Source organism: Lachnospira eligens (assembly GCF_009680455.1).
In the GTDB taxonomy this organism is placed as follows: Bacteria; Bacillota; Clostridia; order Lachnospirales; family Lachnospiraceae; genus Lachnospira; species Lachnospira eligens_A.
Genome location: NZ_WKRD01000003.1, coordinates 1 through 57,671, shown reverse-complemented (window position 1 = coordinate 57,671; position 57,671 = coordinate 1). Strand labels below are relative to the sequence as shown.

At 38.1% G+C, this 57,671-nt stretch carries 64 protein-coding genes (1 of these 64 running past the window's edge); 10 read left to right on the top strand and 54 right to left on the bottom strand.

What is annotated here, in order from left to right; translation table 11 throughout:
• From GKE48_RS04325 to GKE48_RS04300, 6 genes are all read right to left on the bottom strand, one after another.
• Positions 1–622: the 5' portion of a pyridoxal phosphate-dependent aminotransferase gene (locus GKE48_RS04325; RefSeq protein WP_330583087.1), read on the bottom strand. 563 nt of this gene lie to the left of the window's left edge; 622 of the gene's 1,185 nt are visible here — the first part of the coding sequence; its start codon is at positions 620–622; its stop codon lies off the left edge, out of view.
• Positions 623–907: 285 nt separating this feature from the next.
• Positions 908–1,327, bottom strand: a complete 420-nt coding sequence (locus tag GKE48_RS04320) for a hypothetical protein (protein ID WP_154300517.1) — start codon at positions 1,325–1,327, stop codon at positions 908–910.
• Positions 1,328–1,337: 10 nt separating this feature from the next.
• Complete coding sequence (locus tag GKE48_RS04315) at positions 1,338–1,640, bottom strand: Dabb family protein (RefSeq protein WP_022098875.1); 303 nt, start codon at positions 1,638–1,640, stop codon at positions 1,338–1,340.
• A 12-nt stretch (positions 1,641–1,652) separates the two neighbouring features.
• Positions 1,653–2,462, bottom strand: coding sequence for a HipA domain-containing protein (locus tag GKE48_RS04310; RefSeq protein WP_173016885.1), 810 nt, complete (start codon positions 2,460–2,462; stop codon positions 1,653–1,655).
• 17 nt (positions 2,463–2,479) lie between these two features.
• Positions 2,480–3,016, bottom strand: coding sequence for a helix-turn-helix domain-containing protein (locus tag GKE48_RS04305; RefSeq protein ID WP_154300515.1), 537 nt, complete (start codon positions 3,014–3,016; stop codon positions 2,480–2,482).
• 204 nt (positions 3,017–3,220) lie between these two features.
• Entirely contained in the window at positions 3,221–4,504 is a 1,284-nt protein-coding gene (locus GKE48_RS04300; protein ID WP_022098872.1) for an O-acetylhomoserine aminocarboxypropyltransferase/cysteine synthase family protein, read from the bottom strand.
• Positions 4,505–4,676: 172 nt separating this feature from the next.
• Here GKE48_RS04300 and GKE48_RS04295 point away from each other — a divergent pair, with 172 nt between their 5' ends.
• Together GKE48_RS04295 and GKE48_RS14740 are read left to right on the top strand one after the other, a co-directional pair.
• A complete protein-coding gene (locus GKE48_RS04295) occupies positions 4,677–6,077 on the top strand; it encodes an MATE family efflux transporter (RefSeq protein WP_154300514.1) in 1,401 nt (466 codons plus the stop codon).
• A gap of 59 nt (positions 6,078–6,136) precedes the next feature.
• Positions 6,137–7,255, top strand: coding sequence for a GGDEF domain-containing protein (locus GKE48_RS14740; RefSeq protein ID WP_055287978.1), 1,119 nt, complete (start codon positions 6,137–6,139; stop codon positions 7,253–7,255).
• Positions 7,256–8,094: 839 nt separating this feature from the next.
• Here GKE48_RS14740 and GKE48_RS04280 read toward each other — a convergent pair.
• The 3 genes from GKE48_RS04280 to GKE48_RS04270 form a co-directional block, all read right to left on the bottom strand.
• Entirely contained in the window at positions 8,095–8,664 is a 570-nt protein-coding gene (locus GKE48_RS04280) for an ECF transporter S component (RefSeq protein WP_118148971.1), read from the bottom strand.
• 222 nt (positions 8,665–8,886) lie between these two features.
• A complete protein-coding gene (locus tag GKE48_RS04275; RefSeq protein ID WP_118148970.1) occupies positions 8,887–9,201 on the bottom strand; it encodes a type II toxin-antitoxin system RelE/ParE family toxin in 315 nt (104 codons plus the stop codon).
• Positions 9,191–9,484 carry a type II toxin-antitoxin system RelB/DinJ family antitoxin gene (locus GKE48_RS04270; protein WP_041688996.1) on the bottom strand — a complete coding sequence of 98 codons (294 nt, stop codon included), beginning with the start codon at positions 9,482–9,484 and terminating at the stop codon, positions 9,191–9,193. Before GKE48_RS04270 ends, GKE48_RS04275 begins: the two co-directional genes overlap by 11 nt.
• Before the next feature lie 143 nt (positions 9,485–9,627).
• Between GKE48_RS04270 and GKE48_RS04265 the strand changes: the two genes are divergently transcribed.
• Positions 9,628–9,924: a hypothetical protein gene (locus GKE48_RS04265; RefSeq protein ID WP_055214530.1), complete on the top strand. Its 297-nt coding sequence runs from the start codon at positions 9,628–9,630 to the stop codon at positions 9,922–9,924.
• A 7-nt stretch (positions 9,925–9,931) separates the two neighbouring features.
• Here the strand turns inward: GKE48_RS04265 and GKE48_RS04260 are convergent, their stop codons facing one another.
• The 26 genes from GKE48_RS04260 to GKE48_RS04135 all read right to left on the bottom strand — a co-directional run bounded on the left by GKE48_RS04260 (position 9,932) and on the right by GKE48_RS04135 (position 33,679).
• Positions 9,932–11,074 (bottom strand): Gfo/Idh/MocA family protein, encoded by a 1,143-nt coding sequence (locus GKE48_RS04260; RefSeq protein ID WP_118350597.1) that lies wholly within the window; start codon positions 11,072–11,074, stop codon positions 9,932–9,934.
• Between the two features lie 23 nt (positions 11,075–11,097).
• Positions 11,098–12,174, bottom strand: coding sequence for a Gfo/Idh/MocA family protein (locus GKE48_RS04255; protein WP_154300513.1), 1,077 nt, complete (start codon positions 12,172–12,174; stop codon positions 11,098–11,100).
• Positions 12,175–12,189: 15 nt separating this feature from the next.
• On the bottom strand, positions 12,190–12,933 hold the full coding sequence (locus tag GKE48_RS04250; protein ID WP_154300512.1) for a metallophosphoesterase: 744 nt from the start codon (positions 12,931–12,933) through the stop codon (positions 12,190–12,192).
• A gap of 32 nt (positions 12,934–12,965) precedes the next feature.
• Entirely contained in the window at positions 12,966–13,556 is a 591-nt protein-coding gene (locus GKE48_RS04245; RefSeq protein WP_154300511.1) for a metallophosphoesterase, read from the bottom strand.
• A 17-nt stretch (positions 13,557–13,573) separates the two neighbouring features.
• Positions 13,574–14,599, bottom strand: a complete 1,026-nt coding sequence (locus GKE48_RS04240) for a WYL domain-containing protein (protein ID WP_055214536.1) — start codon at positions 14,597–14,599, stop codon at positions 13,574–13,576.
• 9 nt (positions 14,600–14,608) lie between these two features.
• Positions 14,609–14,761, bottom strand: a complete 153-nt coding sequence (locus tag GKE48_RS04235; protein WP_022098859.1) for a hypothetical protein — start codon at positions 14,759–14,761, stop codon at positions 14,609–14,611.
• 24 nt (positions 14,762–14,785) lie between these two features.
• On the bottom strand, positions 14,786–15,637 hold the full coding sequence (locus tag GKE48_RS04230) for a KOW motif-containing protein (protein WP_154300510.1): 852 nt from the start codon (positions 15,635–15,637) through the stop codon (positions 14,786–14,788).
• 34 nt (positions 15,638–15,671) lie between these two features.
• Positions 15,672–15,878 carry a hypothetical protein gene (locus GKE48_RS04225; RefSeq protein WP_154300509.1) on the bottom strand — a complete coding sequence of 69 codons (207 nt, stop codon included), beginning with the start codon at positions 15,876–15,878 and terminating at the stop codon, positions 15,672–15,674.
• Positions 15,879–15,931: 53 nt separating this feature from the next.
• Positions 15,932–16,837 (bottom strand): hypothetical protein, encoded by a 906-nt coding sequence (locus GKE48_RS04220; RefSeq protein ID WP_154300508.1) that lies wholly within the window; start codon positions 16,835–16,837, stop codon positions 15,932–15,934.
• Positions 16,838–16,854: 17 nt separating this feature from the next.
• Positions 16,855–17,889 (bottom strand): hypothetical protein, encoded by a 1,035-nt coding sequence (locus GKE48_RS04215; RefSeq protein WP_154300507.1) that lies wholly within the window; start codon positions 17,887–17,889, stop codon positions 16,855–16,857.
• A gap of 36 nt (positions 17,890–17,925) precedes the next feature.
• The gene (locus GKE48_RS04210; protein ID WP_154300506.1) at positions 17,926–18,834 is read right to left on the bottom strand and encodes an AAA family ATPase; all 909 of its coding nucleotides are present in this window, start codon (positions 18,832–18,834) and stop codon (positions 17,926–17,928) included.
• A gap of 35 nt (positions 18,835–18,869) precedes the next feature.
• Complete coding sequence (locus GKE48_RS04205) at positions 18,870–20,075, bottom strand: WYL domain-containing protein (RefSeq protein ID WP_154300505.1); 1,206 nt, start codon at positions 20,073–20,075, stop codon at positions 18,870–18,872.
• Positions 20,076–20,161: 86 nt separating this feature from the next.
• Positions 20,162–20,845: a metallophosphoesterase gene (locus tag GKE48_RS04200; protein ID WP_055214543.1), complete on the bottom strand. Its 684-nt coding sequence runs from the start codon at positions 20,843–20,845 to the stop codon at positions 20,162–20,164.
• A gap of 16 nt (positions 20,846–20,861) precedes the next feature.
• A complete protein-coding gene (locus tag GKE48_RS04195; RefSeq protein WP_154300504.1) occupies positions 20,862–21,035 on the bottom strand; it encodes a hypothetical protein in 174 nt (57 codons plus the stop codon).
• 5 nt (positions 21,036–21,040) lie between these two features.
• Entirely contained in the window at positions 21,041–21,415 is a 375-nt protein-coding gene (locus GKE48_RS04190) for a hypothetical protein (RefSeq protein ID WP_154300503.1), read from the bottom strand.
• A 21-nt stretch (positions 21,416–21,436) separates the two neighbouring features.
• The gene (locus GKE48_RS04185) at positions 21,437–21,955 is read right to left on the bottom strand and encodes a hypothetical protein (RefSeq protein WP_154300502.1); all 519 of its coding nucleotides are present in this window, start codon (positions 21,953–21,955) and stop codon (positions 21,437–21,439) included.
• A gap of 31 nt (positions 21,956–21,986) precedes the next feature.
• Entirely contained in the window at positions 21,987–22,487 is a 501-nt protein-coding gene (locus tag GKE48_RS04180; RefSeq protein WP_022098851.1) for a hypothetical protein, read from the bottom strand.
• Positions 22,488–22,651: 164 nt separating this feature from the next.
• Entirely contained in the window at positions 22,652–23,278 is a 627-nt protein-coding gene (locus tag GKE48_RS04175; protein ID WP_154300501.1) for a hypothetical protein, read from the bottom strand.
• 39 nt (positions 23,279–23,317) lie between these two features.
• Positions 23,318–24,574, bottom strand: a complete 1,257-nt coding sequence (locus GKE48_RS04170) for a hypothetical protein (protein WP_154300500.1) — start codon at positions 24,572–24,574, stop codon at positions 23,318–23,320.
• Between the two features lie 76 nt (positions 24,575–24,650).
• Positions 24,651–26,963 (bottom strand): hypothetical protein, encoded by a 2,313-nt coding sequence (locus GKE48_RS04165; protein ID WP_154300499.1) that lies wholly within the window; start codon positions 26,961–26,963, stop codon positions 24,651–24,653.
• 25 nt (positions 26,964–26,988) lie between these two features.
• Positions 26,989–27,831 carry a hypothetical protein gene (locus GKE48_RS04160; protein WP_154300498.1) on the bottom strand — a complete coding sequence of 281 codons (843 nt, stop codon included), beginning with the start codon at positions 27,829–27,831 and terminating at the stop codon, positions 26,989–26,991.
• 34 nt (positions 27,832–27,865) lie between these two features.
• The gene (locus tag GKE48_RS04155) at positions 27,866–28,237 is read right to left on the bottom strand and encodes a helix-turn-helix domain-containing protein (protein ID WP_055287962.1); all 372 of its coding nucleotides are present in this window, start codon (positions 28,235–28,237) and stop codon (positions 27,866–27,868) included.
• A gap of 293 nt (positions 28,238–28,530) precedes the next feature.
• Positions 28,531–29,154 (bottom strand): MBL fold metallo-hydrolase, encoded by a 624-nt coding sequence (locus tag GKE48_RS04150; protein WP_154300497.1) that lies wholly within the window; start codon positions 29,152–29,154, stop codon positions 28,531–28,533.
• A gap of 3 nt (positions 29,155–29,157) precedes the next feature.
• Positions 29,158–29,718 (bottom strand): carbonic anhydrase, encoded by a 561-nt coding sequence (locus GKE48_RS04145; protein ID WP_012740887.1) that lies wholly within the window; start codon positions 29,716–29,718, stop codon positions 29,158–29,160.
• A gap of 142 nt (positions 29,719–29,860) precedes the next feature.
• Positions 29,861–32,698 carry a pectinesterase gene (locus GKE48_RS04140; RefSeq protein WP_154300496.1) on the bottom strand — a complete coding sequence of 946 codons (2,838 nt, stop codon included), beginning with the start codon at positions 32,696–32,698 and terminating at the stop codon, positions 29,861–29,863.
• A gap of 114 nt (positions 32,699–32,812) precedes the next feature.
• Complete coding sequence (locus GKE48_RS04135) at positions 32,813–33,679, bottom strand: deoxyribonuclease IV (protein ID WP_154300495.1); 867 nt, start codon at positions 33,677–33,679, stop codon at positions 32,813–32,815.
• A 272-nt stretch (positions 33,680–33,951) separates the two neighbouring features.
• Here GKE48_RS04135 and GKE48_RS04130 point away from each other — a divergent pair, with 272 nt between their 5' ends.
• The 3 genes from GKE48_RS04130 (at position 33,952) to GKE48_RS04120 (ending at position 36,192) form a co-directional block, all read left to right on the top strand.
• Entirely contained in the window at positions 33,952–35,010 is a 1,059-nt protein-coding gene (locus tag GKE48_RS04130; protein WP_154300494.1) for a GGDEF domain-containing protein, read from the top strand.
• A 145-nt stretch (positions 35,011–35,155) separates the two neighbouring features.
• The gene (locus tag GKE48_RS04125; protein ID WP_022098841.1) at positions 35,156–35,863 is read left to right on the top strand and encodes an AzlC family ABC transporter permease; all 708 of its coding nucleotides are present in this window, start codon (positions 35,156–35,158) and stop codon (positions 35,861–35,863) included.
• Positions 35,864–35,880: 17 nt separating this feature from the next.
• Entirely contained in the window at positions 35,881–36,192 is a 312-nt protein-coding gene (locus GKE48_RS04120) for an AzlD domain-containing protein (protein ID WP_012740891.1), read from the top strand.
• A 27-nt stretch (positions 36,193–36,219) separates the two neighbouring features.
• On the opposite strand, the gene GKE48_RS04115 is transcribed toward GKE48_RS04120, so the two are convergent.
• From GKE48_RS04115 to GKE48_RS04070, 9 genes are all read right to left on the bottom strand, one after another.
• Positions 36,220–36,936 carry a phosphatase gene (locus GKE48_RS04115; RefSeq protein WP_154300493.1) on the bottom strand — a complete coding sequence of 239 codons (717 nt, stop codon included), beginning with the start codon at positions 36,934–36,936 and terminating at the stop codon, positions 36,220–36,222.
• Between the two features lie 2 nt (positions 36,937–36,938).
• A complete protein-coding gene (locus tag GKE48_RS04110) occupies positions 36,939–37,544 on the bottom strand; it encodes a cytidylate kinase-like family protein (protein ID WP_173016884.1) in 606 nt (201 codons plus the stop codon).
• A 38-nt stretch (positions 37,545–37,582) separates the two neighbouring features.
• Entirely contained in the window at positions 37,583–38,941 is a 1,359-nt protein-coding gene (locus GKE48_RS04105; RefSeq protein ID WP_055214565.1) for an ArsB/NhaD family transporter, read from the bottom strand.
• Positions 38,942–39,140: 199 nt separating this feature from the next.
• The gene (locus GKE48_RS04100) at positions 39,141–39,605 is read right to left on the bottom strand and encodes a NanQ anomerase/TabA/YiaL family protein (RefSeq protein ID WP_012740895.1); all 465 of its coding nucleotides are present in this window, start codon (positions 39,603–39,605) and stop codon (positions 39,141–39,143) included.
• A 337-nt stretch (positions 39,606–39,942) separates the two neighbouring features.
• Positions 39,943–40,671 (bottom strand): tRNA 2-thiocytidine biosynthesis TtcA family protein, encoded by a 729-nt coding sequence (locus GKE48_RS04090; RefSeq protein WP_154300491.1) that lies wholly within the window; start codon positions 40,669–40,671, stop codon positions 39,943–39,945.
• 86 nt (positions 40,672–40,757) lie between these two features.
• Positions 40,758–41,276, bottom strand: a complete 519-nt coding sequence (locus tag GKE48_RS04085; RefSeq protein WP_022098834.1) for a 2'-5' RNA ligase family protein — start codon at positions 41,274–41,276, stop codon at positions 40,758–40,760.
• 254 nt (positions 41,277–41,530) lie between these two features.
• Positions 41,531–42,439, bottom strand: coding sequence for a radical SAM mobile pair protein B (locus GKE48_RS04080; protein WP_154300490.1), 909 nt, complete (start codon positions 42,437–42,439; stop codon positions 41,531–41,533).
• Complete coding sequence (locus GKE48_RS04075) at positions 42,427–43,116, bottom strand: radical SAM mobile pair protein A (RefSeq protein ID WP_055182530.1); 690 nt, start codon at positions 43,114–43,116, stop codon at positions 42,427–42,429. Before GKE48_RS04075 ends, GKE48_RS04080 begins: the two co-directional genes overlap by 13 nt.
• The gene (locus tag GKE48_RS04070; protein ID WP_055214579.1) at positions 43,113–43,550 is read right to left on the bottom strand and encodes a radical SAM mobile pair system MarR family transcriptional regulator; all 438 of its coding nucleotides are present in this window, start codon (positions 43,548–43,550) and stop codon (positions 43,113–43,115) included. Before GKE48_RS04070 ends, GKE48_RS04075 begins: the two co-directional genes overlap by 4 nt.
• 401 nt (positions 43,551–43,951) lie before the next feature.
• On the opposite strand from GKE48_RS04070, the gene GKE48_RS04065 reads away from it, so the two are divergent.
• Positions 43,952–44,182: a DUF6061 family protein gene (locus tag GKE48_RS04065; protein ID WP_009203541.1), complete on the top strand. Its 231-nt coding sequence runs from the start codon at positions 43,952–43,954 to the stop codon at positions 44,180–44,182.
• Positions 44,183–44,340: 158 nt separating this feature from the next.
• Here GKE48_RS04065 and GKE48_RS04060 read toward each other — a convergent pair whose 3' ends face one another.
• Genes GKE48_RS04060 through GKE48_RS04040 form a run of 5 tightly spaced genes read right to left on the bottom strand, consistent with a single transcriptional unit; the run spans position 44,341 to position 50,612 of the window.
• On the bottom strand, positions 44,341–46,050 hold the full coding sequence (locus GKE48_RS04060) for an ABC transporter ATP-binding protein (protein WP_015518392.1): 1,710 nt from the start codon (positions 46,048–46,050) through the stop codon (positions 44,341–44,343).
• The gene (locus tag GKE48_RS04055; protein ID WP_014078545.1) at positions 46,043–47,806 is read right to left on the bottom strand and encodes an ABC transporter ATP-binding protein; all 1,764 of its coding nucleotides are present in this window, start codon (positions 47,804–47,806) and stop codon (positions 46,043–46,045) included. Before GKE48_RS04055 ends, GKE48_RS04060 begins: the two co-directional genes overlap by 8 nt.
• Positions 47,807–47,809: 3 nt before the next feature.
• Positions 47,810–49,282: an ABC transporter ATP-binding protein gene (locus GKE48_RS04050; protein ID WP_007705900.1), complete on the bottom strand. Its 1,473-nt coding sequence runs from the start codon at positions 49,280–49,282 to the stop codon at positions 47,810–47,812.
• Complete coding sequence (locus GKE48_RS04045) at positions 49,279–50,004, bottom strand: energy-coupling factor transporter transmembrane component T (protein ID WP_015518390.1); 726 nt, start codon at positions 50,002–50,004, stop codon at positions 49,279–49,281. Before GKE48_RS04045 ends, GKE48_RS04050 begins: the two co-directional genes overlap by 4 nt.
• Entirely contained in the window at positions 50,001–50,612 is a 612-nt protein-coding gene (locus tag GKE48_RS04040; protein WP_009272640.1) for an MptD family putative ECF transporter S component, read from the bottom strand. Before GKE48_RS04040 ends, GKE48_RS04045 begins: the two co-directional genes overlap by 4 nt.
• Before the next feature lie 186 nt (positions 50,613–50,798).
• On the opposite strand from GKE48_RS04040, the gene GKE48_RS04035 reads away from it, so the two are divergent.
• Complete coding sequence (locus GKE48_RS04035) at positions 50,799–51,767, top strand: AraC family transcriptional regulator (protein ID WP_015518388.1); 969 nt, start codon at positions 50,799–50,801, stop codon at positions 51,765–51,767.
• A 275-nt stretch (positions 51,768–52,042) separates the two neighbouring features.
• On the opposite strand, the gene GKE48_RS04030 is transcribed toward GKE48_RS04035, so the two are convergent.
• The 5 genes from GKE48_RS04030 to GKE48_RS04010 all read right to left on the bottom strand — a co-directional run bounded on the left by GKE48_RS04030 (position 52,043) and on the right by GKE48_RS04010 (position 55,422).
• Positions 52,043–52,753, bottom strand: a complete 711-nt coding sequence (locus GKE48_RS04030; RefSeq protein WP_154300489.1) for a DUF6040 family protein — start codon at positions 52,751–52,753, stop codon at positions 52,043–52,045.
• Positions 52,731–54,452 (bottom strand): MobA/MobL family protein, encoded by a 1,722-nt coding sequence (locus tag GKE48_RS04025; protein WP_154300488.1) that lies wholly within the window; start codon positions 54,450–54,452, stop codon positions 52,731–52,733. Before GKE48_RS04025 ends, GKE48_RS04030 begins: the two co-directional genes overlap by 23 nt.
• Entirely contained in the window at positions 54,428–54,733 is a 306-nt protein-coding gene (locus GKE48_RS04020; protein ID WP_005345966.1) for a hypothetical protein, read from the bottom strand. Before GKE48_RS04020 ends, GKE48_RS04025 begins: the two co-directional genes overlap by 25 nt.
• Positions 54,733–55,047, bottom strand: a complete 315-nt coding sequence (locus GKE48_RS04015) for a hypothetical protein (RefSeq protein WP_014080633.1) — start codon at positions 55,045–55,047, stop codon at positions 54,733–54,735. The genes GKE48_RS04020 and GKE48_RS04015 overlap by 1 nt, the downstream gene beginning before the upstream one ends.
• A 144-nt stretch (positions 55,048–55,191) precedes the next feature.
• Positions 55,192–55,422, bottom strand: coding sequence for a helix-turn-helix domain-containing protein (locus tag GKE48_RS04010; protein WP_003505382.1), 231 nt, complete (start codon positions 55,420–55,422; stop codon positions 55,192–55,194).
• Between the two features lie 174 nt (positions 55,423–55,596).
• Here GKE48_RS04010 and GKE48_RS04005 point away from each other — a divergent pair, with 174 nt between their 5' ends.
• Complete coding sequence (locus GKE48_RS04005; RefSeq protein ID WP_015518384.1) at positions 55,597–56,226, top strand: helix-turn-helix domain-containing protein; 630 nt, start codon at positions 55,597–55,599, stop codon at positions 56,224–56,226.
• 86 nt (positions 56,227–56,312) lie between these two features.
• Positions 56,313–57,608 carry a tyrosine-type recombinase/integrase gene (locus tag GKE48_RS04000; protein WP_154300487.1) on the top strand — a complete coding sequence of 432 codons (1,296 nt, stop codon included), beginning with the start codon at positions 56,313–56,315 and terminating at the stop codon, positions 57,606–57,608.
• Positions 57,609–57,671: the final 63 nt, after the last annotated feature.

Below are 57,671 nucleotides of genomic sequence, written 5' to 3'. Positions count from 1 at the left end.
GTGCATACACAATATGCTCATACACTTCATCTGTAACAACATATGCGTCATATTTCTTAGCAAGTTCAGCAATTGTCTGCATTTCCTCCATTGTAAACACCTTACCGCATGGGTTGGAAGGATTACACAGAATTAATGCCTTAGCGCCCTGTCTGAATGCATCTTCTAACTTTTCCTTATCAAAATGAAATTCTGGTGGAACTAATGGAACATATATCGGCTCTGCGCCTGAAAGAATTGTATCTGCACCGTAATTCTCATAAAAAGGCGAGAATATTACAACCTTGTCACCCGGATTAGTAATGCTAAGCATTGTAGCCATCATTGCCTCTGTACTTCCGCATGTGACAACAATCTCTGTCTCAGGATCAATCTTAACACCAGAAAAATGTTCATATTTCTTAGCAACTGCATCTCTGAAATTCTTAGCTCCCCATGTCAATGCATACTGATGAGGTCCTTCGCCTGCAACTCTTGCAAGCCTGTCTGTTATAGCCTTTGGTGGGTCAAAATCAGGAAATCCCTGTGATAAATTAACTGCACCATATTTATTAGCAACTCTTGTCATTCTTCTGATGACAGAGTCTGTAAAATTTGCTGATCTGTTACTTAACTCTTTCACGTAAATGTGTCCTCCATTATTTAAGTATTTTCATAATTTCAATGCCATTTATTATAGCACTGTTCACAAAATTCTCACAAACTTTCCAACTCATTTTCACATTTCCCATTTAATATTAACAATGTCGAAAGACAACAGACAAACTTTTTCATAAAAAAGATGGCTGTCTAATCTCCCAATGCAGCAGCCATCGGATGTTTAAAAAACATTTTTCCCCCTCATAAAGAGAGCCGGTATATACGAACTTCAACCCCATTGTCAGTCCGTATATCCTGGCTCTCTTATTTAATCTGCTATATATTCTTTCAGCTTTTTCTCGCTGTCTAATCTGCATGCAACAATAGTAGACATTATCATGTATTTTACCACACCTTTTGCAATATGCTCCTCGTAGCGGCATTTCATATCGACAGGATATCCCGATACAAGAAAATGAATCTGGTACTTATCCTGATTTCTTGATATAAATGCACTTACATACAGTCCATTAAGCACTGCCGTAACTATTTCATCATCAGTAACAGGAATGTTTATCTTGTAGCCCGGCGATGAAAATGAGACTGCTCCGTCTCTGTTATGGAATCTTCCATCAGCAATCTCTGCTATTGAATATCCGCCAACATGATTCATCATCGCTCCAAGCACTGGCATTTCAAGGTCATTCTCAATTATATAATTGTAACAATCTGTTGGAGTATTAAACATTTTCCTTCTCCTATATTTCGTAATCCATGCATGACCTTACTGCTGTGTAAGGTCTTACCTTGCTGTCTGCAACTGCCACATGCTTAGGATGTACGGCATAACCCTTTAAACTTTCCACGCTGTCAAATGTTGTGTCTAACATTACATCTGCTGTAGAACTTGGAAGACACTCTGTTCTTACTTTTACCTCTATAAGCCCCGGAATCTGTCCTGCAAGACCTTCAAGTCCTTCCTTAATACCTGCCTTAACCTGCTCTTTTTCTTCTCCTGCAAGCTCGTCCTTTAATTTCCATAAAATAACATGCTTTACCATAATAATTGCTCCTTATCTAAATAAATATTTGTACTTGTTCATCTGACTGTATATGATTAACTCCACCCTTTTTCTTTCTTCCTGTGGATACATATCTGCGTTATTAACTATATCGCTTACATTCTTTTTAGTAAATAGGAATTGCAGATTCTGTCCGTATAAATTTTCGGCCACATCAAGCTGCTCATCAAAATTCTGACTTACGCTCTTGCTCTTAACTTCTGATATCATCTGATATATATCCTGTTCCATTGGATAATCCATTGTTGTATCTGACAGAAGCCCTGCACCATTATCAAACACCGGACAATATTTATAATCACCTTTTCCATTCATCAAGACAGCAATATTATGCATATGCCTGTCCTCATTTAGGAAAAATGCGTCTATTGTAAATAGTCTGCATATATACTCACCCCAATTATTAAGACCTGTTATATTCTTTATAGCATTTACAAGAAATTCAAGCCTTTCCTTCACATCACTCATATGCCACAAAACACTTGTAAGACTTTCATTATATACATTTTTAAATAATCTCTCCAATGTAATTATTTGCCAGTCGCCATCTATAAAAGCTCTGCTCCTGACTCCATTATATATCTGTCTTTTATATTTAATCTGTTCCGGTTCATATAATACATACTCGTCTTCATTAAGATTAGTATACTTTAATAAATGTGATATAACATATTCCGCTAACCCCTCGTATCCAGTATAATCAGCTTTATACCATATGCTTTCGTTTTCCCATTTTAACTGATTTCCCTTAGATGACTGTCGGGTATTGGTTCTTATATTCTGTTCAAAAAGTTCGACCATAAACATTCCTCCATCATCTACTTCTCTATTCTTATCCAGAAATCGTCCTCTGCCATACGCCCCTGCGTCTTTTCTATTATCATAAATGTGTCATAAAACGGAAGTCCGATATCCTCCAGCACAAGCTTCATCTTATCTCTTGTTCTTGGAAAACATCTTGACTCAAGAAATTCCTTATAGTCATTGTAATCAGGATCTTCATTAACGCCAAATGCACGAAACATCAGCTTGTCTGTATAATTCTTTATTCTCACAAGCTGCTTTGCGTCATCAACATCTATCAGTGTACAGATGTCATCCTTATACATATAAAACATTCTGACAGGAAATTCTTTCTCCGGTATTATCAGTCTGTTCACATAATCAGGATAATCATTAATCATCTTAGAAAGTAAAACAATTGGACCTGTAATCTTAGCATTTTCTTTTTCCCATCGTTCTATTGTCGGTTTTGATGTTCCTACAAGACTGGCAAATTCTTTCTGTGTCAGTCCAAGATTCTTTCGCAGATTCTTAATATCCTCAGATGTAATATAATCTTTTAATGCAAACATTGTGTCACTTCCTTTCAGTCCTTGATAAATAATGACTTTTCATAATCCGAGTGTACCATGTACACATTTTATTGTAAACAAAAAGTCGTTAAAATGATGGTTTTTATTTATAATAATCTCATCATTTTAACGACTTTATTCATATAAAACATTTCAATTTCTTAATTATCCAGATTTATTGGTAACTTTAATTCTCTATTAGAATTATATAGCCTCCAGCGCCTGTGCAATATCCGCTATCAGATCCTTCTTATCCTCAAGACCACATGAGATACGGATAAGTCCTGCTGGAATTCCAGCGGCTTTAAGCTGCTCATCATTCATCTGTCTGTGTGTTGATGTTGCAGGGTTAAGGCAGCATGTTCTCGCATCTGCTACATGAGTTTCGATAGCTGCAAGCTTCAGATTCTTCATAAACTTCTCTGCAGCCTCTCTTCCACCCTTTAACTCGAATGAAACTACTCCGCAGCCGCCATCTGGCATGTACTTCTTAGCTGTCTCATAGTACTTGTTAGAAGGAAGTCCCGGATAATTAACGAATTCAACCTTATCCTGCTTCTCAAGAAATTCTGCAACAGCCTGTCCGTTTTCAACATGTCTTGGCATACGCACATGAAGTGATTCAAGACCAAGATTTAATATAAATGCATTCTGTGGAGACTGTATACAACCTAAATCTCTCATAAGCTGCGAAGTACATTTTGTTATAAATGCGCCTTCTTTACCGAACTTCTCGGCATATGTAATTCCATGATATGATTCATCAGGTGTGCAGAGTCCAGGGAACTTGTCTGCATGTGCCATCCAGTCAAACTTTCCGCTGTCTACAATAGCTCCACCGACTGCTGCTCCATGTCCGTCCATATATTTAGTTGTTGAATGTGTTACAATATCTGCTCCCCATTCAATTGGTCTGCAATTAACTGGTGTTGGGAATGTATTATCGACGATAAGTGGTACACCGTGTGCATGTGCTGCATTTGCAAACTTTTCAATATCTAATACTGTAAGTGCAGGATTGGCAATTGTCTCACCAAATACTGCTCTTGTGTTGTCCTTGAACGCTGCATTAAGTTCTTCCTCTGTGCAGTCAGGGTCAACAAATGTTGCTTCAATTCCCATCTTCTTCAAAGTAACATCAATAAGGTTAAATGTTCCTCCATATATAGAAGATGATGCTACTATATGGCTTCCAGCTTCGCAAATATTAAATAAAGCGAAGAAATTAGCTGCCTGTCCTGATGAAGTAAGCATTGCTGCACTTCCACCTTCAAGGGCTGCAATCTTAGCTGCCACATAATCATTAGTTGGATTCTGAAGTCTTGTGTAGAAATATCCACTTGCTTCAAGGTCAAAAAGTTTTCCCATATCCTCACTTGTATCATACTTAAATGTAGTAGACTGGATTATAGGAATCTGTCTTGGTTCACCATTTCCAGGAGTATAGCCTGCCTGGACGCATTTTGTGTTAATTGAATAATTATCCATATTTCCCTCCGGCTTTATATGTTTACATGACATGAATTATATCACAAACTCAAAGCATATAACAGCACATTTTAATAATCTGGCTACACATTTATTAACATAATATGTTATGATATCAATTATGCTATTATCAGTTTTTAATAATATTGTATAATAATTAAGAGGTTTTATTATGAATAATCAGTCAGCAACTATGAACACAAAAGATAATCCGCTTGGATATAAAAAAGAATCCACTCTGCTTGTTGGTTTTGCAATTCCATGCATTATTTCAATGCTTGTGACAGCGCTTTACAATATTGTCGACCAGATATTTATCGGCCAGGGAATCGGCATGCTTGGAAATGCTGCGACTAATATTGCATTTCCACTTTCAACAACATGTACAGCTATATCGCTTCTTCTCGGTATAGGAAGTGCGACTAATTTCTCGCTGTATCTTGGTGCCGGTGAAAAGAACGAATCTGAAAAATATGCCGGCAATGGTATTGTGCTTATGGCATTGTTTGGAATATTTCTGTTCCTTGTAACCACTATATTCTTAACACCTATGCTTAAATTCTTTGGTGCAACTAAAGATGTACTTCCTTATGCAAAGGCATATACAAGAATCACTGCGTTTGGCTTCCCATTCTTAATTGCAAACACTGGTATGAGCAAGCTTATTCTCGCAGATGGAAGCCCACGATATTCCATGATATCTATGCTTGCTGGTGCCATAGTAAATACTATTCTTGACCCATTGTTTATCTTTGTCTTTAACATGGGAATGACTGGTGCTGCTCTTGCAACAATTACAGGCCAGATAATTTCATTTTCAATCAGTCTGCGTTATATGTTTCATTTTAAGACAATAAAACTTAGCAGGGAAAGTTTTATTGTATCTGCTGCCCACTGTAAGAAAATATTTATTCTTGGAGCAAGTGCCTGCTTTAATCAGATTGCAATGACCGTTGTACAGATTGTTATGAACAATACGCTGTCACACTACGGCGCACAATCAATATACGGTGGAGACATTCCTCTTGCCTGCGCCGGAATTATAACTAAAGTTAATATGATTTTCATGTCATTTGTTATCGGAATATCTCAGGGAACACAGCCTGTTATAGGTTTTAACTATGGTGCAAAGAAGTACGCACGTGTAAGAAAAACTTATCTTCTTTCACTTGGTGCAGCTTCTGCCCTGTCTTTAATCGCATTTGCATGCTTCCAGATATTCCCAAGACAGATTATCAGCATATTTGGAAACGGAAGTGACCTGTACTTTAAATTCTCTGAAAGATATTTCAGAATATATATGTTTCTGACAATTGTTAATGGCATCCAGCCTGTAACTTCCAGTTTCTTTAACTCAATTGGCAAATCACAGCTTGGTGTATTTATGTCGCTTACAAGGCAGATTATTTTCCTGCTGCCACTTATCATTATATTTCCTATATTCATGGGAATTGACGGTGTTATGTATGCCGGACCTATAGCAGACGCTGCCGCTGCTATCGTATGCGGATACTTTACTATAAGAGAATTAAAAGAATTAAAAAAGCTGGAAATCGATTTAACTAAATGTTAAAATATAAGTTATGCGTGTATTCGTATATTTAACGGATTATTTTTAAAAGGATTTTTAACATGGATAATTTTAATGCTCGATATGAGAAAGAACTTGCCTATCAGGAAATTACCTCGAATAAATACACTCTTTACGGTATTCTGCTATTTATAGGAGTTGAATTACTGATATGGATTCTTAATATAATTGGATTTTTTGAACTTGATAACCAGATAATGTCTGCTGTTATAGGTTCATCTATTGTATTATTTATCCCCATAATCCTTATCATGGTAAAAGGCGATTTATCTAAGCCTGCCTACAAGTACATTGCCATGACTCAGATATGTATAATTACAGGAACTATAATTACATTTTTATCATATCACGCTATTCTTCTGTATGTTCTTCCGCTTTTATTTGCTGGACATTACAGAAAACGTTCTGTGCTATGGTACACATATGTATTAAGTGTATTAATGCTTTTTGTAAGTTCGATTCTTAATTATTATTACGGAATAATGGATACCAATCTGCTTATTGCCGGAACACACCAGCGCAAATGGTATCTTGACCTTATAGCAAACGGAGGAAGCTTTACATATAATGCACATCCGGTATTTATAATACTAATCTTTGCATGTATACCCCGCAGTATGATACTGCTTGTATTTACATTCATGATACAGTATATAGTTACCGCCAGCCTGCATGATGCCGCAAGAATTGCCCAGCTTACATATCTTAAAGAAACTGATTCTTTAACCAGGCTTTTCAACAAGAATAAATACAACGAAATGGTATCAATGTATTATCCTAATGTAGATAATATTACTGTTATTTTCTGGGATCTTAACAACCTGAAAATTATTAATGACACTTATGGACATGAATATGGTGATAAAGCACTTTCCGCACTAGCTTCTATATTATACGCCAATTCAGATGAACAATGCCGCCGTGTTTACAGATTTGGTGGTGATGAATTTGTCATGATAATTGATAACCCACATAACGGTGAAGCTGACCGAATAATATCTGCTGTTAAAGATGAACTTGTGAAATGCAGTTATGATATTTCAATAGAAATATCAAGTGCTGTCGGTGTTGCATCCGGCAACGGAAGTGATATTATTGAAATAGTAAAAAATGCTGACTCAGCAATGTACGCTGACAAACAGCTCTACCACCATCGGTGATTGTGAAATACTGTATATGCGTTGATTTATGCCGCCAGCTTAACTGCTGGCGGTTTTTTCTGATTTTTTGATTGTGGATTGCTGTTCATTTCTAATTATTGCAAACCTCACCTTATATGTTAACTTGATGAAAGCCGTTGGCTTGAATTGCCAGCGGCTTTTTGTATTTTCTCTTGAAATATTGACTTCTTGAAAGCGTTTTTCCTATAAGAAAATAAATATATCTCATCTTATAGGCTGATTTTCCCTCTTTCACCGTCTAAAATGTGATTTTGGAGTTGAATTTCCTATAAGATTCCTGATTATAGTTACTTTATAGGTGTATTTTGTGGCTAATATATTAGTCATTATTATTTTAGACCTATAAGGAATTTAAATTTGCGACTACTGATAGGTATCATGTGTTTTCAATCAACAGGCTTAATATATCTTCTCTGCAATCTGTTCCGTACTATATTCAACACCTATATCCATATTTGTTAAAATCTGTTTGTGTATTGCTGATAAATCTGATCTATTCATGTTTTTTGAATCTGCTGATTTTCTGCTGATTCTGCTGATTTTATACCTCTATAATCATATCATGGTTATAGACAAGAAATAAATTTATCTCCATAATCCTCCATGTCTTAAATTGTTCTTCGAGTTTCTTTCGAGTTTTTTCAAAAATCAACTCGAAAGAAAACTCGAAACACTAAGTCCGCTAAACCATTGTCATCCATACAATGCCCTATTGTCTATTTTTATATGCCCTTCTAAATATCCGCATCAAACCGAAAAAGGGTGATGCCCGAAAGCACCACCCTGTAGACTATATATCTATTCTCCTCTACTTGTAATCAATTATTATTTCTGCCAAGAATCTTAGACATTCCTGTTGCCACAAAAAGATATACAACCATATTAACTACTGATTTAAGAAGAAGTCCTGGTGCCGAAGCTAATCCTGCTGCAAAGCTGCCTGCTATTATTGCACCAAATACAACATATCCTAATGTCATGAAAAGTAATGTAACAACTGCACCAACAATTCCTTTTACTGAAATAACCTTACATCTGTCAAACTTACTTTTCATATTGCCAAATATTGCACATGCTATTATTGGCATGATTGTCTTTATTATAAGTGTTGGAACTGCCCATACTGCAAATCCAGTTAATATATCTGCCATCGCAGAACCAATTCCTCCTGCGAGTGCGCCAACAACTGGTCCGAAGAAAAATGCACATATAAGTATTACGCTGTCTCCCAAATGTGCATATCCCAAAGGAATAGGAATCTGTACCACCATTGTTGCAACACATGTAAGTGCCATAAATACTGCTGTTATACACATCTGTGTTACAGTAATATGAAATCCTTCTTTCTTAATCCCCTGCTGTACTAACTGTGTCTGTTGTGCTTCCATTTTATCTGCCTCCTATATCAACATACTTTAATTGCACATAAGAATAACAGATAAAGTGACATGTGTACATTGTCATTTTGAGTTAAATTTATATGGTCAGATTAAGTTATTATTAACCTTCTTTACATAATAACATCTGGTTCCATATATTGTTTTTGTTTTATTCAACCCACTATGTACAATTGTTTTACTAAAATTATATCTTGCCATATTTATTATCCCTCAGTTAATCTTATTCTCAAAATCCTGTAACTCATGAAAAATCCCATCTATATAAACAGTTGTATCTTCCACTCTATACAACATAAAATATCTATGGAATTTAAAGGATATCCTTCTATATCCTAAACTTCTCAATTTTTCGTTATCACATAATTTTAAACTTCCTGCGACCTCTGCTAATATATCTTTAGTATATTCAAAATCATCAAGCAGACTTCCTGCTGCCTGCCGATTCTTTTTTTCATATAAGATGTATTCAATATACTCTTGCATATTTTCTTTAGCATCATTAGTAACAACCACTTTATATGCCATACTTTGTCCTCATATCTGCAACAAAATCACCTGCTTCTGAATATTCTCCATTCTTTGACTGATCTCTTGACTTTGCTAATCTGTCAAGAACTTCCTTTTCCGAAATAGCAATGTAAGGATTAGCTGCCACTTTCTTTATCTCAAATGGAAATCCATTATTAGCAACTGCCTGTGTTAAAAACATTCTTATAGCCGTTGTAGTATCTGTTCCTAATTCTCTAAATAAATTATCTGATTTAATCTTCAAATCGTCATCCACTCTTACTTGAATCGTACTTGACATAAAAACACCTCCATATTCATATAGTATACTATCTTAATGCTATATCATTACAAATGTAATATATCATAATACATTATATTTTTCAAATATTTATGCTATAATAAACAGACATATTACGCACCACAAACAAGGAGTCACATTTTATGAAACCCAAATCAGATTTAAGCAGACAATTATATGAATTAATGCTGCAAAGAGGTTATGAGGAAAATTTCTGTGATATTGTCACTAAGAATCTCAATACTGATTTCACTGCCAGCCGCATGATTGGTTATCTCTATCATTATGACCACCCTCCTGTTGAGGAGATAGCTGATGAAATGATTTCCATTCTAAGCGACAGAAACCGTATCATGCAGAAAAAAGAGCTTGAAGAAACTAATGCCAGGTGGAACGATTTTCTGCTCCACGGCTTTAACGACGAAGAAGAGGAAGAATAGACTGAATCTATTCTCCCTCTTCTTTCTTAATCAATTCATCCATAAGTTCTTTATAATCTGAGGCTTCAAGCGGAAGTTCTACTTTTATGCCTTTGCATGCTGAATAATAAGCACTGGCACACAACATGAGTGAATTAATTCCCTCACTGCCCTTAACGGTCAGATAAGACTCATCATCTTTAAGCACCGCATTTGCAAAGTTTTCAAATAACTGTGCATATGGCTCAGATGCCTTCTCGAACTGTATAGTTTCCTCTGCAAATGTCATATTCTGCCTTGAGTTGACTTCTTCGTTCTTGATATACTCACATACATCTCTGTGTTTTGTAATGGTGAGCGTGTCGTCTTCCAGAAGAATTCTTGCCTTCGTTCCTATAATCTCAAGTCGCTCTTCATGGCAGGCTTCGCCTGTTGATAGTATAAATGTACCGGTCTTTCCATTGTCATATTCCATAACGATAGTAGCCTCATCATCTACTATAAAGTCGTTGTATTTTCCAAATGGAATCGCTGCAAAAAGCTTCTGTGGCATTCCAAACAGGTACTGATACATATCAAGAATATGCTGTCCCTGATTGATAAGTGCTCCACCGCCTTCACCTGCAAAGCTGCTTCTCCATGAGCCAGATTTATGATAGTATGAGGTTCTTAAATATCGTGAATTAATAAGACATACTCTCTTTATATCTCCTAATTCACCATTATCTATCATCTGCTTAATCCTGATGTATTTAGGGTAAAGCCTCTGATGAAATATCATTCCATATATTCTGCCACTTTCACTGGCAGCCTTCTGCATTGCAAGTGCTTCACCTATATCTGCCGCTGCCGGCTTATCACATAACACTGCTTTTCCCTTTGCAAATGCTTTCAAAGCCAGTTCTTTATGAGTTTTATGAGGTGTTGCTATAATAACCGCATCATAACATGATTCTCCTGTCTCAAATAATTCTTCTGCACTCCTGAATATCCTTGCATTATCACCATCTGTATTGACAAGTGATTCGCCCCACTCAATAAGTTCATCTCTTCTTATAACCACAGCTGATAATTTCATATGCGGAACTTCTCCCGCTGTTATCATTCTGGCATATTTCTTTCCAACACTTCCTACACCTATAAGTGCCACCTTTAACAATTCTTTCTGCATACCATGTACCCCGTTTCATTATATTAACTATGCACCACTTCTCCTGTTTCCACAGCCTTCTTCAGTAAGATGGCGGCATACGCATCTGCAAGGGCATCCTCCATACTATATGGTGCAGACGCATTTCCTCTGCTATACTCTGCCGTATTCTTCATCATCACTGCGATTGCTGTTTCATCTTCTGACAGACCACACAATCCAAATTCCGGCTCATATATAATCTTATTATTAAATGAAATTTTCTTAATTTCACGAATCTTCTCAAAATTAGGATTAGAATTTCCTGTATTAATCACATGGGAATCCGTTATAATTCTGCCAGTCTGACCTTCATTATTCTCATCAAGATAATATACACAGTCATCAATAAGTTCGCCTCTTACACCCTGAACTTTAAGCGTATTCTTTCTGATTGGTGACCTGTACTGCTCCGAATCAAAATCATACCATGCCACTTTCCCGCTTTCGAATTCAAATGTGGCGACGCATCTTTTCTTTCCTGCAATCCTGCCATCAGTGAACTTATCATATCTTGTAAGAGTCTGTGTTGTAGGAAACTCATATGTCTTAGCTGAAACTGTATACTTCTCTCCCGGATTAACTCCAAGAAATGCTCTTATAAGACTTATTCCATGATATTCATGCGCCAGTGACATATTTACACAGCTGACATCACCAATAATTCCTTCATTAATAAGCTTTAATGATGCTTTAATATTAGGATACTCCCTGTACTGTTCAGCAACCACCTGTTTTTTACCACATTTGTAATAAGAATACAGTTTATTAAGCGAATCCGTATCAAGTGCCGCCGGAGTCTCTGATAAAACTGTTATTCCACGGTCAAGCCATTCCATTGAAACATCGCATATGGCGTCCTTCTTAACAGCCACAACTGCAAAATCCGGTTTATATGCCACGCATTCTTCTATAGATGTAGTTGTATGTATCTGATACTGACCGGCAATTAAGTCCGCTTTCTCCTGCGTCCTACAATACATCGCATCAATACAGAATATTTCAGGCAGAGCCTTTGCTACGCGTACATAATATAAGGCCCGCCAGCCTGAACCGATTATAATAAAATGATATTTTGCCATGTGTGCCTCCGTTTGTTATATTAACTCTTTATCATTATCACTGGAATAAAATTCTTCACCTGTGTCCAGACATATTGCCGCAAGCCTTCCACCCGGCAGATATGCGCCACAGTCAATATCAATGTGATTATTCTTTCTGTACACATAGCCTGGTCTGGGATTGTCCTCAATATATCTTGTTGGTGTATGCCCTGTGACAGTTATTACATCATCAAAATATCTGACATCATAATCCACCCTTGACCATACAAGCTCATCAAGTAAATAATCATCAATATCCCTCTTAATATCGAAATTGCCAAGCCCTCCATGCACAAGAAGATACTTCTGTCCATTAACCGCTACCTTCTCGTACCATGAAAAATCCGACACATAGTCAAGCACATCTTTTCTTGTCTCATTATCCAGCTTACTCAGCTCATCAGTGGTTGCAATCCCACCATTTCTCTGCCATGCATAAAGCTTCTGGAACATATCGTCACTAAACTTTTCTGCAAATTCTTTGATGGAATTCTCATCTTTTACTTCATTAATAAGAACCGACATACATTCCAGCATCATCTGTTCATGGTTGCCTGCTATAGGTATAACATTTGGCATCTCCATCATCTTAAGAAGCGTCTTTACCGGGTTCTTTCCTCTGTCAACAACATCTCCCAGCACATACAATATATCTTCATCTGAAAAATGTATTATATCCAGCAGTTCCATAAACTTCCCGTATTCACCATGAATATCCGATATCACATATGTCGCCATATATTCCCTCCGTATGCTATTTATTAAGTATGTTATTTATTAAGTATTTCCTTCAATGTGCGTGGCTCATAATTCATATAAGGCATCATACAGCCTACATTGTAAGCCCTTGCTATATCATAACACTTCTCTGACCGCATAAGCATTTCCATATTCAGCTTGCGTAAACATTCCTGATAGAATTCATTTTCATAAGTATTATGAGTATGTCCATACAAATGTATTGTCCCCCTGTGCTGTCCATTCCACATAAGTATAGGATAATGGCTTAACACAAGCTTGTATGCATCTTGGTCTGCATAGTCAGTAATTTCCTTATAATCATATATCTCTTCAAAAACATTCTTATACCTCATATCAGAAACATCATCATGATTTCCTTTAATAAGAACTTTCCTGCCCTTTAACTGTGCAACTAAGGCTATCAGCTCCTCGTTTGTACCCCGCATGGCAATATCTCCAAGAATATAAACTGTATCACCATTTGTAATCTTACTGTTCCATTTTTCTTTCATATACTGGTGCATTTCAGCTAATGAATTAAATGGTCGCTTATCAAAATTATTGCCTTCCTTTGTCACATTTTTATGGAAGAAATGCATATCACTAATATAGTAATTCATTCGTGTTTCTCCTTTTTTCAATCCTGTACCTGTCTTAATATAGACTCTGCTGCCTTCTTTAATTCTTTATTCAGTTCTTTATCCTTATTATCAACAATTGAAGCTATATCATAATGATGACACAGCCAGTATGCCATTCCCTTGCATGACGCATTTACACGGATATCAACTGTTGTATCCGTTTCTTTCAAAACATTTATCTCATACGAAAAATCATCTATAAGTCTTGAAAAATACTCCCTGTCTATCCTGACAATATAAGGTCTTAATTCACCGCCCATCATATAAGGGTGATTCAGAATATATACTGCTCTCTCCAATGGTATATCAAGGTTATCAAAGCCTATTCCATCACTTTTTCTCTGTTCCTTTACTCTTAATCTGGTCATAAGGTCAACACTGTATGTATACACTTTCCTGCTGTCCCTGTATCTTACCAGACAGAAATATCTTCCATTATTGAGCATAAGTCTTATAGGAATCACCGTTCTTCTTCCCTGAAAATGCAGATAAACATTTTTATTCTTAACATCATACACATTCCAGTCAAATTCTATGTAATTGTCATTTTTAATGGCGTCAATTATAAGCTGGCAGTTTGCCAAAACATCTGTATTCTGTGCATATCTGGTCTGTCCGAAAGAAGCATTTGCATAAGGTGTTATATCCTTCAGATTCTTCCCTGATAAAGTCTGAATACGCCCGGCTAAGTCCATTGCTCTTTCATTATTAAAAATGTTACTGTACAACACAGAATCTATAAGAAATTTAAACTCTACATCGGTTATAATGTTATTATAATAATAATCTGTCTTGCGGCGCTCATTGTCATATGTCCTGTATCTGATTATCTTCTGTTCATCAGGCAGATTAAGCTCTGAGTCCGTCAAATCCTTTAACGCCTTCCTGACCTGCTTATCTGTAATACTTTTATCATATTCCCTATGCATATAAGTAACGATATCAGTAACCTTCAGCGTTATTGCTGCCTCTTTGGAACTGTGTTCCTTTAATATATTAAGCACATTATACTCAATACTCATACTTCACCTTTAATTATTCTTTCTTCTTTTGACATCTTCTTTGTATAATTCCTGTGCGTCTTTATAAAAAAGTGCCGCTGATTCCTGAAAATGTTTTAACTCCTCTTGTGATTTCATTTCTTTATCATATCTGTTTATCGTATCTGATTGTTTTAATTCCATCTGACGCCCTCCATTTTCTTATAATTACATTTTCATTAATAATTCCTGTATTTCCTTTTTTGTTCTATCTTTTTCTATTGCTGTATACACACTCATTCTCATATCCGAAATAGCACATGCCTGTTCTCTGTCAAAATTATATTGTTCCATTAGCATCTCCTGAAAACAGGCTTTATCCTTTGCACTATCCACCAGATACATAATCTGGTTATGATGTTCCTGCGCCCACATAACGGCAGACAAAATGTGGATTCGTTGTTTTATTTTTTCTTTGTGTGTAGCTGTATTATAATCTGATAAATACTGTTTATCGTATGTTTCCACAAGATAGTCGATGTAATGTTTCCTTGCATCACTTTCTGGAAGCTGGATTCTCTCAATATATATTGGATTAACATGCGAGTGTGAAAATTCTCCAAGATAATCATATCCTCTGAATATCACATCAACACATATCTGTATATCACTGTAATCACCCTTTTTGACTTTAAATTTCTCATACTCTTCATCTGTAAGCCCAAGTATTACTCCGATATTCCCTTCATGTTTCCCATCAACAACTCTTACTATATCCCCATGTCTGAAATTATGTGGAATATCAAATTTTCTATAAAAGCATTTCATACCCGATTCGTGCCAGCAATTCTCCGAATCCGGTATTTCATCAATTGCCTTATTTAAATCCGCTATCAATTCTTTATCTGATATGGTTTCTTTCAACTCTTGCACTGCCTGTTTTTTTTCTGAATTTTTTAAGCACTCATGATTAATTATTATTTCTGCCTGTTCCACATCCGAAAATGTAACACTCTTGTCTTTAAGAAACTCTCTTTCATCTCTGGATGGAACAAATCTGTCTATAAAATTTTCTATCATCAGGCACCTCCTTACGCTTTTATTTTAACTCATCTCACTCAACTTCCTTGAATTTGTCATATACAGTTATATACATTATTCCTTTATTGTGTTTTACACCAGCCTTCGGAATACAATACCTACCCGCCACATCCGCTGACACATCTGCGATTTTTCCTGAAAACACTTTATCTGTATGTGTCTTAATAAAAACTAATGTATTACCATCCCAATTTCCCAAGAATTCAGACAAATTCATCATAAAAAGCACCTCCCCAACAGTGTAACTACCACTATTATACAAACAGCGTTTCTTTACAATTTTTCCTTCAAAATCTCAATAATTTTATTTGTTCTATATTCTATAACCTCTTCTGATTTATCCAGGAAATCTTCTAGAAGTTCAAGGTACTCTTCTGCTCCATAGTAAGAAATCTTTGGATTCGTAGCATTAGCTGCTGTCACCTTTAATCTCTCTTCTAATGGTGTTTTAAACAGTACAATTGGTTCACCCTCTTTAAAATATGGTTTTAAAAAAAATCGTTCTTCCCATTCTTTTATAGATAAAAATGCTGGATTATATTCTGGATTATATTCTGGATTCATTTGAAGTTGCATCTCAAATTTACTTAAATGATTATCCCCTCTCTTTACCTTGTTTTGGTAATTAGCAATCGCTATTAAAAACCAATCAAAATAATCCCTCATTCCTTCACACTTTTCTTCATTGTAATATTTACCTCTTGCTCCATTAATACCTTTTTCCAAAGTTCCCCTGTTAGGAATAACAATGAAATTTCCTATACAATGGTAAGATTTTGAAAATTTCTTTATCTTTGCCCATAAATGGGGATTTTGATCTGCATTGTAATATTTAGCTCGAAAAGCAAACTCTCTACCTTTTTCCTTATCTTCCTTACCAAATAAAGATCCGAAGGAGTTCATTGTATCACCTCTAAAAGGATATCTATTATTCCAAGTCCACGAACCCATTTTTTCAAAAGTCAAGTCATATATATCACCCCAAAGAATAATATATATAGCTTGTGTAATAAGATACATATCTGAATCAATATTATCTCCAACATATGTTGTTAAATCAGTAAAATCAAAATCTTTTAATTTCTCTATATTTCCATCTAAGACATCTCTCACAAACCCTTTTAAAATCTCTATACTTTTCTTATAATCATTAGTTTTTTCGTAATCTCTTTTATTCATATTTTCTCCTTAATCTATTATTTTCTACAAACCTTAGCATATTCCCTCATACACCGTTTAGCTGTTTCCTCTGTATTGTGCTCTCCTTTGTAAAAGCAATAATCACTGAGCGCTTCCATGGCTCTCCTATAAGCTGCATCTTCCTCTTTGTTCTCCATATGTGGCGGCAGTTCCATCTGAAGATGCAATGGATTACAATGCATATGATCCCAGTACTCCGACTTTATTGGATATAAAACCACAGCCTGAATATCTGAATAATCAACTTCCCATTTTCTGTCTTTAATCTCTTGAAGATAATCATTCCAGTCATCTTCTCCAAATGAAAGTATTCCATATGTTCCATCTACTATATCCTTCACTGGAGTACCTGCTGACTTATAACAAAATGGGATTTCAAAAAATGCACCTTCAAATCTTTCCGGTCTGAACGGATTTACTATGTCTGCTTCCTCTTTTGACAGTTCATCACTCCACCAATGAACTATATTCCCTTTGTTATTTAATGTATAAGTTCCCACTGGCAGACCATCATAATCCTCATATTTTTCATAATTAAATTTTGAACCGGGTCTTCCCGTACACCTTACCAGATTCTTCTCATCATCATCTGATTTCACAATTATCTGCTTACGTATTTCATATAACAATTCACTATTTATTATTTCTTTTTTATTTTCTTCCATATACTTATTGTTATACTTTTCATTTTCCGCTATATATTTAGTGATATAATGTACGGCTCTTTCATAATCACCGAAAAAACCTCTGCTGTCCCCTTCGTTGTTTTCTACAAAATATACATACCTGCCCTTAGAATTATCTTTAAATGTATCAAACAATTTATTTTCATACTCTATTCTTTCGATGATCTGCTTCTTAAGTACAATATCTTTAGTAGTGTCTCTTAATAAAGCCAATGCCTCCAGCTTCTGCTGTCTGCTTTTCATGGGGTCATTCCAGACAAGAGTTGCTGTCTGGAAATCTGTAAAGTTATAATTTTGTTCTTCTAAAAACTTCCTATAATCATCTGACATTGTTATATCAATCATTTACATTCCTCCATTAATTAATGTAAAGTTCTCCCATTACTGATTTTCTTCGTTAAGGAGGCTCTCTGGTTCTCCTTTTATACGTCTCCAAGTAATAAGATCTTTTTCGTTCAAATCTCCTTCTATGACTATCGGAAGCTTCCCAGATGTCTGTATCTTCCAATACAAAGTATCCCTCATTTTGCAATTCCCACATGTCCGAGGTCCAAGCAGCCCAAAGGAACCCATTTTAGGCGGGTAATCCCATCCCCTATTGAATGCATCTTCGTCAGTCAAAAACTCCTTCTTTCCACACACTTCACAATAGTGCCAAAACGGTCGTGTTTTCATACTCTCCAATAAAGCTTTACGTTTCCTTGATTTATCATCTTCTTTTTCTATTCTCTCTTTTTCGTCTGTAATCTGTTTTCTTGCATCTATCAGGAACTGCTCATCCAAAGGCGGATCTAATCTTAATTTGATGCCGTCTTCTGACACCTCATAAATTGAATCAAATCCTTCAATCGGATTCGGAAATTCTATCTCTGAAATATTCATCTTAAAAGAGCCACAACCCTCTTCCAAATTTCTTATTCTAATATTTTTCTGCCATCTCTCATCACTTGGGCACATAACATATATTTCCATTTCTGCATCAACAGATTCACGTATCGCATCAACATAAACAATTCGACGCTTTGCTTTAAAAAATGTCTGTTCTACGACAACATCTCTTCCACATTTCAGTTTTTCGATGATATCGTTAAGAAGCATATCATTAGCTTTCATCAAACATCTGAATTGAACTCCTATAGGCATCATTTCTCCAAATCCAGATTCTTTATATGCATTTTGTTGATAGTCAAAAATATTTAAAACATCAACATCCTTATCAGCAAAAAATTGTTTTATGAAATGTGTTTTACCAGAAGCCATCGCTCCAATCACAAAAGATACTTTTGACATAAACTCCACTTTCCTCCTATTAATCTAACTTCTTTTCACAATGAATACTTTTCATTTAATGCCTTTATCTTACTTTTAATATCTTCCCGCAGACTTTCCGGCTCAAGAACTTCCACAAGTTCACTATATTGCAATGCCCAGTGTGCCATACCATAAGGTGAACACTCCACCCTGACGATATCGTCATATGGTGGCTCTTTTTCTGTTCTTATGTATGTGAATGAATCTCCGAACCAGTCATGTAAAAATGTATAACCGGGGCGGACTCTCTTTTTCGGATTGCCTTCACATTTTTCACTCTTAATTCTTAGCGTTACCGGAACCGGCTTATCAAACGACATATTAAGATGTTTCAACTGAAAATCTTCTGACCATTTTTCTGGAAGATTTGAAACATTTTTCTTTGGGATACGCGGTATCCCCTTAATATGAAGCCTGTCATTTCTTCCTGGAATCTCTATATCCGTCATAAGGTCAATCCGCCATATAGACATATTGGGCTTGTAACCCTCATACTCTTTAGCCGCCAGCAGATAGTATTTTCCACCACTCGCAACAATATAGTATGGGCTAAGCTCGTCCATCTCCGCCCTGACCGGCTCCAGCTTTTTCTCATAAGAATAGCCATTGAATCTGAATTGTATTCTCACATTATCATCAATTGCTTTCTGTATAATGGCAAGATTGTCCTTCAGCAGTTCCCTATCTGCAAGCTCCGGCTCCTGAACCTTACATATATGTCTCGGCGTTCTCTTATAAAATACCGTAGTCATATTGTCCTCAACCTTCCTGACAAGCTCCTGCGCCGACTTGGAATCCAGTGTCCTTGTTGCCATAATACCCTCAATAATTGAATCAACCTCTTTCTCAGAAAATGTTCTGTTATAGTAAAGGTTCTTTATTCGCATTACATTTGCAATATAAGAATCATCTTCATCAGAATCATCCCGTTCATATCTTTCCTTATCACCGTAAAACTTCTTGAAATCATCAAAATACAGCCTCCACTCAGCCTCTGGCTTATAATCACTTCCTCCATCTTCCAGATTCATAATATTTGCCATATCTTTTAAAAGCCTGTTAATAGTCTCCTTATCACCAATATACGCATTTATATTTTCATCTTTCCTCATCTTTGCAATACTGGTAGGGTGTCTTCTGTCTGTATTCTTTCTCAGATAATCCCAGACCTTATACATACGCTCAAAACGGGTTGGTTTCTGAATCTTTCTCTTTGCCATATGTCACCTCGTGTTAATCATAATATATTGTATTCTCTATTATAATAACAGTTTGGTCGGTTTTTTCCACCATTTATCAAAATTTATTAATCTATATAAAATTCTCTCATGTCATTTAACCTTATTGCTCCCAGTGTTCCCTCTTTACCATAACATTTATAACCAGCGCCACAATCTATGCGTATAGTCCGTCCTGAAGGAGACACCCATATTCTCCTGTTATCAGTTACAGTATGCCCCACAACAGATATAAACTGCTCATGTTCCTCCATACCCCTGATAAAATACTCATAATGCCCGTCTCCCATATATATCTTTCTTTTATCCAACATACGCTCAGGCGTCAGAAATGTCTGTGCATGTGCTATCTGATATTTCCTGCCATTAATGGTGAGATTAATATAATATGGCTTTTCCTGTATCCATTCAGCAAGTCTTAACATATCAACAGCTGTCAGCCGCTTCTCCATAATAGCCACTGTATTATAAGAAATATATTCTCCAGTTTTTCTATGTCCGAATTGTTCAATAATCTGCCTTGCAACCCAGACATCATGATTGCCCTGTATCACCTGTATATTGGGATATTTTAATATTTCAAAATACAGCTCAACTGGCTTATCTCCACGGTCAAATATATCTCCATCAATAATCAGCAAATCATTCTCATTAAACTGTATCTTCTTTAACAGCCTTTTAAATCCATCTGCATAATTATGAATATCCGAAACCACATATACATTTCTATTATCATCTATTGTAATATCCATAAATATGTGCCTCTCATTACATTTTTAATAAATCCTTCAGTGTATCAATCACGCTAAACTTTCCTTCAATTTCAATAATTTTCTGTTTATCTTCTTTGATATGTGCAGCTTTTATATCATACATATTCATCTTTTCTATGTCTGATAAAGTTATGTCTGCCTCTTTTTCACATTTATCTACTATGTTCAAATGTATTACTCCTGCTTAAAAAAACTATCATAAAACTGTTCAAATTCGTCGATTAATTCATTTATTTTTTTACGGTCATAAAATCCCTGTACTTTCCAAAACATAAGAATACTATTCAATTCTTCTTTTCTTTTATCTATAAATCCCCTGCACAACTGCCCATTAAATATTGCACTGTCATCTTCAGCGCAGCTAAAACACGCCATATCTTCATGCAATCTGGAACAATCACTACAAGTAAGTTCCCTCTTTTCTGGAATAAAATGGCAGTTATCTTCGATATTTACAGGCAACCATGAGCTTGGATATGAGCATATTGCCGAACCTGTTTCACTCGTATTTGCTATATTGGTTTTGTATTTACAATTTTTACACTTCAATTTATCAGCCTCTTTTTGCATTTAGTTCTGTCTTGGGTTGTCCGAAAGCACCAACACCATTCTTTTCTTATGGTCAGAGATTCTCTCCATTCCAATGCCATACACATACATGTTGTCATATTTTTCTGGAATGTTTTCTCTGCACTTATATGATTCATCTGACCAGTCCAGCTTATTAACAATATTGAACTCACCTATAACTTGTAAATACGGCTTTAGATCTTTAAATGTCAGATTATCACAAATGTTTCTCTCAATATTCCGTGGCTTATCAGATAATACTATCTCTAACGCTGGCTGTATTGTAAGATTACTCATAGATATACTTACCTCACCATTTGGTTCTTCTGGTTCTGAATAGATATCCTTCGAAAACTCCACATCAGTCATACCTACTCCGTACACATAGAACTCATCATATTCCGAAGACAGAATATCGGATACCAACAGATAATTATGATAATGCCCATCTAAAAAGCAGATTGATAATCTTATGTTTCTTGCCAGAAATCTTCTTATCTCTTTAAATTTAATTGTCATTGTGATTCTCCTTATCTATAGACATTATTTCCTACAACCAGCAATATTGCATTATCTCAATAAATAGTCCGCCTGCTTTAATAAAATTATCCGTTATTTGACACTCATTATCTTCAAGCCATTCATACTCCTGTAAATACATTCTGACAGCCGGATTAAATTTACTCATAATTTTTCCTATAAGAGGATATCTTGTTATGTAATCAAAATGTGTATCCAAATAATAATCATATCTGATAAATTCCCCGATATTTTCAATAATCCAATCCACCGCCTCTTGTATGGTGTATTCTTTGCCATCAAATGTTACAGTAGCCATAGTATCATCATGAACACTATTATCCTTATACATTCGCATATGTGAGTATAACCATTCTGCATATGACATATCCATATTAAAAATGTCACGATAATCAAATCCATATCGATATCTTTGATGAATTCTGTACAGCTTTTTCTCTGTAACAAAATTACCACCATAAATTCTTCCCGATACTCCGAGCTGGCTTATGTATTGATTTCTTCTTTTCATTAATAAGCTCCTTTCGTCTGGCTGTTCTCCTATCTTTTATATGGTGTTTTGTGTTCAGACAAGATGACCTCTCGTCTATTATTTATTATAATGTCGGAGAGGTCGGGTTTTTTCGCCTTTGGGTGGATGTCTTTTTATTTGTAAATAATCATAATTTATAATTTTTAAAATTTATCTTTTATTTCTTCTCTAATGCATAATAATCCTCTTTCTTTAGGAGCTTTAATTCCTTCTTTATAATCAGAACTATTCTCATTTTTGACACATTCATTTTTCAATTTACTAACGCAATTTGTTAAATAATGATCCAATTCATTATAATATAAATGTGTTAAGTATTCTTTCACTGACTTGTCTTTATCTTTTTGTTCTACAGGAAGAATTTTAATCCAATCTTCACAAGAATACTTAATATCCGTATAATTCCATCCATCTACTTTATAGTTTAAGTCATACTTTTCTTCGCATTCACATGTACGCGGAAATAAATTGCAAAATTTAGGGCAATATTTTTTTATATAATGTAACCTATCTCTCTTTTTAAATGAATTGTTTTCTAAAGCTATATCAGGTGCAAGACCTTCATCTCTCATTCTTTTTCTTATAAAGAGCATTAATTCGATTGTTCCTATACTGCAACCATAATAACCTACTTTTTTATCATCTTTCTCAGTTAATTTTTTAAATTTACACAGAAAATCTTTATACCATTCACTACCTTCAGTTTCATCAAATATTACCTTTATTGTTTCTTTAAAATCATTACTAAATTCCTCTAAACTAATAGCCATTGTTATATAACCCCTTTCAAAACCAATAAATCTCTTATCTTATTTCTTCAACATCAAAATCAACCACGAGAACACAAACAACACAACTCCTATGCACGAAACTCCAAGAGCTGCTACTATGTCTGTCGAACCGCTATTTACCAGATCAACTATTGATAATACAGACGCAACAATCGAAATCAAGCCAAATACTGCTATGACAGTTGCCACATAATTCTGCATGTCAGAAGATTTCCTCTCCTGTTCGTCCCTTATGAGTTCAACCTTCTGCTCGATTTCTTCAAGTGCTTCATCAATTCCATTAACGGCTAACAGACATCTGTATGTTTCGCAGACATTATTCCAGCGTGATACCTGCGATGGTGCAAGCGTACCTGAAGCACGAAATTCCAACGCTTCTTTTTTAAGCATTTTCACTTTTCTGAAATACTCAAGACTCTGACGTTTATTGTCAATCAGCGTATTCTGAATTCCTTCATTAACCAGCATGCATGTACTTTTCTGGTGTAAAACCAGCATTGTAAGAAATACATCATCTCTTGACTGCTCTGCAACATTTGCCGTTGTCATATCATCTGTTGCATACACATATGATATTGACTGTGATGTAATGCATGCTCCCCATCTGTATGAACACATATTAGTATCCTTCGCGCCGTATGTATATGCTATATCCTTTTCTGAAGGATCCGAAAAATCACGCGAAATGTCTATTAATTTATGTTCGTTAAATGTAATTCTTTCAATAGTTTCCAACTCATTAAAACGCCTGTTTACAAGTGCCACATTAAAAAGATATGTCTCCTTCACCGCCAGTTTCATATCATCAACATACAATCTGAATATATTACTGACCCCGCCTATTGAAATATTACTTACAGCTTTAATTACATTTTCTTCAAAACTGCGGTTGTAATTCTGTACATAGCCCGGATTAATCAGCTTATCAATGTAATCCGCGTCAGCATTGTCATATGTAACAAGCACCGTGAAAAATGCTATTCTGTTATTAAATACATATAACTGGCTCTCATTAACTGCCAATATTTTACCATCTGAAAAATGTACATCATCAATGCATGAATTTAAAATGTATCTTCTGACAAAACCATTTTCTTTCCTACATCTTCTGGCAAGAATATCTGACATATCATATGATGAAAAATCCGCATTTTCTGCTCCATCAATAGTAAGCTCTGTAAGATTAAGACTACTTTCATACTTTAAAGGAAATATTACATATGTTCCCCTTATCGAATCAGAATACACCTGTCTGTTGGCATTAAATTCGTTCATAATCCCCCTTCCCTCAAGTCTTTTTCTTTAGTTTTCACGACCTGATAATATAGGTTGATTATATCACAAATTGTCTTTAAGGAGTATCTCTAAATGACTCTAATATTGCAATTATTTCCTCCCTGTCTTTATCTGTTAATTTTTTACTTGGTATTGAATAGAACATTGTTTCTTTAGGTGTTTCAAAATAACAGCCTCTATAAATTCCCGTGCTACACCCTGCAAAATATGTAGAAGCTGGCATCAATGCATATCTTTCTGGGCCATCATCATATTCCCTTACATCAGGTGAAGTTCTTGAATATTCTTTATAATCCTTTGTCTTAACTATTACCAATTCTTCACCAGAATTATACCTTGGCTTTGATACAACATCATTTTTAGCTTCTAATACAGTACTACCACCATAATCTATTCCTGATTTATTATCTTTTGCACTATATTCAATCTGAACTCCATTATCATTTTGAATTATAACAAATTCTGTATTCGCATTAACCCGCTCTGATACCACAGTCCAATTATCCGGATAGTCAAAATAAAATGTTGTCTGCTCTGGAAAATATTCCGCCATTCTCGTCTTATATGTATGAAGTGAGCCTGTCTGGTTTGCATTAGTTTTCTGCGTCGTCTGCTCCTGTGTTGGTGCTTCTGTACTTGCCTCACTTTCCTTTGGCTTATCATTTTCTGACTGCTCATTATATGTACATTCATCCACAAACTGTTTCGTGCCATCAGCAAGTATTTCATAATGAAGTGATTTACTTTTTGCAAATGATGCAAATTCACAATCCTTACTTATATTCATTGTGCAAAGAAGTGACTTCTTATTCTTATATTTGACACTCTCATTGCCAGCTCCAAGCTTAAAAACAGGGAAGTTGATATTAACATCAGAACATATCTGTCCATTTGGTCTGCCTGTTCGTTTTGCATCCGCTTCTGCACCCATATCAAGTTCTGCGTCTAACAGCGGTATGGATTTCATTGTCACAAGCATTGGCGCTGTCCTGAAATATAAGCCCATTTTTCCTTCTGCCTCAATTGATGTCTGCATAGACGAGCGAAGCCCCATTGTTCCATTCACGCCTTTGCCTTTTTCATATGACACTCCGGCATGAAACGGTACTTCAACTTTAAGAGTAATTGAACCATCTATTGTTGGAACAATATATAATGCTACATTTACTGCAACAAGATGATTACCAATCGGTGCAGGTGTCTGACATAAAAAGATTCCGTCTGAAAAATTCCCTTCAACTCCGATTTTTCCTGAAATCTCTGAATCAATATCAACACCGACAGAGGCATATTTTAATCCGTTCTTAAGTGTGTATTTAACCTGTGCGCCTACATTTATATTATTAACATCCCATTTTATAGAGAAATTCTCACATTTTTTATTAAGCTTCTGCTTAACAGGAAGCTTGTACTTTGTATGTGTGTCATTATCTGTCAATGTAACTTCAAGTTCATTATCATCATTTACCTCTGCCTCTATTGCAAATCCCTTGGAATGAATATTGCCAGACACATCTGCTGCCATCGTAGTTACTGGATTTCCCGCTGACACCTCCACATTATCAAGTCCATAATAACTAATAATATCGTCAATACCTATGCTTGCCGAATCTGAAACTATCAGAGTATCAAAGACATCTTCAATCTCTGGGTCTTCCAGTGAAAATGTGCCATTACCCATATCCTCACCGATTTTCTTTGAAACCATGTCGCCCTTATAATCGAATACAAATGTGTCACCCTTTTTGAGATTTCTGGCTGCACTGTCATCTAAAGTTATAATATTGTCATCTTCCTTATAATCTTTAATGTCAAAATATTCGAGCTTTGATATATTTTCCTTATAAGAAACATTTTCAATATTATCAGGCCAGAATTCTCCATAATACAAATCATTAAATTTATCAAGAATAGCATCAGCCTCTTTATCTGAAAACCCCTTATCAAGCGAATCTTCTGCTATCAGGTCTTTATCAATTGCAAGTTCTATGTTGGTATTGTCTGATATTTCATCATCAGTGCCAAGATATATCTGCATTTTGCCTTCGCCCATCGCGCGCATTGAAGTGAGTGCCATAAATCCACCAGAAGCTATGTCATCATTACTAAATTCATCGCTATCTGTAATATAACCATTTTCCTTAGCCGCTTTTCTGTAATCCTCTGCTTCAATGCCCGTCTTGTTGCATAACTTCTTAAGCCAGTCATAGCATGTTATATCATCATTTTTAATCACTACTGCCTTACACGAAACATTTATATCATTACTGCTTTTCTTCTTAGATGAAACACCCATTATAACGCCTGCAGCTATTGCCGCAATAACTATTACCGCTGCTGATACTCCAATTATAATTTTCTTCTTCACAATGTATCCCCTTATGTTTTATGCATTATTTTCTATGAAACCAGCCAATAAAGTTTCCCGCTCTGTCAAATGCTTCAGTAGCTACTGATGAATCTGAACCACCGTCAGCAAATGAACATATTATGAGAAGAATTATTCCTATTACAATAATTGTCACAAGTCCAATTGCCAATCCAATAATATTTTCCAGTATTAGAATTGCCAATGGCATAGCTGCGCATGTAATCAAGGCACTTATTGCAAATGAAAAGACAGCATATCTTCCATTGCTTATCATTAGAACTACTATAAACAATACTATTGCAACGCCTGCAATTATCAGGAATATCTTAAGATTATCCCTGATGCTGTTTACCCAGTTATCAACCATCCTGCCGGCATAATCCCAGTCAATCAGTTCATTGTCTGCCTGTTCATAGTACATTTTTTCTATCTTCTTATACTGATTATATTTGACAAGCAGCCATGTTCCTGAAACCCCCATCAATATAAAATCAATTATGGCAAGAATCCATTTCCATATCTTTCCTTCAAACACAAGCATTAATAATGCTATTACAATCTGAACTATCAGTATAATTCCAAGTGCCTTATGCACTCCATTATTAGCAATTATATGTACTGTTCCTTTAGAAAAGCTTGCTCCAACTCCATCAAAAAATCCAGTTTCTGAATTCTTTATTGCTGCTATTGCCTTTGGATATCCTCCCTCAGCTATAAACATGATATACGCCACAATTGACATTACACCTATTACGATACCAAACACCCATGATATTGTTTTCGACAATGTTTCTAATGGTTTCTCAACAAATGCATTTAAATAATCATCAATTAAATCTGCTATCCAATTTATAAATCTTCGCATTTTGTTCCTCCTCATACTTAACTTATAATTTCATTTAATCTTTAGATGATGCCTTATAAACTATTTCGCCCCCTTTCTTGCTAATCTCATAATTTCTATGACCTATGCTGTAATTAGCAGACATCTCATTTATTTCTGATAAATATCTGTCAACGGTAACAAGTTTTTCCTCCATCTCAAGCCTGCTCAGATCAGATTCTGAACTGTCTGATATAATCGAATCCACCTTAACTCCAAACAATTCTGAAAATCTGCATAAAGTATCTACTGACGGCACACTCCTCCCACACTCTATATTAGAAATTGCTGAAGCCGTAAGCCCAATATCCCTCCCAAGCTGTTCTTGTGTAATACCTCGTTCCGTTCTTAATTTTGAAATATTAATTCCTATCTTTTCTGTATTCATGCCTGTTTTTTCCTATTATCGTATACTTAACCATTATATAATTATTTATGCTTTCCCGACATTTTCAGATACTTATAGAGCTCAACTGTCAGTGTGATTTTCACAACTCTCTCGCTCATTATTAATTATAATATTGAAAAAGTAGGCTTTTTCCACCTTATTCGAGTTATAACAAAATTTCATCAGAAAAATTCCAATCAAAAAGAGCCGGTAAAGTAACATGTACTTATACCGGCTCAAATATATTCATATTATACCTGATGGTTCTACCTATTTCTGATTAGTGCTGATTCCTACCCCTCAATATACACTTCCCCTTTAACTCTCCTGTCATATATATCCCCAAGCCACCTCATAATTATCTCCTTCGGTGTCTCAAAAGGTGTCCTGTGACTCAACATGAAATGCTTTGCTTTAACATTTTCCAATACGGCAATTTCTTCCTTTAGCACACCTGCATTATACAGGTTATGTCCGCATTTCTGCATGGCATATAGTGCGTCTCCAAGAAAGCACCAATCTTCGTTGACTTCCAACGCAACACAGCCCTTTGCATGGCTTGACGGCAGTGGAAATATGTGAAGTGACACATCTCCGTCCTGAATATAAATGTCATCTTCTACGACTGTTCCCATGCCAGTGTGTCTATGGGTATACTTTCCCTGATACACCTCATCAACGCCCATACCCGGAAGATTACCGATATGATCCTCGTGAAAATGTGACAAGATAGCATTAACTTTTCTTCCATTGCTATATGTGTCTACTATCGCAAGAATGTCTGGATGATTACCAACATCATACAACCATAATGCATCCTTTCCCTGAATCATCACGACGTTAGCTGACAATGGATTCTCTGTCGGGGATATATACGATATTAAATTATTAATTGCAACGACTCTACATTCATCCATTCTTTACTCCAAAAACTCCACATGTCCATCCTCAAGATGGTACACAGCCCCGATAACCTCAAGCCCCTTTTCCTCAAGCAGCTTCATATCTGTATTATCCTCTATCACCTTAACACTATGCTTTACATTAAGACATGTTGCAATATACTCGTCTTTCTCTTCCTTAATAGCTTCCCTTATGTCGTCAGTTATATACTTGATATGTCCGTCGGGGTCATGCTTTATTGCCGCCTCAACTGCACCGCAATGGTTATGTCCAAGTACAACCACCAGCTTACAGTCAAGATGGTCTGCTGCATATTCAATACTTCCAAGCTGATGCGAATCCACTACATTTCCTGCCACGCGGATAACAAAAAGTTCCCCTATTCCCGCTGAGAATATTGCTTCCGGTACCTGTCTGGAATCCGAACAGCACAGAACAATCGCATATGGATGCTGACCATTCTTTAATGTATCCACGCGCCTTTCCAGCGAAACATCTCCTGGATTGCTTGTAGCATTAATAAATCTTTTATTACCCTCTATTAATCTTGACTTTGCTTCATGTGCTGGTATTGACATATTATTATCCCGCCTTTCACAACATACTTTCCTACAGTTTAACAGAATTTTACCCATATTAAAACCCCGTCTGCAATATACCACATATGATATATAGCAGGCGGGGCTGATTATTTTATTCTAAATCATATCAAGTTTTGTGTTACTTAAATGCTTTTAGAGAATTTTTTGATTTTGCAACAGTCATTCCAATCGCTAATCCGGATACTGCCATTAACATAATAAGAATTCTCATATCAGATGAATCTCCTGTTGGCACTACATCAACTGAACTATCTGGAACATCTTCTCTGTCATCTGTGTCTTTATTAATATCATCATTGCCATTATTAATGTCATTATCTGGTACATCAATAACTTCTCCTGTTACACCCTTGTAATCTACGCTTACAGAATGAATAGTAACTCTGTTACCAGACTTTCCTGCACCAGATGTACCTGTATGCTGGAATCCTATTCCACTGTAACTGTTTACTTCATTCTCAAATACATGGCTTAAATGTACCTCATGAGGCATGATATTGCTTGCTGAGTCCTGAGATGATGTTGTTGTAACATCTGCTGTAAATGTATTGCCAGTCACATCAAGCTTAATTGTGCATCCTGGAAGAAATGCTGTTGATATGACTGAATCCTCAAGCGGAATTGCAACTCCATTCTTATATTCCATCAATGTAAATGTACATGACTTAGCTGCAAAACTACTTAGAACCGGATCACTTATAGATGGTACTCTGGCAATTCTTAAGCCATAACCAGTCATTGTTTTTGCATCATATTTGAAATAGATATCTATGAACTGTTTAGCACTACCGAAGCCCTGTGCTCCTGTTTTATGAGGAGAAAGAGTCAATGTCATTGACATATCTTTTCGTGCAGTATCATCAACATATACAAGTCTTGCACCCTGTGTAGTTGTCTGAAGTCCCGTAGTTCCTGATGCGCCTGATGCTCCCTGTGCATATGTATATGGAAGCTCACCTGAAACAGGCTTATATGCTTTGTCACTCCACTCTCCACCTTCTCTGTATTCAGCAGGCAGATAGAATCCTCCATACCAATTACCAGCTTCAAGTGTGTTTTTCCATTCATAATTATTCTCTTCTGTATCATTCTCAGCTTCAATATATGCAAGATGCTCAAGATCAACATTATATGACTGTTTCTGTTCATCTGCTACATATGCTGACTTGATAAGTTCAGAAGCTGCAGTAAATACTGAACTGCCTTCTACTGAATTCGAACGCTTTGGTATAACTTCACAGATAATATAATGATTAACATCATCTAAGCGGAGTACATATGAAGAGTATGGCTTAGCATCACTATCTACATATGTTGTCTGTGCAACGAGGACTTTATCTGTTCCTTCTTTGTCTGTAGCACGATACCAGTTAATTATACTTTCGTCTGCTGCTTCACTATTATCTGTAAATGCATATGTTACATTAATCATTCCATTCTCAGGTGCTGATAAAACAGGTTTTTCTGATAATACAGGTGCCTCAAATATCTTAGGAGTAACTGTAAAATGTAATACCTTCTTCATTCCGTTGGCTACTGTTGCAACAAGACAGCCTTTCTTATTGTCTAATGTTGAGTTGTCACCCTTTACTATTACAGTACCATCATCCTGTGGTTCAATAACAAGCGTATCGTCTTCAGTACTCCATGTTACAGTCTTGTCATTGCCACCAAGAACAACAGGCGTAACCTGAAGTGAATCAGAAACATTTCCCTGAAGTACCGGAACAACATCCTTAGCAATTCCTGGATAGTCAAACTGGATATTCCATGTACCGGTTGGCATATAATCCTTCTGATTTAACGGATCCCATTCATCATAACCCACACCATTTAAGAGATTATATATATTATATTCCCCATTATACTTAAATGCTTTCATCTGCTCTCCATCAGGAGTTACTGATAAATCTGGATAATCAGGACTGATTGTCAATGGCTGTCCATTAAGAGTATTATTAGAAACAATCTGTCTTATATCATCAGAAAAATTACTCTGTTTCCATTCCATACCAGTCATGTCGCCCTTAAAATCACAGTCAATAAAAGCAAACGGTTTTGTATTCTTACATAATGTAATTGTTTTATTATCTGATAACTGTGTTGTAAATTCACAGCCTAAGAATGCCTGCATATAGAATGATGCTCCACCACAAGGAGTATTAGAAAACAGGCTAAACGTACAATTTTCAAATATCGTTATATAACCGGTTCCAAGCGAATCATCTGTACACTCAAGATGACAATCTTTTATAAGAGAACGCTTAGGTCTGTCATCTCTTGAGAAAAGATTAAGTCTTGATATAATGTTACAATTTTCAAAGAACCATTCATCCATATCTGTAATGCCAGGAACTTTAGTAACAGCCTGTGCCTGTGTAACAGCTTCCTGTCTCTTAGTATGATTCTTAGTAGTATCTCTTTCATACACTAAATCTACATTACAATAATTTCCGATTGTAAGGTCTTTTGCATGAAATCCGTCGCCTACACCAATTGTGTTAAAGTTACCATTAGCTCCTGCATTCTGTCCTCTGTCTGATGCAATTACTACATCATCACGATTACCAGTCATTCCTACAAGTGTTATATAAGCCTGTGGAATTATAAGACCTATAAGATCATTCTTATCACGATCTTCTGTCTTAGTATAATCGTCAGTCCAATATACATCCGGCTCAAGATAAATAATTGTTGGATTATCCTTTGTGCCAGGAATTGCATTAGCTACTGCTTCCTGAAGTGTCTTATATGAATATCCGCTTGAAGAAGCTAAATTCTGATTTACATATAATGCATGCTCTGAAAGAGTAACTGATTCACCATTATAGTAAATCGTCTGTGTATCATCGGCTTTCGTAAATGTAAGAGAGCCAATACCAGAACTAGTGAAGATGAGTGCAAAAGCCATCAAAAATGCGATAAAGGCCGATGCATGTTTCTTGTGTCTTAGCATATTCTATTCCTCCGTTCATTGTGATTATGAACCCATTATATCCAGATTGTACTAATATAAATACAAAAAATCAGTTCAAAAATTATAATAAAACGAAAAAACAGCATTTTCACATTATTTCTCTAAAAGCCACGCTATCTCTTCCTTATAAGGAGGCTCTTTCTTATCAGTTCCCTCAACTGCTACCCATGGGGTCTCAAGAATCTTAGGAACATCTAAGAATCTTTCATCATGGACAAGTCTGTGAAGAGTCTCATATCCGATATTTCCCTTGTCAATGTTGGCATGTCTGTCCTTATGCGCTCCAAGCGGATTCATGCTGTCATTGATATGAAATACTGCTATCTGGTCGAGACCAATCACCCTGTCAAATTCTGCAAATACTTCATCATAATGATTAACTAAATCATAACCAGCATCATTAACATGACATGTATCAAAGCACACTCTCAATCTGTCCTTCTTGTCAACTCCATCATAGATTGCCTTAAGCTCTTCAAATGTCCTGCCTATCTCGCTTCCCTTGCCAGCCATTGTCTCAAGTGCAATATATACATCATCATTGTTCTGGTTAAGCACTGTATTAAGTCCTTTGATAATCTGTGCGGTTCCGGCTTCAACTCCGGCATTAACATGGCTTCCTGGATGAAGCACCATTATATGGCTTCCCATGGCAGCAGTCCTTATAATTTCTTTTTCAAGAAATTCAACAGCAAGCTCATAAGTCTCTGGCTTAATTGTATTCGCAAGATTGATTATATAAGGTGCATGTACAATAATCTCCTCAATTCCATGTTCCTTAGCATACTTCCAGCCAGCTTCTATATTAAGCTCACTTATTTCTTTTCTTCTTGTATTCTGTGGCGCACCTGTGTATAACATAAATACATTAGCACCATAAGATACTGCTTCCCTCGCAGATGCAAGAAACATTTCCTTACCTGCCATTCCCACATGACTTCCAAGCTTTATATTTGACATATATGATTCCTCCAATATTTAACCTGTATAAATTATTATCTGTCCGGTTAGAAAATCCAAACGAATTAATTTTAATATTGCAATACTTATGTGTCAATGCACAACATATGTATACTTGCATACTGATAAATGTCATTACCACTTTCATTCATTTTCAGTCGGATTCATTCATAATTTACATTTATTGTATTGACATTTATACAGCATATTGATATAGTACTAAAGTACCGATTTTATAGTATTTATGTAACAATTATTTTATAAGGTGAGATATGAAAATACACAAACACGGAAAACATATAAAAACAATCAATACTGTTATTGAAAGCTGTCTTATCGTTATTCTTATTGTTCTTGTAGCAATAATGATGGTTCTTATAGGAAAATTACAGGGAACTGCCAGAGTTATTAACTATACCGGTCTTGTCAGAGGTGCTACTCAAAGAGAAGTCAAGCTTGAAATCACTGGTAATCCTAATGATGAGCTCATCAATTATCTTGATGGAATTCTTGAAGATCTTAAATATAAAGATGGCGATTATAATCTTATCAAACTTGATAACAATGATTATGAAAAAAAACTTGATACACAGATTGCTTTCTGGATTTTACTAAAGGACGAAATATATAAAGTCCGTGAATATGGTTATGAAAACACTGATATTGTAAATCTCAGTGAAGAATACTTCCAGCTTGCTGACCAGACTGTTTCTGCTGCTGAAAAGTATTCTGAAAGAATTGCATGTAATATAAGATTATTTGAAACTTTTACAGCAATAGATATGATCATTATAATAATATTTATAATTAATCATTTCATTAATGCAATTGTAATCACCAAAAAGAATAAACAGCTTGAAAAGCAGGCATTTCTTGACCTGCACACAGGTCTTCCTAACAAGAGTAAATGTGAAGAAATATTCAGAACTTCGCAATTTATTACTGATTCTACTGCATGTATTATGTTTGACCTCAATAATCTTAAGAAGGTCAATGATACACTTGGTCATTCCGTTGGTGACCAGTTGATTCTTAATTTTGCAAGGCTTTTAAGAAATGCTGTTCCTTCTAACAATTTTGTTGGACGATATGGTGGCGATGAATTTATTGCCGTAATATATAACACTACTAAGGATGAAGTTACTGATATTCTCAGACAGCTTGACAAAGAAATATCCGAATTCAATGAGCTTGGAAAAGCTTTTAAGATAAGTTATGCTCATGGTTGTGCATTCTCTTCTGATTATGAGAATTGCACATTAAGGACACTCTTTGATAAAGCAGATAAAAATATGTACAATAACAAACAGGCAGAGAAAGCTGGCAGATAGCCGCTTTCTCTGCCCTTTTTAATATTACATATTCATCAATTTATTTATTAATATTTCTCAAGTGATTTTATGGCAAATGTATGATAGAATATAAAAATGACTTTACTATATTAACCCAGACATTGTATACATGGAGATAAATAAAATGAATAATTATAAACGCGGACTAATAACCGGCATACCAATTGCACTCGGATATCTGTCAGTTTCTTTTACCTTTGGAATTATGGCTGTATCCTTTGGTCTTAGCTGGTGGCAGGCCGTTCTCATATCTATGACAACAGTAACCTCTGCCGGACAGTTTGCAGGAATCGGCATTATGATTCATCCAGGACAGTATATTCAGATGCTTATATCACAGATTACTATTAATATAAGGTACTCTTTCATGTCTATATCAATCGGACAGAAAGCCGACAGCCGTTTCAGTGGCATATACCGCTGGCTTCTCGGTTTCTTTATAACTGATGAAATATTTGCAGTAGCAACTAAAGAAGACGAAATCAAGCGCAGCTACTTTGCAGGACTTGCTACCCTGCCTTATCTGGGCTGGGCATTAGGCACATTTATTGGTGCTATTCTTGGAAATATTCTTCCAGACCGCCTTATGAGTGCTTTAAGTGTTGCAATCTATGGAATGTTCGTTGCCGTGGTTGTTCCAGAGATGAAGAAAGCTCGCCCCGTCCTGATTGTCGTAATCATTGCAATTATACTTAGCTGCTTATTCTACTACATACCGCTTCTTTCTAAAATTTCCAGCGGTATAACAATAACAATTGTTGCTATCACAGCTGCCATTATCGGTTCAATATTCTTTCCGGTATCTGATGAAGCTGATAACAGCAATAATTAATCTTATTGGAGGAACTTATGAAAAACAGTATTTTCTTTATATATCTGCTTATACTTGCAGGCACAACCTACCTTATAAGAGTTATACCTTTCACTGCAATTAAGGAAAAGATTAACAACCGCTTTGTCCGTTCTTTTCTTTATTACATACCTTATGCAGTTCTTACAGCAATGACAATTCCTGCAATATTCTATGCAACCAGCTGGTGGGTTGGTGCAGCTGCAGGACTTTTGACAGCCGTAATATTTGCTTTGAAAGGCAAAGGTCTTACAACTGTTGCTATAGCGTCATGTGTAGCAGTATTTCTTGTTGAACTTATAAGATTCTAATAATTCATAATAGAAATGAAATTGATTTTAATTCTTCTTTCCAATATATGATTCATATAAACTGTAATCACTATTAACAATAAGTTCTTCTGGAAACTGTGTATCTTCTATAACCTTATAGGCTCTGTCAAATTCACATACTCCCTCTTTTATATGTGCATCACTTCCTATAGATATGCAGACTCCTAATTCCTTACATATGTTAAGCATCTTAACATCATTCTCAAAAGCTCCCTGTCTTGGGCCATCCGGATTCAATGATGTATTATTAAGTTCAAGAAGCACATGCTTTTCCTTAGCGGCCTTTACAAGCTTTTCATAATCGACAGGATACCTTGAATCATCAGGGTGTCCTATAATATTAACATATGGATTATCCATTGCTTTAATTAATGCATTCGTATTCTGCTCTATACTTCCGGGCTTGATACATGGAATATGAAGGCTTGCTATTACAACATCACAGCCCTTAAGTCCATATTCTTTAAGATCAATATTTCCATCATAGTCCATAATATTAGCTTCACAACCCATATATATCCTGACACCACATTTTTCTCTTGGAATTATCTTCATATTAGAAAAATATAATATACCTGCGCTTCCCGGCATCTTGGGTGCATGGTCAGTTATCGCAAGGTGCGTAACTCCTATACCTGCTGCGTAAGCTGCCATCTCATCAATTGTGTTATATGCATGACCGCTTACAAGTGTATGAGTATGTGTGTCTATTGTGTATTTCATAATTAAAGCTCCTGATTACCTGTTCTTTCTTTCACATAATTCTCCAGAACATTAACAGTTTTCTCTATTCCCAGAGGACTGCTGTTGATACACATATCATAATATGTTGCATCTCCCCATTTACCTTCTGAGTATCTGTTATGATACTGTTTTCTTGTTCTGTCGTGTCTACGCATTTTAGTATATGCCTCTGATTCGGATAAGTCAAAATGCTCCATAACTCTCTGTATCTTATGCTCCTTATCACCTGTTACAAATACGGATATAAGGCAGTCATAATCCTTAAGTACATTCTCTGAACATCTGCCGACTACTACAAATGATTCTCCGCTCTCAGCTTTCTTACGGATATAATCAAACTGAAACTGGGCAATAATCTCTTCATAAGAATTGGTGTGATTACCTACACGCCTCGACAGGAGACGGTTTCCCGGCTTTTCATCATATTTGTGAAAATCTGACACATCAGCATTCATCTGTTCTGCAATCTCGTCCAACATGCATCTGTCATAAAATGCAAGTCCTAATCTGTCTGCCAGCTTCCTTGCTATCTCATGTCCTCCGCTTCCGAATTCACGACTTATAGAAATAATCAACTGTTCTCCCATAAAACCCCCATTTCTGTACACATTTTGTGCACGAAGAATTAACAATACCTTACAAATATGCACACCATAGATATAAGCACAACTATTATAGTTGCCGGAACAGCTGTGCGACAATACTTACCCCAACCAATCATATAACCATTCTTAGCTGCAACTGATGTTCCGACAACATTAGCAGATGCACCTATAGGTGTTGCACTTCCACCTACATCAGTTCCCATAGAAAGTGCCCACGCAAGAACAGAAAGGTCAACCCCTTGTGTCGCAGCCAGACTCTTAATAACCGGTACCATAGTTGCTGCAAAAGGAATATTATCAATAAGTGCACTTGCAAATGCTGAAATAATAATAATAATTGCAACCATAAGTTTAAGATTACCTTTGCTCACACGGCCTATAAATGCAGCAATAATCTCTAATATTCCCGTCTGTTCAAGCCCACCTACAACGATAAACAGTCCTAAAAAGAACAAAAGTGTTTTATAATCAATAGACTTCAACATATGTAAAGCCTTCCTGCCTGATACAATAAGTGAAAATATTGCTATAACAAGTCCTATAAATGCAACCGTAAGTCCTGTCAGTGCATGCGTTACAAGCAATACAACCGCACACATGAATATAACGCAGCTTAATGCAAAATCCCTTCTGTTCGTAATAGTCTCTGCCGGACTTGGCATAGATTCAGCCAGTTTATCAATATCCGGTGACGATTCCAGTTCTTTTCTATATGCTATAAGAAAATAAACCACAATAAATACCAGACTGATTACTGCAATCAGTCCTGTATGGGTAATAAATGTTGAAAATGAAAAATTAAGTGATGTACCAATAATTATATTAGGCGGATCTCCGCACATTGTTGCCGAGCCGCCCAGATTAGCACAGAATATCTCTGATAAAATCATTGGCACCGGGTTAAACTTTAGCAGCTTGGCAAGCTCAATAGATACAGCTGCAAGAAACAATATAACCGTTATACTGTCTATAAACATAGCCAGTCCAAAAGACATTATCATAAATGTAATAAACAATGCTCTTGTACGATAGTGTACAGCCTTAGCCAGAAGCATACACAGCCATCTGAAAAATCCGGCGGCAGCCATAACCTCAACCATAATCATCATACCCGCAATAAATATAATGGTCGACCAGTTAATCCCTGTTACTGCCTCTTCAGCAGCTCCGGACTGATACCAGAAACCTGATGTAAAAATGCTTCTTAAATTAAGAGTACTAATAACCGCCTCCGGCGACCTCATGATAATTCCAAATACCCCAATCAGCGTCAATGCCCCACATCCAAGCGTCACATAATGCCTCTCTATCTTATCAAGAACTATCAATACAAACATAGAAATGAAAATAATTAATGCCAATACCTGCTCTGCTAACATATTAAATAACCCCCATCACATGTTAAATTAATAACAAACTTTTAACTGTATTATACAAACATATATAACTAATAGCAACATTTTTCCATTTATTCTGTCCTTTATTAATACAAAAAACACCATAAGAATACATTGCATTCGCTTCTTATGGTGCTTCTGTTTTAAATATTATATTGTATCAACAAGTCAACTATTCCAATTACTTAATAAGACTTTCCTTAATCTTAACAACTGCCTTATGGATATTAACAGGCTCATCCATTGTACAATTAGGGCGGTGGATATCATTAGTAAAGTATACTGTAAATTCACCAGGATGTAATGTAACGAACTGCTCATTCTCTACTGTCTCATAAAAGATATTGTCTTTACCAGCTGGCTCTTCACCTGTAACTCCTGGAAGAAGTGGTGCATATCCCTGAACTTCTTTTCCTGTGAAAAGATACTGGATATCAATATAATTTCTGTGACTTTCTGCACGCTTATTCTCAACTGGAGCTGTTGTCTGATCCTGAATAAGAACAAAAATGTTATCTCCATCAAGTTCATATCTTCCTACTGGAAGCTCAGCTGTCTCTGGCTTTGCAAGAAATTCAAGTGCAGTATTAATAGCTGCTGGGTACTGGTAGTTACCTTTTTTTGCATTAAGTGATGCGTAAATCATTATTATTTTACCTCGAATCTGTTAAAATTTTATACACTAAATATATCATTATCGATAAAAAGTTTCAATATTTTTCTTAATATTCAGCCTTTAATGTTCAGCTTTTAATTAAGCCTTTTAATTCATATCTGATTCCACATATGCCTTGTTCAAAATACATTACACCATCTTCTCTACAGCCTTTACCCATGCGTGGTCAGGGTCATCACAAGGTGTAAGCTGTCTTGTATCAACACCTGCCATTACCCAGAGATGAAATCTTCTCATGTTCGTATCTCCTTATAAATAGATTTAATATTATTCTATTATCTCATTGGTGTTGTATCAACAGTTATTTTCAATTTCTATGCACTTCTGGCCAGTCCTCAAATCTTCCGTTCACAACTGCATGCATAATTCTGTCCTTAGTTCCCGGATTTTCTCTATTAATCTGCTCCATAAGCTGCTTGGCATATTCCCTCTTAGTTGAACCATCAACCGGACAGGTGTTCTTAACAACCTTGATTCCCTGATTAATCACAAAATTAGCCACACCCTTTTCCGGCACATACATCATTGGCCGTATAACCGTAACCCCTGCCTCTGGCAGATATGTAACTGGTGGAAATGCGTAAAACCGCCCTTCATATATAAGAGACATTAATGCTGTTTCTATAAAATCGTCCTTATTATGTGCATATGCAATCTTATTGATTCCAAGCTCTCCAAGCCTCTTATACATTGCGCCTTTTCTAAGCTTCGCACACAGTGAACATGGTCTTTCATCTTTATTATCCTCAAAGACAATCTTCGCAATCTCTGTATCAACCTGTTCATATGGCACATTTATACTCTCACAGAACTTCCTCACTCCTGTAAAATCCATTCCCTCAAATCCAACATTACAGTTAATTGCATACAGTTCAAACTTCTTCGGATAAAACCTGTTAAGTATCTTCATTGCATGCAGCAATGCAAGCGAATCCTTGCCACCTGATACTCCAACGGCAATCTTATCGCCTTCCTCTATCATGTTGTAATCTTCTATTGCCTGTCTTATAAGGCTTAATAATTTCTGTTGTTGCATAAAATATATCCTCTGTTGTAAAAAAATAGCCACCATCTCATCTTCAGTATCAACTAAAATCCATTCTCCCTCCCCCGGTTACACTATCATATATTAAATTGTATAATATCCTTATGTGGATTAGTCTGTGACAATCCAACCCTTACTATTTTCCCTTTTATTGGAACAAAATGTGTCTGTAATACTCTCATTGCCATTATCATCTGTTCTTTTTCAAGTTTCTTTCCCAATGTTATGTGTGGAAACCAGTTATATGGTTTGTAACAACGATTAATTGTTACATCTTCTCTTGCAGAAAATATATCATACACCTCATTGGAAAGATGCATTAAATATTCGTCCAGAACAGGTGTAGCATACATAACATACGGCAGAAACTGCCCGATTGAAAATATATTTATCTCTCCTGCACCTATTTTATTAAGCTTCATGAATTCTTCCTTAAGATTATCAGGTTTTCTTGTTTCGAAGCTTGAAATTGTCAGATGCGGAGGAACATTATTCTCAATCATATAAGTATTACCTGTTTCTTTTGCAATATTATCAATTAACCTCTGCAATCCCTTTGTTACATGTTCATCAAAATATGCTGATATAAGATACATATGCCGCCTCATTATTATTAATCACCTATGCCAAACTCTCTGGCAATTCTACATTTATTACTATTTTTCTTTATCTATGTGTGAAGCAATAAATTTCCCAATGATTGCAAGTATCAAAATAGAGACATAAAACCTCGGATCACGATGTTCTCCATATAAAGCAAACCAAATAACGATTGAAAATACCAATATAGTGTATACTGGAAAAAAGAATTTTTTCATAAGTACTACTCCATTATTCGTCAAATCCGAAGTTAGCGATTTCTTTTTCCGGTATTCTCTGTCCCACGGATTTCCTCATGATAGAAATAATCTACGATCACCGGATGTCCCTGCGGGACTCTGCCATAAGGCATTTCATTATCCACAAAGGCACAATCATACTTCTTAGCCATTTTCTCAGCTTTTACTTCAAGTGCTTCAAAGTAGCTGCGGTTATGCTTGTTATAGATCTCGTCGTAAAGTGGTACAAGATCAGGATATTTTCCGGCGATATAATCCATAATTGTCTTTTTGAAACCGCCTCGAAGATTGAGATTTTCGAGCCAGAACAGATCGCACTGGTCCTTTACCCGCTCAAAGATTGCTTCAAAATCCGTGATTCCGGGGAATACCGGGGATACGAAACAGACTGTACGGATACCTGCCTCATATACCTGCTTCATAGCAGCGATACGGTGCTCAATGCTCGAAGCAGAATCCATATCGTTCTTGAAATTTTCATCTAGTGTGTTGATCGACCATGAAACGGTTACACGTCCAAGCTTCTTCAACAGATCAATATCCCGTACCACAAGATCCGACTTTGTGCAGATCAGAATATCTGCGTCACTGCCGATCAGCTGCTCCAGAAATTTTCTGGTATTCCCGAATTGCTCCTCCTGTGGATTGTAGCCATCTGTCACAGAACCGATGACCACCCGCTGTCCGGCATATTTCTTCGGATTTTTAATTTCCGGCCAATGCTTCACATCAAGGAAAGTGCCCCATTCCTCCTTGTGACCGGTAAAGCGCTTCATAAAAGAAGCATAGCAATACTTGCAGGCATGTGTACAGCCCACATAGGGATTGACCGAGTAACCGCCTACCGGCAGACTAGACTTAGTCATGATATTCTTTGTTTCCACCTCACGAATGAGGATTCCATTTATTACTTCTTCCATGATTTCTGTACCTCTAACACTTTATTAAATTCTTCCGGCATTTCCTGAATCATATTTTCATCCCCTATGATAGGGACAAGGTCTTCCTTCATAAACACCGGAATGCCAAGCTTATGTGCCTGGTCCGTCAGAGACCATGCCCATTCCGGCTCCGTATGAATCTTCCTGCTCTGCGCTCCGGTCATGGTGCCGACAACGATCCAATTGATTCCAGAAAGGTCAACTGTGCCGGGATCATCAAATAACGGCTCAAAGGTAACATGGTAATGTTTTGCTCTAACGTTTTTCCGAAGGGCGTCGATACGCCACAGTTCTGCTTTCCTCGTCACCGTAACGCCAAACCATGCGTTTTCCAGATCGGTATCAAAATCCAGCAAATCAGGTCGCTTGGTAAGGAACAGGAACTGATGCTGTGGATTTTCACGGATCTTTGCAAATACCTCGTCTCTCCATTCCGGCTTCCATCCAGAGAGATCGCTCATGCCGGTAAGAAGAAAGTTCTGCGGACGTTTCTTTTCCATCATCTTGAGCTTACCCGGAAAGAATTCAGGGTCAGCGAAATCATCAATCATATGCCAGCGTTTCACGTTGTTGCGGGCATAGCAATATGTACACCCCACTGTGCAGCCAATGACGATATTCATGTTCTGTATCTGATCTTTGATACAAATACTCATGACTTCTGCCACTCCTCAAGATTCTTTCTGATGCGGTCGAGGCATTCCTCAAACTGGGTAATTTCTTCCTCTGAAAAACCTTTGTAGTAAATACTGCCCATCTCATCAGATACAGAATCGTACTCGCCCTTTAAGGCATGTGCTTTCTCAGTCAGAAACAGGAGCGTTTTCCTTTTGTCCGTTTCAGACTGAACACGGCTTATCAGCCCTTGATTTTCCATTCTTTCCAGCATCGTAGTAAGAGATGTTATCGCTAATCCGCATTTAGTCGAGAGTGACCTGATTGAAATACCATCCTTCTGCCACAGCACATAAAGAATACGCCCTTGGGCTCCATTAAACGCATCAATATTCTTTTCACTGAGAATCTTCTCGAAAATCCGGTCTCCAAGCTGTTTTATTTTGGTAACAAGAAATCCTCCATTCATTTCCATACAAAAGCTCCTATATAGTAGTTTATCAAAAACATACTATATAGGAGCTTTATTGTCAAGAGTTTATATGTCTTAATAGGTAAATTCCGTTTTTTTCAATTCTTCAAACTTGAATTGAGATTTCATATATTCAAAGGGATTTAATAACTGTTATATTTTATTATCAAATATCTCTCAAGCCCTTGAAAACACTAAGTTTGTCGCAGGTGAGCTTTCCCTTATTGTTTCCCTTGTATTATATTGTCCCATGAGTTTTTACGAACTCTGATAAGGGAAAAAACAAGGGAAAGAAAATCTTATAAAACAGTATAACACAAAATAAAAGTGACATGGTGAACTGATTGAAATGCTTCTGATTTTTGCAACAAATGATTGATTGAACGATAAGGAGATTTGATACGATGAGAACGATATTTGCAGAATACAATCCACAACGCAACAGCATTGATGTTTATACTTCTGCTGGCTATATGCTCCGCATTGACTGCTGGGAAGCGGAGAAGAATTTAACAACTACTCCCGGATCTGACTGTGCATTAAACGCACTTGCCATTGATGAACCACTTGAGTATGCAAGATTGTATCTTGATGGAACGATGCAAATGTGGATAGATGCGGAAGATTCCTTTTAGGTATACGCAAGAAACGGCGGCTCTGATTTCTCAAAACCGCCGTTAGGATAATAACTTAAAATAGGCGCGCAAAATCACCTGCCCCAGCCAGCGTTTTTTTCTTTCCCCGTAGTCGGGGCAGGTTCATGCGCTATGCAATTATTCTTCTTTAGCTTCTATCAAGCCGATATTTTTTGCTCTGCGTTCCACATAGCAGCATATTTTCCGCCTTTAGCCAGCAATTCATCGTGAGTACCGGCTTCAGCAATCTTTCCGCCAGATACCACAAGGATTTGATCTGCATTTTTGACAATGGAAAGGGTATGAGCAATCATTACCACTGTCTTTTTTTCTTTCAGCAGATTGGCGATGGCCCGCTTTACGGCAAGCTCATTTTCAATATCAAGAGATGCTGTTGCTTCATCCAAAAGTAGGATGGGGCTATTTTTCAGGATAGCGCGGGCTATTGAAATTCGCTGACGCTCACCGCCAGAGAGAAGATTTCCATTCTCGCCAGTCGGCGTATCGTATCCCTTTTCCATCTTGCGGATGAAGCCGTCACAGTTGGCCTCCCGGCAGGCGGCTTCGATTTCCTCATCCGTGGCCTCGGGGCGGGCGTGCCGGATATTCTCACGAATGGTATCATCAAAGAGAAATACATCCTGATCTACCATAGAGATTTGTTCCAGTACACGCTCGGCAGCTATATGGTTTATAGGTTTACCACCAATGGAAATTGTTCCGCCTGTTGCCTCGTAATATTTTGCAATCAAATTCAGAATGGTAGATTTGCCGGAACCGGAGTCCCCGACAATGGCCGTGAGCTTCTGGTCTGGCACTGTAAAGGTGGCGTGTTTCAGCACCGGCTCTCCGGGCACATAGGAAAAGTCCACACTATCGAAGGTAATCTCATGGGTAGCTATCTGAAGCGGCTCCATACTGCCAGTTTCCTCCGGCTCGTTCATTACACCCAGGATTTTGTTTTTGGAGATCATCAGGTTTTTATAACTTGTCAGGTCTACAAAAATAGAGTTTGCCAGCTTTGCACAGAACAGGGGCAGCATACAAATCAAAAGGTAGTCCACCGTGTTCAGTGTCCCTGCGACCCAGGGTGCATAGGCCAGCAAGATAACCAGCGGGCAGGACAGCCAACTCAAAATACCAAAGACCGCACCAATAGGAAGCACTTTTGATTCGTACACAAAGCTGATCCGACAGAACTCCCGCATAGCGTTGATAACGGTTTTATTCTTCAAACCACCTACGCCATAGGCCCGGAAAGTTTGAATACCAGACACATACTCCACAATGCTGCTGACATTCTCTGCACAAATATCATTCTTTTCTTTACCATACTTCCGAACCATACGGAAGGAAAGCCACAGTCCAGGGATCAAAAGCAAGTCGGCAATCAGCAGAATAATTCCGGCAGGCACATAAATGGTCATCACAAAAATAATCAGCATGAGCGAAAGTGCAAAACTCTTTGCCATATCACCGATTTTATGGGTCAGGATTTTTTCATAGTTGTTTACATCGCTTGTGATGGTATTGATATAATCGCCGGTCTGTCCCTGGGTAAACCGGGAAAGCGGGATACGCTTCAAATGGTCGCCCATAAAGAGGCGGGTATTCTTGCTGACCTCTGCACCGCCGATCTGCGCTTTGGTATAGCCATAGCTGTAAATCAAGATACGAAGAAGAAAAACCACCGCGATCACACAGGTCAGAACCAGGACACGGTTCATGTCAAATTGTCCCGACCACAAAAACTGCATGACAGAGTAAAGCAGCATAAACAGGCTGCCGGAGAGAAGCCCTTCCAGAACAGTCCCGCCAACGCCAATATAAAAATTGCGGTTCTTTTTCAATACATCATGCTCACTCATGCTGCTCGCCTCCCTCCAACTGATAAGTAATATTCCGGGCTGTTTCGTAGTCCTCCCACGCCTTCCGATAGTAAGCATTGTTCTTTCGGACTTCCTCATGGGTTCCGACACAGGTAATTGTGTGATTTTCAACCACTGCTACACGCTCGCACATCTTCAACGCGCTCAAACGATGGGCTACCACAATGACAGTCTTTCCCTTACAGAGATTTTGAATGGCTTTGTCAATCTCCATCTGATTTTCCGGGTCAGAGGCGCTTGTGGCCTCGTCTAAGATCAAAATGGGGGCATTCTTCAGGATAGCGCGGGCAATGGCAATCCGCTGTTTTTCACCGCCGGAGAAGCGAGAGCCGAAGCTGCCCACCTTCGTGTCATATCCATCCGGCAAAGACATGATGAAATCATCAATCTGCGCCTCTTTTGCGGCGGTCCGTACTTTTTCCAGAGTGGCGTTACTGCCCATGCGGATATTTTCTAAAACGCTGTCACGGGTCAGGAAGGTCTTTTGGAACACAATGGCGACATTTTTTAGGATAGTATCATAATTAAGTTCCTTTACATTTTTCCCGCCAATCAGCACTTCGCCCTCCTGCACATCATAGAACCGAGAGATCAGCTCAATCACGGTACTTTTACCGGCACCAGACTGTCCCACAAGGGCCATGCGTTCACCATCTTTAATTTTGAGATTAACGCCTTGCAGTACATCGGTCTTGCCATCATAGGAAAACCGAACATTCCGAAGTTCAATATCGTGATTTTGGGGAAAGTCCGCTCCACCCTCATAAATTGGAATATCCAATATCTCTTTGGTCTTAGTAACAGCGTTCAGCACATTGGCAAAATTAGTCCCCAGTTCCTGTAGGGGGCGTATTTCCGTCAGATACATGGAACCTACATAGACGAACAGCAAAAATGCGCTGGCAGCCAGTGAGCCTTTCAGGAAAAACATTCCGCCGATTGGAACCATCATCAACATCCCACATTCGATGATAACAACAAAGGCCGCATAAGGTGGCCCCATGCGCCGGGAAGTTTCATTCCACATGGCGTTTTCTTCCTGGATAGCGTCTGAAAACTTTTGAAACGATTTGCTCCCCATGTTATAGGCTTTAATCAATTTCATGCCGCTGATGTACTCAATCATAACCGAGTTCAGTGTGGTAATGGAGTGATTGGCCCGTTCCATCAGGTCATCCGTATTGCGGAACATCATCCCCATTACAACAACAGCAAGGATCAGCGGAACCAGGGAAATCAATGCCAGAGGAATATTGACGGTCATCAGATAAATAAAGATGACTACCGGCCCCACCAGATAGCACACAAGGTCAGGAAGGTTATGGGCCAGAAACAGCTCCAACTTTTCAATATCTTCATTCAGAACCGTTTTTATGTCCCCGGTGCGCCGTTCATTCAAGGCCCCTAAAGGCGCTCTGGCCATGTGTTCTGCAACCATGCAGCGCACTTTGAAAAGAGCGCCATAGGCCCCTTTGTGGGCTGCTACGCCGGAACAGCCAAACAGGGCAAACCGCAAAGTTACCGCCACTGCAATCATTACCACGGTATGTACAACAAGTTCCTGCGTGCAGGTATGATTGAAGGTGGCGTCCATCAGCCGGTAAATTCCAATGTAAGGGACGATAATGCAAAGACCGCTGACCGCCGATAGAAAAATTGCCAGGAACAGCCAGATTTTTTGCTCACCGGCCCAATGGAGCAGCAAAGCTACTCTGTTTTCTTTTTTCTGTTTCATAGATCACCTCTCCTTTCCATCTGAAACAGAGAACAGCTCTCTCAATTTCGGGAGGGCATCCATTGTAACTGGTACATCATCGGGCATTTCGCCCTCGTCAAAATGCAGGACACGGGAGCAGGTACGGCAGACAAATTCAAAATCGTGGGTGACAATGAAAATGACTTTTCCCATATTGGATAATCGCCGGATCAATCCTGCAACCTGCGTCATACTGTCAAAGTCAAGGCCGCTGGTCGGTTCATCAAATACAAGCAAGTCTTTCCCACAAATCATGCTGACAGCTACAGCTACTCGCTGCTTTTGACCGCCGGAAAGCGTGTTTGGATGTTGTTCTCGATATGGGGAAAGTCCCAGTTCTTCCAAAGTTGCATTTACCAGCGTTTGGTCTGGATTTCGGATGCCAAAGGAACATTCTGCTTCTACGCTGTCAGCGAAAAGCTCATAGTTCACATCCTGCATGACCATATAAGAGCGTTGCAGCCTTTCCTTACGCTCAATCGGCTTGCTTTCCCACAAAAATTGTCCATCGCAGTCTTTGTGAAGCCCACAGAGAGCGCGAGAAAATGTAGTCTTTCCGGCTCCATTGTGGCCGACCACGCCAATCACTTCGCCCTTTCCTGCGGATAAGCCAATATCATGCAAAATGGTTCGCTTCTTGTAACGGAGCGTCACATTCCGTAGCTCTAATACCGGGATAGGGGCAATCGAGTGGGGTTTAGGTGGGAACACCGCCCGAAGATCAACTGCCCGCAGGCCCATGCGTTCACGCTCCTGTTCCGACAGCTGTCGAAATTCTTCCGGGGTATAAATCCCTTTGATTTCTCCTTTTTCCAGATAAACAATTCGGTCGGCCAGTTCCATCAGGTAGTACAGCCGGTGTTCTGCTATCAAAACCGTTTTGCCCTGCTTTTTTATCAGCCGCAAATGCTCTCTCAACTCCTGAATGGAAGTCATATCCAAATTGGAGGACGGTTCATCCAGCAAATAAATCTGTGGGTTCATAGCATAAACAGAAGCGAAGGCGATTTTCTGCTTTTCACCGCCGGACAACTCAAAAATATTCCGGTTCCGCAACTTTTGAATACGCAGATCGTCGGCTGTCTGTTCCACTCGCTCTATCAGCTCTTGTGGAGGACGAGCCTCGTTCTCAATGCCAAAGGCGATCTCGCTGTCTGTGTCCACATTGAAAAACTGTGTCCGTGGATTTTGGAAAACGGAGCCGACCTTAGCGGCAATCTGATACATAGGGATATTGCTGATTTCCTGACCATCTACCAGCACACGGCCATGAAGTTCCCCTTGATAAAATTGAGGAATTAAGCCGTTCACCAGCCGTGTGATCGTTGTCTTTCCGCACCCACTGCGGCCACAGAACAGGACACATTCTCCGTCCGAAATTTTCAAATTGATGTCATGCAGCCCGCCATGTTCCTGCCCCGTATAGGAAAACGATACATTTTCAAACTCAATCAACCAATCACACCTCCCCGCACACATAATTCAAAAATCAGATAAGCTACGGCAACGGCCATAACACCCCAATCGGCAACTCCGCATTTTATCTGGACAAGACAGGTGCGTGGATTGGGATTTTCAATTCCACGAGTGACAGAAGCAACAGAAAGATCATCCGCTGCTTTTGAAGCTGCCATCAACAAAGGCACATAAATACACTCAACCGTCATGCCCGGATGTGCTAAAAAGCCCGCCAGAGAAGGTGAAACATCTCTCATCCGCATAGCGTCCTTGATATATCGCCAGTCCTCTTGAATAGTTGGAATGTACCGCAGCATAACTGCCATAGGAATTACTAACTTTTTGGGTGCGTGGACACGGTTCATAGCAGACAGGAACTCATTGACTTTTGTAGTAGTCAGAACAATCCCAGCCAAGGTTCCGCACGCATAGACCTTATGAAACAATCCTAAAAAGGCAATAAACATTGTCCGCAGCGTGCCTGTCATTTCTGCCATGATCCAAACTGTCAGGACACAGATGACCGCATAAAAGCATACAGCCTTAATGACATATTTCCACTTTCCAAAGAAAGCACCCAATATCGCAATCAGCATAACAAGGACAAATTGATATGCAAGTGAAGGAGCGAACATGGACGATAAAACACATATAAGAATAAGAAAGAGCTTGGCCCGTGGGTCGAGCCAAAGCCCTTTCTTGTGGCGTTTACCGCTCATTCTGTAATACCTGCTTTTTCAAACTGCTTTTTCAGCATTTTGCAGCCTACAAAAGCGCTGATTGCAGATGTAATGATAACAGCAGCGAACATGGCAATCAGGATGCCGGTATTTGCAGTTGCCTGCATGGTGTCGATGTAGCTCTGTTCGGTTCCGTTTCCCAGCATAGTCTGTGCCCAGCCGTTGGGGTCAACAAAGAACACGATATACGAACCAGTGCCGCCGAGGGAGAACAGGATATAAGACAGGCTGTTGAGTTTTTTGCTTTTGTACTGCCCTGCACCAGCAACAAAGTCCGCGACAATCGCCATGATCAGATAGCCCAATGCAAAAGCCCAGTGCATACCGGTCACGAACCAAATAATACCCATGATAACGCCCATTATAGAAAGGCTCCAACGCTTATGTACTTTTGCAATCAGCAAAAGATAAATGGGGCCAGCAAGCAGCCCACCTCCTGCTGGCATGAAAAAAGTAAGTACAGGATTCGTTGCAAAAAAGACACCGCCCACCAATACAAAAACAAATAACAGTGCAGTAAAAATACCTGTTGTTACAAGGTCTTTCACTGTCAGACCTTTGTTCATAGAATTTACTTGATTACTCATTTTGACCTCCTACCTTTCATTGTCTTGACTCGACAAGTGGTTTGTGATATTCTTCGGTTAGATAGTTCTAACCACTGTCTAATACAATACGCATTTATCGAACAACATTCAATAGGTCCCGGCGATGTTCGTCTGTTCCTTTCAAAAGTTCGTCTAATCGTTGCAAAAAGGAGGCGGTCTGTTTTCATGTCTGAAATTATTGACCAGTTTTATACACCGTTGCTGATTAAACACGGTTTTATCCATGACCCAGACAACCAGCAATATGGGGCATTAGGTGACTGCTGGAAACTTTCTCCCGAAGTTGGAGAAGGCTCCTACTGGACTTATGGACAGAAAGACCTATATGATATTAAAATCCACAACTTTTCCTTCCACGAAGATTTCATGTTGGAATGTTCCCTGCCGGAATGTCTGAGTATCACTCGGTATGACTCTATTTCCGGGGAGGAATTATCTCCATACCGTAGGCTGTCTGCCGGTTGTATCAAAACATTTATTGGAGGCTACGCTCCATACAAGGCTTTGATACATAAAAATATTCCAATCCGTTCGGTTGGGATTGAGATTGCACCGGCATATTATGAGGACTACCTGAAAAAACTGTACCCAGAGGCACAGATCAATCCTGTGGATGCATTTCGGAAGATCGACCAAACTTCCGACTTTCCAGAAATGTCACGGTTACTCACAGAAATCAAAGACTATCGCGGGGAAGGGATTGCCGCAAAACTTTTTTATGAGGGTAAAGTCGCAGAAGCTGTTTCAATGGTGGTGGAATATCAGAAGAAACATCCTGATAAACCAGCCCATAAGCTCTCTCAACAGGATATTGAAAATCTCCAAATAGTTGCCGCTTATCTTAGCGATCACTATGCTTTTGATATTCCTCTGGAACGGCTAACACAGATTGCCTGCATGGGAACAACAAAGCTCAAAAGCTGTTTTAAGAAATACTACGACTGCACCATCACGGAATATGTTCAACAGCGGCGCATGAGCCAAGCAGAATATCTGCTGGCATATACAGAGCTGACAGTCGGGCAAGTTGCCCAAACAGTAGGCTATTCCACTTCAAGCCGATTTGCAGAATTATTCCGAAAAAGCACGGGATTGTTGCCACTGGAGTACAGAAAAAACGCACAGCGAAAATAAAATGAGTGCCAGAGGAAACTCTGGCACTCGTGAAATTTTTCACCCACATTCTAGTCGGGCTTAGCCATGTGTGGAATATATACGGAATGCATCGTCAATATTCCACTGCTGCTTGCGGTTGTTACCAAGATAGTGAGAGCTCATCTGAACACAAAGTTTCCATTGCCCTTTTTCGTACCTAAACGAAGTAAGATTTCATGTGCATGCTCATCACTGAATTTTTAGAATAATCTGTCCTAGCACGAAAGTAAATATGAATAGTTTCTAATAGTTTTTTAATAATATCCTCTGGCTTCTTGCCATCCTTTTACATACCACCTAATTCCAACATATACCAGTTGCACCAATAATAAGAGAAATAGCATATTGATCGGCAAGACTGTCTTTATCCAATCTCCAAAGTAGATTGCTATTTCCAGGCTTATAAGTGTTACCAGTATGGTAATCATATCCCAACAGTATTTCTTATATAGCCCTGCAATCTTTATCCCTATAAACGCTACAAGTATTCCCGCACCCACCAGACATCCACCGCAAATCAATATTCTTATCAGCCAGTATATAATTCCGGCAATGACAGGATTGGATATTCCATTACTAATCTGTGCCACATTCTCTCCTATCAGTGCAATCCAGCCAGCAATAGTCTGTGTGAAAGTTCCGATTGCACCAAAGAATATTCTGCAATCAGAAATAAATACCTTTGACTGTATCATCTGAAAAAGAGTAGTTGATGCGGAATACCATATCAGCAGAAACATCAATGCTTCATACATAGCTGTTTTTGCTTTATATCTGCCTGCCATTTTTTCTCTCTGCGTATCATACCTTTCCTTCGCTTTCAGATAAGCTGTCTGGTTACAATTCCTGCACTTTTGATAGAGCACCGACTTTTCAACCGGTATCTCTACTTTTTTCTGATGGGAGAGTGCATAATCCCGTTCCTGTTCTGCCTGTCTTAGCTTATCGCGACATTCCTCTATCATGTCCTTTGCGGTGAGCGTTTTCTCTTTCTCGCTCTGCAATAATTCTTTTGTTTTCCTCAAGTCGTTCTTTAAGGCTTGAATGTTCCCTGCTCTGTTCTCGCTGTTTAACCTCTCGTTCAAGGTCAGCGATTCGTCGAGCTGCACTTTCAGTTTCCTGATAGTCCGGTCTTTCTGGTCGAGTTCTTCCTGCATCTGCTCCGTCAGCATTAGCAGTTCTTCCAGTTGATCGTCGTTCTTTGAGTTTCTTAATTCGTTCATCAATCAACCTTCCTTTCTCTAATTGCTGTTCAAGTTCAGTAATTCGCTGTTCTGTTTCTGCAATAGCCGGTTCTCGCTGTTCAATTTCTGTGCCAATTCCTGCCATTGCTGATTTTCGTCTGTGAGTTTCTGTATCTGGTCTGTCTTTTCTTCCAGAAGCATCAACAGTTCTTCTGTATCCGGTAAGATTTGTAGCAGCTCTGACAATTCTTTCTCTAATTGCTGCAATCGTTCTTCCTGCTCCTGAAAGCACATCAGCTTCTCGTCCTTTTCCTGTATCTCCTGAAGCATCTCTGCCATGATATTCTGCTGTTCCTCTATCTGTGCAATCATTGCTTCCATCATGGGAATTACTTCTTTGCTTTCTTCTAATGTCATTCAACCACTCCTTCCATATTGACAATGCACCGGATACCTTACCAAAGGTTGTGATTACCTTTTGCAGTAGTGCATTTTGTTTTTTAATCATCTGGTTTTCCTCTACCTTCCATGAACCATTCCATATCTGTCCGGTGAGATATTTTTCCTCAATCTTTCTTGCATCCGCACCCTCATGAATCGTAGGGATTTTTAATTTGCCCTGTCTTTCATAAGAGCGGTGGTCAATCTGATTGTCTATGGATAAATGCCGGTTACACATCCCAGCCCATTCGCTTCGCCATAACTCACAATTCTTTGGATTATTCCAGCCGGTAGCATCGGTCAGAACCCGTTTCCATTGTTTTCGGTTTCTTGCCCCGACTTTCTGTACTCCGTTTTCATCAAGTACCGGAATGCGGATTCCATGCCGATCAGGATTTTTCTTATCCTGCCACCAGTCCGGGTGGGATTCATCAACCACGATATTTCCGTCAGTATCTCTGACAAAATCCCAGTCCTTGACTTCTTTGCTGCCCCATGAATGATCCAGATTGAATGGTCGCATGGTTACAAGTAAATGCACATGTGGGTTTCCATCGCCCTTATCGTGTATGCTCCAGTCGACACACATTCCCTTATCCACGAAAGTCTTTTGAATATATTCGGTTGTATAATCAATCTGTTCCTGTCTGCTCCATTCTTTCGGCAGGGAAAATTCAAATGAGCGTCCAAGCTGTGCATCTGCATTTTTTTCTATCTTCAATACCTCATTCCATAGACGCTGTTTCTGAAATGTGATTTTAAACTTTTCCAGTGCGGCATCTTTATCATCCGCTCTTTTATAACGGATAGACTGTTGAAACCTTTTTATATTTTCTTCCGGTACATGCAGCCATTCAGGAGGTGCATTTTCGCACATCATCAGACTGGTGTAGACGACTTCCTTTTTGGAAGTATAGTAACTGATTCTGCCTGTTTCCTCATTCTTCATCACATCTCCATTAAGATATGCCGATGCGGATATGACAGATTTTCCTTTACTGCGCCCGACAATCTTTACTGTAAAGTGAAATATCGCCATGATACGATTCCCCCTTTCTGCCGTATCCGGCATTGATTCCCGACAGCATCTTCTTCTGGTTTGGCAGAAGTGAAGCTGTCGGAACGCCCTCTGCGCAAGAGTGCCCCCTGCGGCATGAGCAGGTCTGGCTGAAAGCCCCGCCGACGGAACGAGCCCGGCAAGCGTAAGCGCAGACCGGTTGCCACTTGTGGCAAACTTATAAGGACGACCTCTGGTTGTCCATAAGTGCGCCCTTCATTCAAAGGCAATGAAGGGAATGGAAAAACCACTCCCTCCGCCATTACACTTCCTCCATATCTGTAAGTGGCTCTTTCTGCATCGCCTTTGAGAAAAACTTTCCGTTTGTTTCCTGCCTTTTTAAGAAGCCTATCAACTTTGGTAAATCTTCCTCCTCAATCGGACAGCCAAGAACTGATTCCACCGCTCCTCCAATCTGACAAAGCCTGTGGGTTCGTTTTTTACTTTCTTCCGCTTTCTTTCTCTTTTCCAGTTCCTTCCGCTGTGCTATGAGCTTTTTTGTAGCTTCAATGCTTTCCTGTTCCTTTTTCTCTAATGCACGTATTCTTTCTTCATAAGTCTTTGTTGATTTCGCCATATCGTCTTCATCCTTTCTTTTTCCGATAAACAACAGTTCCCGGTTGCATATCAGGAGAAGCACATGGTATAATCCTCTTGCGTGTAGGTATATCATGGCTTCGGTCTGATAGAACCTTTGGCGGTTTCGTAGGAAGCCGCCTTTTTAAGTTGCCACATTTCTTGTGACAGCTTTTACATTTCCTTTATCCCTCAGATCACGCCCCTCGTTGGCTTCCATGAACTTTTCCAGAATGTCAGTTTTAATAAGGACTTTTCTTCCGACCTTTAATACCGGAAGCTTCTTCCATTCAACCAGCTTTCTCAAAGTGTTTCTGCCAATTCCTGTATAGTCGGCTGCTTCCTCGATGGATAATGCAATCTTTCTTTCCGTCATCTTGTCACCTCCTTATAAATTGCATTATGCAATTTTTGTTGTGCTGTTAGTATAGCGGTTTTATATTGCGTTGTCAAGCGTTATGAAATTTTAAAATTAATTATTAGATTGCATATTGCAATTATGTAAGGTACATGCTATAATTCATACATACCGAAAAAGGAGGCAATCAGCATGAAAGATAAAGAACTACGCAAGCTGATAGGTAGCAGGGCAAAACAGCGTCGTCTGGAATTAAATCTGACACAGCCTTATGTTGCAGAGAAGATGGGAGTTACAGCTTCCACAATCCTGCGTTATGAGAATGGTTCGATTGACAATACCAAAAAGATGGTGCTGGAAGGTCTTTCGGAAGCACTTCATGTATCTATTGAATGGCTCAAGGGGGAAACCGATGAATACGAAACCGATATTACGGATAAGAAAGAATTACAGATTCGTGATGCAATGGGCGATATTCTCAAACAGTTACCTCTCGACCTTAGTAAAAAGGAAGATGCTTTTTCCAAAGATTTACTGCTGTTGATGTTAAAGCAATATAACCTGTTTCTGGAATCATTCCAGTTTGCCTGCAAGAATTACAAGGGCAACACGAATGAAGCTGATATTGCAAAAGTAATGGGGTTTGAATCGAATGATGAATATAACGAGATTATGTTTCTCCGGGAGATCACCCACACTGTTAATGCCTTTAACGACATGGCAGATATCGTAAGGCTTTATTCCAAGAAACCGGAAATGGCAGAACAAAGGCTTGAAAATCTTTTATCAGAAGTTTTGTATGAGGATTCCGATTCGGTATAGAACGACAACCGGAGTTATGATATACTTACACGCAAGAAGCATTTCATCAGTTCCGATTGTCTGATATCGAAAGGAGACACACGATTATGGCAAAAGGATCTGTAAGAAAAAAAGGAAAGAAATGGTACTACCGCTTCTATGTAGAAGATGCAAGCGGCAATCTGGTTCAGAAAGAATACGCTGGAACAGAAAGTAAAAGTGAAACGGAAAAACTGCTCCGTCAGGCAATGGACGATTACGAAAGCAAGAAATTCATTGCAAAGTCGGAAAATATTACAATTGGAGAATTACTTGATATATGGGCAGAGGAAGAATTAAAGACCGGTACGCTCAGTAATGGGACAGTCCAGAATTACCTCGGTGCCATTACCAACATCAAGAAGCATCCAATTTCAGAGAGAAAGTTGAAAAATGTAACATCTGAGCATTTACAAGCCTTCTTCGATCTGCTTTCCTTTGGTGGCACTTATCCAGATGGTTCAGAAAGAAAAGGTTATAGCAAAGATTACATTCGTTCTTTCTCGGCAGTATTACAGCAGTCATTCCGATTTGCAGTATCACCAAAGCAATATATCACTTTCAATCCCATGCAGTATATTAAACTGAAATACCAGACGGATGAGGTTGACCTGTTTTCCGATGATGACATGGATGGCGATATACAGCCAATTCCACGAGAGGATTATGAAAGACTGATTGAATTTCTACAGAATTACAATCCACCGGCAATACTTCCAATCCAGATAGCTTATTATGCAGGACTTCGTATCGGTGAAGCCTGTGGTCTGGCATGGCAGGATGTGAATCTTGAAGAACAGTGCCTTACAATCAGACGCAGTATCCGATATGATGGTTCAAGGCACAAGAATATCATCGGACCAACCAAACGAAAAAAGGTAAGGATTGTTGATTTTGGAGATACACTGGCAGAGATTCTTCGCAATGCCCGAAAGGAACAACTTAAAAACCGAATGCAGTACGGAGAACTTTACCACAAAAACTACTACAGAGAAGTAAAAGACAAAAACAGAGTTTACTATGAGTTCTATCATCTGGACGGAACAGAGAATGTTCCAGAAGATTATAAGGAAATATCCTTTGTCTGCTTAAGACCGGATGGAAGTTTGGAACTGCCAAGCACGTTAGGAATTGTTTGCAGGAAGATTGCTCAGAAACTGGATGGATTTGAAGGATTTCATTTTCACCAGTTGCGACACACCTACACAAGCAACCTTCTGGCAAATGGAGCAGCACCAAAGGATGTGCAGGAACTGTTAGGGCACTCAGATGTCAGTACCACCATGAATGTCTATGCACACTCTACAAGAAAAGCCAAGCAGGAATCTGCAAGGTTACTTGATAAAGTGGCAGGCAATGACTAAATAAAACTTTCCCTTATTTCCCTTACGATTATCTCATAAGGGCAAAAATAAGGGAAAATACAT

Excerpts from the sequence above, each read along its gene's own strand:
- GKE48_RS04215 (WP_154300507.1), bottom strand. The coding sequence starts at position 17,889 with ATGATTGATATAACAATGTCAGATGATTATAGGAAGTTTTTAGAAGAA.
- GKE48_RS04090 (WP_154300491.1), bottom strand. The coding sequence starts at position 40,671 with ATGCAACAACAGAAATTATTAAGCCTTATAAGACAGGCAATAGAAGAT.
- GKE48_RS04110 (WP_173016884.1), bottom strand. The coding sequence starts at position 37,544 with ATGGGAGAACAGTTGATTATTTCTATAAGTCGTGAATTCGGAAGCGGA.
- GKE48_RS04130 (WP_154300494.1), top strand. The coding sequence starts at position 33,952 with ATGAAAATACACAAACACGGAAAACATATAAAAACAATCAATACTGTT.
- GKE48_RS04145 (WP_012740887.1), bottom strand. The coding sequence starts at position 29,718 with ATGTCAATACCAGCACATGAAGCAAAGTCAAGATTAATAGAGGGTAAT.
- GKE48_RS04225 (WP_154300509.1), bottom strand. The coding sequence starts at position 15,878 with ATGATGAATTTGTCTGAATTCTTGGGAAATTGGGATGGTAATACATTA.
- GKE48_RS04045 (WP_015518390.1), bottom strand. The coding sequence starts at position 50,004 with ATGAGCGGTAAACGCCACAAGAAAGGGCTTTGGCTCGACCCACGGGCC.
- GKE48_RS04000 (WP_154300487.1), top strand. The coding sequence starts at position 56,313 with ATGGCAAAAGGATCTGTAAGAAAAAAAGGAAAGAAATGGTACTACCGC.
- GKE48_RS04010 (WP_003505382.1), bottom strand. The coding sequence starts at position 55,422 with ATGACGGAAAGAAAGATTGCATTATCCATCGAGGAAGCAGCCGACTAT.
- GKE48_RS04185 (WP_154300502.1), bottom strand. The coding sequence starts at position 21,955 with ATGACAATTAAATTTAAAGAGATAAGAAGATTTCTGGCAAGAAACATA.
- GKE48_RS04260 (WP_118350597.1), bottom strand. The coding sequence starts at position 11,074 with ATGCAGAAAGAATTGTTAAAGGTGGCACTTATAGGTGTAGGAAGTGTT.
- GKE48_RS04205 (WP_154300505.1), bottom strand. The coding sequence starts at position 20,075 with ATGGCAAAGAGAAAGATTCAGAAACCAACCCGTTTTGAGCGTATGTAT.
- GKE48_RS04305 (WP_154300515.1), bottom strand. The coding sequence starts at position 3,016 with ATGTTTGCATTAAAAGATTATATTACATCTGAGGATATTAAGAATCTG.
- GKE48_RS04135 (WP_154300495.1), bottom strand. The coding sequence starts at position 33,679 with ATGTCAAATATAAAGCTTGGAAGTCATGTGGGAATGGCAGGTAAGGAA.
- GKE48_RS04035 (WP_015518388.1), top strand. The coding sequence starts at position 50,799 with ATGTCTGAAATTATTGACCAGTTTTATACACCGTTGCTGATTAAACAC.
- GKE48_RS04230 (WP_154300510.1), bottom strand. The coding sequence starts at position 15,637 with ATGATAGAAAATTTTATAGACAGATTTGTTCCATCCAGAGATGAAAGA.
- GKE48_RS04040 (WP_009272640.1), bottom strand. The coding sequence starts at position 50,612 with ATGAGTAATCAAGTAAATTCTATGAACAAAGGTCTGACAGTGAAAGAC.
- GKE48_RS04295 (WP_154300514.1), top strand. The coding sequence starts at position 4,677 with ATGAATAATCAGTCAGCAACTATGAACACAAAAGATAATCCGCTTGGA.
- GKE48_RS04250 (WP_154300512.1), bottom strand. The coding sequence starts at position 12,933 with ATGGCGACATATGTGATATCGGATATTCATGGTGAATACGGGAAGTTT.
- GKE48_RS04085 (WP_022098834.1), bottom strand. The coding sequence starts at position 41,276 with ATGTATCTTATATCAGCATATTTTGATGAACATGTAACAAAGGGATTG.
- GKE48_RS04180 (WP_022098851.1), bottom strand. The coding sequence starts at position 22,487 with ATGAAAAGAAGAAATCAATACATAAGCCAGCTCGGAGTATCGGGAAGA.
- GKE48_RS04030 (WP_154300489.1), bottom strand. The coding sequence starts at position 52,753 with ATGATAGAGGAATGTCGCGATAAGCTAAGACAGGCAGAACAGGAACGG.
- GKE48_RS04170 (WP_154300500.1), bottom strand. The coding sequence starts at position 24,574 with ATGAACGAATTTAATGCCAACAGACAGGTGTATTCTGATTCGATAAGG.
- GKE48_RS04015 (WP_014080633.1), bottom strand. The coding sequence starts at position 55,047 with ATGGCGAAATCAACAAAGACTTATGAAGAAAGAATACGTGCATTAGAG.
- GKE48_RS04150 (WP_154300497.1), bottom strand. The coding sequence starts at position 29,154 with ATGGATGAATGTAGAGTCGTTGCAATTAATAATTTAATATCGTATATA.
- GKE48_RS04280 (WP_118148971.1), bottom strand. The coding sequence starts at position 8,664 with ATGGAAGCACAACAGACACAGTTAGTACAGCAGGGGATTAAGAAAGAA.
- GKE48_RS04140 (WP_154300496.1), bottom strand. The coding sequence starts at position 32,698 with ATGCTAAGACACAAGAAACATGCATCGGCCTTTATCGCATTTTTGATG.
- GKE48_RS04275 (WP_118148970.1), bottom strand. The coding sequence starts at position 9,201 with ATGGCATATAAAGTGGTTGTTACTAATGATGCTAAAGAAAATATGCAA.
- GKE48_RS04125 (WP_022098841.1), top strand. The coding sequence starts at position 35,156 with ATGAATAATTATAAACGCGGACTAATAACCGGCATACCAATTGCACTC.
- GKE48_RS04240 (WP_055214536.1), bottom strand. The coding sequence starts at position 14,599 with ATGAGTATTGAGTATAATGTGCTTAATATATTAAAGGAACACAGTTCC.
- GKE48_RS04060 (WP_015518392.1), bottom strand. The coding sequence starts at position 46,050 with ATGAGTGAGCATGATGTATTGAAAAAGAACCGCAATTTTTATATTGGC.
- GKE48_RS04160 (WP_154300498.1), bottom strand. The coding sequence starts at position 27,831 with ATGCGAAGATTTATAAATTGGATAGCAGATTTAATTGATGATTATTTA.
- GKE48_RS04105 (WP_055214565.1), bottom strand. The coding sequence starts at position 38,941 with ATGTTAGCAGAGCAGGTATTGGCATTAATTATTTTCATTTCTATGTTT.
- GKE48_RS04155 (WP_055287962.1), bottom strand. The coding sequence starts at position 28,237 with ATGAATACAGAAAAGATAGGAATTAATATTTCAAAATTAAGAACGGAA.
- GKE48_RS04300 (WP_022098872.1), bottom strand. The coding sequence starts at position 4,504 with ATGGATAATTATTCAATTAACACAAAATGCGTCCAGGCAGGCTATACT.
- GKE48_RS04115 (WP_154300493.1), bottom strand. The coding sequence starts at position 36,936 with ATGAAATACACAATAGACACACATACTCATACACTTGTAAGCGGTCAT.
- GKE48_RS04005 (WP_015518384.1), top strand. The coding sequence starts at position 55,597 with ATGAAAGATAAAGAACTACGCAAGCTGATAGGTAGCAGGGCAAAACAG.
- GKE48_RS04025 (WP_154300488.1), bottom strand. The coding sequence starts at position 54,452 with ATGGCGATATTTCACTTTACAGTAAAGATTGTCGGGCGCAGTAAAGGA.
- GKE48_RS04055 (WP_014078545.1), bottom strand. The coding sequence starts at position 47,806 with ATGAAACAGAAAAAAGAAAACAGAGTAGCTTTGCTGCTCCATTGGGCC.
- GKE48_RS04075 (WP_055182530.1), bottom strand. The coding sequence starts at position 43,116 with ATGAGTATTTGTATCAAAGATCAGATACAGAACATGAATATCGTCATT.
- GKE48_RS04320 (WP_154300517.1), bottom strand. The coding sequence starts at position 1,327 with ATGTTTAATACTCCAACAGATTGTTACAATTATATAATTGAGAATGAC.
- GKE48_RS04175 (WP_154300501.1), bottom strand. The coding sequence starts at position 23,278 with ATGGCTATTAGTTTAGAGGAATTTAGTAATGATTTTAAAGAAACAATA.
- GKE48_RS04200 (WP_055214543.1), bottom strand. The coding sequence starts at position 20,845 with ATGGATATTACAATAGATGATAATAGAAATGTATATGTGGTTTCGGAT.
- GKE48_RS04235 (WP_022098859.1), bottom strand. The coding sequence starts at position 14,761 with ATGGAATTAAAACAATCAGATACGATAAACAGATATGATAAAGAAATG.
- GKE48_RS04070 (WP_055214579.1), bottom strand. The coding sequence starts at position 43,550 with ATGGAAATGAATGGAGGATTTCTTGTTACCAAAATAAAACAGCTTGGA.
- GKE48_RS04065 (WP_009203541.1), top strand. The coding sequence starts at position 43,952 with ATGAGAACGATATTTGCAGAATACAATCCACAACGCAACAGCATTGAT.
- GKE48_RS04245 (WP_154300511.1), bottom strand. The coding sequence starts at position 13,556 with ATGAATTACTATATTAGTGATATGCATTTCTTCCATAAAAATGTGACA.
- GKE48_RS04210 (WP_154300506.1), bottom strand. The coding sequence starts at position 18,834 with ATGTCAAAAGTATCTTTTGTGATTGGAGCGATGGCTTCTGGTAAAACA.
- GKE48_RS04315 (WP_022098875.1), bottom strand. The coding sequence starts at position 1,640 with ATGGTAAAGCATGTTATTTTATGGAAATTAAAGGACGAGCTTGCAGGA.
- GKE48_RS04020 (WP_005345966.1), bottom strand. The coding sequence starts at position 54,733 with ATGGCGGAGGGAGTGGTTTTTCCATTCCCTTCATTGCCTTTGAATGAA.
- GKE48_RS04080 (WP_154300490.1), bottom strand. The coding sequence starts at position 42,439 with ATGGAAGAAGTAATAAATGGAATCCTCATTCGTGAGGTGGAAACAAAG.
- GKE48_RS04310 (WP_173016885.1), bottom strand. The coding sequence starts at position 2,462 with ATGGTCGAACTTTTTGAACAGAATATAAGAACCAATACCCGACAGTCA.
- GKE48_RS04265 (WP_055214530.1), top strand. The coding sequence starts at position 9,628 with ATGAAACCCAAATCAGATTTAAGCAGACAATTATATGAATTAATGCTG.
- GKE48_RS04100 (WP_012740895.1), bottom strand. The coding sequence starts at position 39,605 with ATGATTTACGCATCACTTAATGCAAAAAAAGGTAACTACCAGTACCCA.
- GKE48_RS04120 (WP_012740891.1), top strand. The coding sequence starts at position 35,881 with ATGAAAAACAGTATTTTCTTTATATATCTGCTTATACTTGCAGGCACA.
- GKE48_RS04220 (WP_154300508.1), bottom strand. The coding sequence starts at position 16,837 with ATGAATAAAAGAGATTACGAAAAAACTAATGATTATAAGAAAAGTATA.
- GKE48_RS04255 (WP_154300513.1), bottom strand. The coding sequence starts at position 12,174 with ATGGCAAAATATCATTTTATTATAATCGGTTCAGGCTGGCGGGCCTTA.
- GKE48_RS14740 (WP_055287978.1), top strand. The coding sequence starts at position 6,137 with ATGGATAATTTTAATGCTCGATATGAGAAAGAACTTGCCTATCAGGAA.
- GKE48_RS04270 (WP_041688996.1), bottom strand. The coding sequence starts at position 9,484 with ATGTCAAGTACGATTCAAGTAAGAGTGGATGACGATTTGAAGATTAAA.